General features: G+C 49.3%; 50 protein-coding genes and 1 pseudogene (1 of these 51 running past the window's edge). 23 read left to right on the top strand and 28 right to left on the bottom strand.

Annotated features, from left to right (window positions below; all coding sequences use genetic code 11):
• The 3 genes from T500_RS0108700 to T500_RS0108690 all read left to right on the top strand — a co-directional run.
• Positions 1 to 1,529, top strand: partial view of a M3 family metallopeptidase gene (locus tag T500_RS0108700; protein WP_028907793.1) — the 3' portion only. 562 nt of this gene lie to the left of the window's left edge; the window shows 1,529 of its 2,091 coding nt (coding positions 563-2,091); its start codon lies off the left edge, out of view; its stop codon occupies positions 1,527 to 1,529.
• A gap of 129 nt (positions 1,530 to 1,658) precedes the next feature.
• Positions 1,659 to 2,360, top strand: a complete 702-nt coding sequence (locus tag T500_RS0108695) for an iron-sulfur cluster assembly scaffold protein (protein WP_013065322.1) — start codon at positions 1,659 to 1,661, stop codon at positions 2,358 to 2,360.
• A 15-nt stretch (positions 2,361 to 2,375) separates the two neighbouring features.
• A complete protein-coding gene (locus T500_RS0108690) occupies positions 2,376 to 3,392 on the top strand; it encodes a GGGtGRT protein (protein ID WP_013063070.1) in 1,017 nt (338 codons plus the stop codon).
• Positions 3,393 to 3,447: 55 nt separating this feature from the next.
• Here the strand turns inward: T500_RS0108690 and T500_RS0108685 are convergent, their stop codons facing one another.
• Entirely contained in the window at positions 3,448 to 3,975 is a 528-nt protein-coding gene (locus T500_RS0108685) for a DUF7010 family protein (protein WP_028907792.1), read from the bottom strand.
• A gap of 112 nt (positions 3,976 to 4,087) precedes the next feature.
• Between T500_RS0108685 and T500_RS0108680 the strand changes: the two genes are divergently transcribed.
• A complete protein-coding gene (locus T500_RS0108680; protein ID WP_028907791.1) occupies positions 4,088 to 5,032 on the top strand; it encodes a D-2-hydroxyacid dehydrogenase in 945 nt (314 codons plus the stop codon).
• Here the strand turns inward: T500_RS0108680 and T500_RS0108675 are convergent.
• Positions 5,029 to 5,334 carry a Dabb family protein gene (locus tag T500_RS0108675; protein WP_013065314.1) on the bottom strand — a complete coding sequence of 102 codons (306 nt, stop codon included), beginning with the start codon at positions 5,332 to 5,334 and terminating at the stop codon, positions 5,029 to 5,031. The genes T500_RS0108680 and T500_RS0108675 overlap by 4 nt on opposite strands.
• A 137-nt stretch (positions 5,335 to 5,471) precedes the next feature.
• On the opposite strand from T500_RS0108675, the gene ettA reads away from it, so the two are divergent.
• Both ettA and T500_RS15605 read left to right on the top strand, forming a co-directional pair.
• Positions 5,472 to 7,169: an energy-dependent translational throttle protein EttA gene (gene ettA, locus T500_RS0108670; protein ID WP_028907790.1), complete on the top strand. Its 1,698-nt coding sequence runs from the start codon at positions 5,472 to 5,474 to the stop codon at positions 7,167 to 7,169.
• Between the two features lie 15 nt (positions 7,170 to 7,184).
• Positions 7,185 to 8,516, top strand: coding sequence for a uracil-xanthine permease family protein (locus tag T500_RS15605; RefSeq protein WP_051611972.1), 1,332 nt, complete (start codon positions 7,185 to 7,187; stop codon positions 8,514 to 8,516).
• A gap of 32 nt (positions 8,517 to 8,548) precedes the next feature.
• Here T500_RS15605 and T500_RS0108660 read toward each other — a convergent pair whose 3' ends face one another.
• Together T500_RS0108660 and T500_RS0108650 are read right to left on the bottom strand one after the other, a co-directional pair.
• Positions 8,549 to 9,076, bottom strand: a complete 528-nt coding sequence (locus tag T500_RS0108660) for a hypothetical protein (protein WP_028907789.1) — start codon at positions 9,074 to 9,076, stop codon at positions 8,549 to 8,551.
• A gap of 1,008 nt (positions 9,077 to 10,084) precedes the next feature.
• Positions 10,085 to 10,993: a helix-turn-helix domain-containing protein gene (locus T500_RS0108650; protein WP_028907788.1), complete on the bottom strand. Its 909-nt coding sequence runs from the start codon at positions 10,991 to 10,993 to the stop codon at positions 10,085 to 10,087.
• Between the two features lie 158 nt (positions 10,994 to 11,151).
• Here T500_RS0108650 and T500_RS0108645 point away from each other — a divergent pair, with 158 nt between their 5' ends.
• The 5 genes from T500_RS0108645 to T500_RS0108625 are packed head-to-tail and all read left to right on the top strand — an operon-like array spanning position 11,152 to position 16,869.
• Positions 11,152 to 12,426, top strand: a complete 1,275-nt coding sequence (locus tag T500_RS0108645) for a TolC family protein (RefSeq protein WP_028907787.1) — start codon at positions 11,152 to 11,154, stop codon at positions 12,424 to 12,426.
• Between the two features lie 4 nt (positions 12,427 to 12,430).
• A complete protein-coding gene (locus tag T500_RS0108640; protein WP_028907786.1) occupies positions 12,431 to 13,321 on the top strand; it encodes an HlyD family secretion protein in 891 nt (296 codons plus the stop codon).
• Positions 13,318 to 14,778: an ATP-binding cassette domain-containing protein gene (locus tag T500_RS0108635; RefSeq protein WP_028907785.1), complete on the top strand. Its 1,461-nt coding sequence runs from the start codon at positions 13,318 to 13,320 to the stop codon at positions 14,776 to 14,778. The genes T500_RS0108640 and T500_RS0108635 overlap by 4 nt, the downstream gene beginning before the upstream one ends.
• A gap of 4 nt (positions 14,779 to 14,782) precedes the next feature.
• Complete coding sequence (locus tag T500_RS0108630) at positions 14,783 to 15,826, top strand: ABC transporter permease (RefSeq protein ID WP_028907784.1); 1,044 nt, start codon at positions 14,783 to 14,785, stop codon at positions 15,824 to 15,826.
• Positions 15,827 to 15,831: 5 nt separating this feature from the next.
• Positions 15,832 to 16,869 carry an ABC transporter permease gene (locus T500_RS0108625; protein WP_028907783.1) on the top strand — a complete coding sequence of 346 codons (1,038 nt, stop codon included), beginning with the start codon at positions 15,832 to 15,834 and terminating at the stop codon, positions 16,867 to 16,869.
• Between the two features lie 442 nt (positions 16,870 to 17,311).
• Here T500_RS0108625 and T500_RS0108620 read toward each other — a convergent pair whose 3' ends face one another.
• Positions 17,312 to 18,205 carry a helix-turn-helix domain-containing protein gene (locus T500_RS0108620; RefSeq protein ID WP_028907782.1) on the bottom strand — a complete coding sequence of 298 codons (894 nt, stop codon included), beginning with the start codon at positions 18,203 to 18,205 and terminating at the stop codon, positions 17,312 to 17,314.
• 150 nt (positions 18,206 to 18,355) lie between these two features.
• Between T500_RS0108620 and T500_RS0108615 the strand changes: the two genes are divergently transcribed.
• The 7 genes from T500_RS0108615 to T500_RS0108585 all read left to right on the top strand — a co-directional run bounded on the left by T500_RS0108615 (position 18,356) and on the right by T500_RS0108585 (position 24,698).
• Positions 18,356 to 19,291: an aldo/keto reductase gene (locus T500_RS0108615; protein WP_028907781.1), complete on the top strand. Its 936-nt coding sequence runs from the start codon at positions 18,356 to 18,358 to the stop codon at positions 19,289 to 19,291.
• Positions 19,292 to 19,344: 53 nt separating this feature from the next.
• Positions 19,345 to 20,691 carry an amidohydrolase family protein gene (locus T500_RS15600; protein ID WP_080694841.1) on the top strand — a complete coding sequence of 449 codons (1,347 nt, stop codon included), beginning with the start codon at positions 19,345 to 19,347 and terminating at the stop codon, positions 20,689 to 20,691.
• 31 nt (positions 20,692 to 20,722) lie between these two features.
• Entirely contained in the window at positions 20,723 to 21,442 is a 720-nt protein-coding gene (locus T500_RS15595; RefSeq protein ID WP_230580880.1) for a flavodoxin, read from the top strand.
• Positions 21,443 to 21,544: 102 nt separating this feature from the next.
• Entirely contained in the window at positions 21,545 to 22,510 is a 966-nt protein-coding gene (locus T500_RS0108600) for a carboxymuconolactone decarboxylase family protein (RefSeq protein ID WP_196243492.1), read from the top strand.
• A 9-nt stretch (positions 22,511 to 22,519) separates the two neighbouring features.
• Positions 22,520 to 23,086, top strand: a complete 567-nt coding sequence (locus T500_RS0108595) for a flavin reductase family protein (protein WP_028907779.1) — start codon at positions 22,520 to 22,522, stop codon at positions 23,084 to 23,086.
• A gap of 13 nt (positions 23,087 to 23,099) precedes the next feature.
• On the top strand, positions 23,100 to 24,134 hold the full coding sequence (locus tag T500_RS0108590; protein ID WP_028907778.1) for an aldo/keto reductase: 1,035 nt from the start codon (positions 23,100 to 23,102) through the stop codon (positions 24,132 to 24,134).
• Positions 24,135 to 24,179: 45 nt separating this feature from the next.
• A complete protein-coding gene (locus T500_RS0108585; protein ID WP_051611971.1) occupies positions 24,180 to 24,698 on the top strand; it encodes a flavodoxin in 519 nt (172 codons plus the stop codon).
• Between the two features lie 355 nt (positions 24,699 to 25,053).
• On the opposite strand, the gene mnmE is transcribed toward T500_RS0108585, so the two are convergent.
• From mnmE to prfA, 17 genes are all read right to left on the bottom strand, one after another.
• Positions 25,054 to 26,397: a tRNA uridine-5-carboxymethylaminomethyl(34) synthesis GTPase MnmE gene (mnmE, locus tag T500_RS0108580; RefSeq protein WP_028907776.1), complete on the bottom strand. Its 1,344-nt coding sequence runs from the start codon at positions 26,395 to 26,397 to the stop codon at positions 25,054 to 25,056.
• A 41-nt stretch (positions 26,398 to 26,438) separates the two neighbouring features.
• Positions 26,439 to 27,311, bottom strand: a complete 873-nt coding sequence (locus T500_RS0108575; RefSeq protein ID WP_028907775.1) for a nucleoside phosphorylase — start codon at positions 27,309 to 27,311, stop codon at positions 26,439 to 26,441.
• A gap of 12 nt (positions 27,312 to 27,323) precedes the next feature.
• On the bottom strand, positions 27,324 to 28,454 hold the full coding sequence (locus T500_RS0108570) for a hypothetical protein (RefSeq protein ID WP_155267492.1): 1,131 nt from the start codon (positions 28,452 to 28,454) through the stop codon (positions 27,324 to 27,326).
• Positions 28,455 to 28,457: 3 nt separating this feature from the next.
• The gene (locus T500_RS0108565) at positions 28,458 to 29,237 is read right to left on the bottom strand and encodes a tRNA 2-thiocytidine biosynthesis TtcA family protein (RefSeq protein WP_028907773.1); all 780 of its coding nucleotides are present in this window, start codon (positions 29,235 to 29,237) and stop codon (positions 28,458 to 28,460) included.
• The gene (locus T500_RS0108560; protein WP_028907772.1) at positions 29,224 to 31,584 is read right to left on the bottom strand and encodes a bifunctional dihydroorotate dehydrogenase B NAD binding subunit/NADPH-dependent glutamate synthase; all 2,361 of its coding nucleotides are present in this window, start codon (positions 31,582 to 31,584) and stop codon (positions 29,224 to 29,226) included. The genes T500_RS0108565 and T500_RS0108560 overlap by 14 nt, the downstream gene beginning before the upstream one ends.
• Positions 31,585 to 31,604: 20 nt before the next feature.
• Positions 31,605 to 32,924, bottom strand: a complete 1,320-nt coding sequence (gene serS, locus T500_RS0108555; protein ID WP_028907771.1) for a serine--tRNA ligase — start codon at positions 32,922 to 32,924, stop codon at positions 31,605 to 31,607.
• Between the two features lie 166 nt (positions 32,925 to 33,090).
• A complete protein-coding gene (gene rpmA / locus T500_RS0108550) occupies positions 33,091 to 33,354 on the bottom strand; it encodes a 50S ribosomal protein L27 (protein WP_013064241.1) in 264 nt (87 codons plus the stop codon).
• Positions 33,355 to 33,375: 21 nt separating this feature from the next.
• Entirely contained in the window at positions 33,376 to 33,693 is a 318-nt protein-coding gene (rplU, locus tag T500_RS0108545) for a 50S ribosomal protein L21 (protein WP_013063597.1), read from the bottom strand.
• Between the two features lie 458 nt (positions 33,694 to 34,151).
• Positions 34,152 to 35,975 carry an ATP-dependent RecD-like DNA helicase gene (locus tag T500_RS0108540; RefSeq protein ID WP_028907770.1) on the bottom strand — a complete coding sequence of 608 codons (1,824 nt, stop codon included), beginning with the start codon at positions 35,973 to 35,975 and terminating at the stop codon, positions 34,152 to 34,154.
• Positions 35,975 to 38,473 carry a transglycosylase domain-containing protein gene (locus T500_RS15590; protein ID WP_051611969.1) on the bottom strand — a complete coding sequence of 833 codons (2,499 nt, stop codon included), beginning with the start codon at positions 38,471 to 38,473 and terminating at the stop codon, positions 35,975 to 35,977. Before T500_RS15590 ends, T500_RS0108540 begins: the two co-directional genes overlap by 1 nt.
• Complete coding sequence (gene miaA, locus T500_RS0108530) at positions 38,454 to 39,374, bottom strand: tRNA (adenosine(37)-N6)-dimethylallyltransferase MiaA (protein ID WP_028907769.1); 921 nt, start codon at positions 39,372 to 39,374, stop codon at positions 38,454 to 38,456. Before miaA ends, T500_RS15590 begins: the two co-directional genes overlap by 20 nt.
• On the bottom strand, positions 39,361 to 40,134 hold the full coding sequence (gene lpxA, locus T500_RS0108525; RefSeq protein ID WP_028907768.1) for an acyl-ACP--UDP-N-acetylglucosamine O-acyltransferase: 774 nt from the start codon (positions 40,132 to 40,134) through the stop codon (positions 39,361 to 39,363). Before lpxA ends, miaA begins: the two co-directional genes overlap by 14 nt.
• Before the next feature lie 5 nt (positions 40,135 to 40,139).
• Complete coding sequence (locus T500_RS0108520) at positions 40,140 to 41,522, bottom strand: bifunctional UDP-3-O-[3-hydroxymyristoyl] N-acetylglucosamine deacetylase/3-hydroxyacyl-ACP dehydratase (protein ID WP_028907767.1); 1,383 nt, start codon at positions 41,520 to 41,522, stop codon at positions 40,140 to 40,142.
• A 37-nt stretch (positions 41,523 to 41,559) separates the two neighbouring features.
• Complete coding sequence (gene lpxD, locus T500_RS0108515; RefSeq protein ID WP_028907766.1) at positions 41,560 to 42,603, bottom strand: UDP-3-O-(3-hydroxymyristoyl)glucosamine N-acyltransferase; 1,044 nt, start codon at positions 42,601 to 42,603, stop codon at positions 41,560 to 41,562.
• A gap of 37 nt (positions 42,604 to 42,640) precedes the next feature.
• A complete protein-coding gene (locus T500_RS0108510) occupies positions 42,641 to 43,870 on the bottom strand; it encodes an HD domain-containing protein (protein ID WP_028907765.1) in 1,230 nt (409 codons plus the stop codon).
• Positions 43,871 to 43,903: 33 nt separating this feature from the next.
• The gene (gene pyrF, locus T500_RS0108505; protein ID WP_028907764.1) at positions 43,904 to 44,767 is read right to left on the bottom strand and encodes an orotidine-5'-phosphate decarboxylase; all 864 of its coding nucleotides are present in this window, start codon (positions 44,765 to 44,767) and stop codon (positions 43,904 to 43,906) included.
• An 11-nt stretch (positions 44,768 to 44,778) separates the two neighbouring features.
• Positions 44,779 to 45,894, bottom strand: coding sequence for a peptide chain release factor 1 (gene prfA, locus T500_RS0108500; RefSeq protein ID WP_028907763.1), 1,116 nt, complete (start codon positions 45,892 to 45,894; stop codon positions 44,779 to 44,781).
• Positions 45,895 to 46,021: 127 nt separating this feature from the next.
• Here prfA and T500_RS0108495 point away from each other — a divergent pair, with 127 nt between their 5' ends.
• Positions 46,022 to 48,070: a sensor histidine kinase gene (locus T500_RS0108495; protein WP_028907762.1), complete on the top strand. Its 2,049-nt coding sequence runs from the start codon at positions 46,022 to 46,024 to the stop codon at positions 48,068 to 48,070.
• 71 nt (positions 48,071 to 48,141) lie between these two features.
• Here the strand turns inward: T500_RS0108495 and T500_RS0108490 are convergent, their stop codons facing one another.
• A complete protein-coding gene (locus tag T500_RS0108490; protein WP_028907761.1) occupies positions 48,142 to 48,348 on the bottom strand; it encodes a hypothetical protein in 207 nt (68 codons plus the stop codon).
• A 224-nt stretch (positions 48,349 to 48,572) separates the two neighbouring features.
• Here T500_RS0108490 and T500_RS0108485 point away from each other — a divergent pair, with 224 nt between their 5' ends.
• Together T500_RS0108485 and T500_RS0108480 are read left to right on the top strand one after the other, a co-directional pair.
• Positions 48,573 to 50,789: a peptidase domain-containing ABC transporter gene (locus T500_RS0108485; protein ID WP_028907760.1), complete on the top strand. Its 2,217-nt coding sequence runs from the start codon at positions 48,573 to 48,575 to the stop codon at positions 50,787 to 50,789.
• 9 nt (positions 50,790 to 50,798) lie between these two features.
• Positions 50,799 to 52,082 carry an HlyD family secretion protein gene (locus T500_RS0108480; RefSeq protein WP_028907759.1) on the top strand — a complete coding sequence of 428 codons (1,284 nt, stop codon included), beginning with the start codon at positions 50,799 to 50,801 and terminating at the stop codon, positions 52,080 to 52,082.
• A 7-nt stretch (positions 52,083 to 52,089) separates the two neighbouring features.
• On the opposite strand, the gene T500_RS0108475 is transcribed toward T500_RS0108480, so the two are convergent.
• The gene (locus tag T500_RS0108475; protein ID WP_028907758.1) at positions 52,090 to 53,751 is read right to left on the bottom strand and encodes an AAA family ATPase; all 1,662 of its coding nucleotides are present in this window, start codon (positions 53,749 to 53,751) and stop codon (positions 52,090 to 52,092) included.
• A 463-nt stretch (positions 53,752 to 54,214) separates the two neighbouring features.
• On the opposite strand from T500_RS0108475, the gene T500_RS0108470 reads away from it, so the two are divergent.
• Together T500_RS0108470 and T500_RS15585 are read left to right on the top strand one after the other, a co-directional pair.
• Complete coding sequence (locus T500_RS0108470) at positions 54,215 to 55,471, top strand: hypothetical protein (protein ID WP_036908905.1); 1,257 nt, start codon at positions 54,215 to 54,217, stop codon at positions 55,469 to 55,471.
• Between the two features lie 61 nt (positions 55,472 to 55,532).
• Positions 55,533 to 56,231: a PrsW family intramembrane metalloprotease gene (locus T500_RS15585; RefSeq protein WP_051611968.1), complete on the top strand. Its 699-nt coding sequence runs from the start codon at positions 55,533 to 55,535 to the stop codon at positions 56,229 to 56,231.
• A gap of 240 nt (positions 56,232 to 56,471) precedes the next feature.
• Here T500_RS15585 and T500_RS17495 read toward each other — a convergent pair whose 3' ends face one another.
• From T500_RS17495 to T500_RS17150, 4 genes and pseudogenes are all read right to left on the bottom strand, one after another.
• Entirely contained in the window at positions 56,472 to 56,795 is a 324-nt protein-coding gene (locus T500_RS17495) for a type II toxin-antitoxin system RelE/ParE family toxin (RefSeq protein ID WP_028907756.1), read from the bottom strand.
• Positions 56,783 to 57,079: a hypothetical protein gene (locus T500_RS0108455; protein WP_028907755.1), complete on the bottom strand. Its 297-nt coding sequence runs from the start codon at positions 57,077 to 57,079 to the stop codon at positions 56,783 to 56,785. The genes T500_RS17495 and T500_RS0108455 overlap by 13 nt, the downstream gene beginning before the upstream one ends.
• A 118-nt stretch (positions 57,080 to 57,197) precedes the next feature.
• On the bottom strand, positions 57,198 to 57,299 hold the full coding sequence (locus tag T500_RS16940; protein ID WP_155267491.1) for a smalltalk protein: 102 nt from the start codon (positions 57,297 to 57,299) through the stop codon (positions 57,198 to 57,200).
• Between the two features lie 15 nt (positions 57,300 to 57,314).
• Positions 57,315 to 57,671: pseudogene (locus T500_RS17150) on the bottom strand (DNA-binding protein); the annotation flags it as partial.

Genomic DNA, 57,671 nt, shown 5'->3' with positions numbered 1-57,671 from the left:
TGCTGCCCGCTGCTACCAACAACGCTGTGGTTTGGGTGTACAGCAAGGACGAGCTGAACGGCTTGAGCGATGCTGATATCGCCCAGTGCAAGAAGGATGCCGAGAACCTTGGTGGTAAGGCTCCTTACGCTATCGTGATTGTAAACACCACCCAGCAGGCTATCCTGAGCAGTCTGGCTAACCGCGATCTGCGTCGCCGTGTGTTCGAGGCTTCACGTCATCGTGCCGACGGATCAGATCAGTACAATACCTTCCCTTTGGTTGTGGAGATTGCCAAGCTGCGCGCCGAGAAGGCTGAGCTGATGGGTTATAAGAACTACGCCTCGTACTCGCTGGAGCGCACGATGGCTAAAAACTCTGACAATGTGTACAACTTCCTGAAGCAGCTGATTGCTGAGTACACACCAAAGGCCCAGGCCGAGACCAAGGCCATCGAGGAGTACGCCCGCAAGGAGATGGGCCCCAACTTCAAGCTTCAGCCTTACGACCGTTTCTACTATTCGGCTAAGATGAAGCAGGAGATGCTGAGTCTGAGCGACGACGAGGTAAAGCCCTACTTTAATATCGACAGCGTGATTGTGAACGGTGTGTTCTACGCCGCTCATCGTGTTTACGGTCTGAACTTCGTACAGCGTAAGGATGTGCCTACTTATCACCCCGACATGAAGGTGTTTGAGGTACGCGATAAGAACGGCAAGATGCTGGCTTTGTTCTACAGCGATCCCTATCGTCGTCCAACAAAGCGCGGTGGTGCCTGGATGAGCGCTTTTGCTAAGCAGAGCGGTCTGCGCCAGCAGTTGCCTATTATATATAATGTGACCAATTATGCCAAGGCACCCGAGGGTCAGCCCACGCTGATTACCTGGGACGAGGTAACAACGCTGTTCCATGAGTTCGGTCACGCCCTGCACGGTATGCTCTCTAACTGTTACTACAACACTCTGAGCGGTACCGCTGTGGCTCGCGACTTTGTGGAGATGCCATCGCAGTTCAACGAGAGCTTCGCCTCGATTCCTGAGATCTTCGACCACTACGCAAAGCACACTGTTACCGGTGAGCCTATGCCTGCCGACCTGAAGGAGAAGATGCTGAAGAGCATTAACTTTCAGACAGCCTACGCCTTGGGCGAGAACCTGGCTGCTACTTGTCTGGATCTGGCTTGGCACCATCTTTCATCAAACGAGATACCTACAGCCGACGACGCTGCGCAGTTCGAAATCGACGCGCTGAAGAAGATCGGTCTTTACGATACCCAGATTCCACCACGCTACAGCACATCTTACTTCAATCACGTTTGGGGTGGGGGCTATGCTGCCGGCTACTACAGCTATCTGTGGACTGAGGTGCTGGCCTGCAACGTGGCCGATACCTTTGAGAAACTGGGCGCCTTGAAACCCGAGACTGGCGATGCCTTCCGTCAGAAGGTGCTGAGTCGCGGTAACACCAAGGACCAGATGGAGATGTTTACCGACTTTACCGGCATGAAGAACCCCGACGCTTCTGGTTTCCTGAAGTATAGAGGTCTGTAAACCTGCTGGTTGGTTAATAATTCCTAAATGATAGACCCTAAAAATGGTAATATCAAATAATTGGAGTAATTTTGTAGGTCAAAACGAAGGATATATTAAGTTGTTTAACATTTAAATGTTTTATTATCAATGATTTATTCAAAAGAAGTGGAGAACATGTGTAGCGTTTGTAAGGGCGCTTACCATGGACCTGCACCTATCCCCGAGGAGGGCAAATGGGTAGCAGTAAAGGAAATCAAGGAAATTTCTGGTTACACCCACGGTATTGGCTGGTGCGCACCTCAGCAGGGTGCCTGCAAGCTGAGCCTGAACGTTAAGGACGGTGTAATCCAGGAGGCTCTTGTTGAGACCATCGGATGTACTGGTATGACTCACTCAGCTGCTATGGCTTCTGAGATTCTGCCTGGTAAGACCATCCTCGAGGCTCTGAACACCGACCTCGTTTGCGATGCTATCAACACCGCTATGCGCGAGCTCTTCCTGCAGATTGTTTACGGACGTACACAGAGTGCTTTCTCTGAGGGCGGTCTGGCTATCGGCGCTGGTCTTGAGGACCTGGGTAAGGGTCTTCGTTCACAGACTGGTACACTTTATGGCACCGTTGCTAAGGGTACACGTTACCTCGAGCTCACTGAGGGTTACATCACAAAGCAGTACCTCGATGCTAACAACGAGGTTTGCGGTTACGAGTATGTACACCTCGGCAAGATGATGGAGGCCATCAAGAACGGTATGGACGCCAACGAGGCTATGAAGAAGTTCACTGGTTCTTACGGTCGTACAACCGAGGAGCAGGGTGCAGTTAAGGCTATTGATCCACGTAAAGAATAATAGGAGGATACGACAATGATTAGAAAAGTACAGTTTGAGAGTCAGGAGCGCCGTATCAACCAGGTTCTTGCTGCTCTGAAGGAGAATGGCATCAACTCTATCGAGGAGGCCAATGAGATTTGTGAAAAGGCTGGTATCGACCCATATCAGATGTGTGAGGACACACAGCTGATCTGCTTCGAGAACGCTAAATGGGCATATGTTTGTGGTGCTGCTATCGCCATCAAGAAGGGTGTTAAGACAGCTGCCGAGGCTGCTGAGGCTATCGGTATCGGTCTGCAGAGCTTCTGTATCCCCGGATCAGTAGCTGACGATCGTAAGGTAGGTATCGGTCACGGTAACCTCGCCGCTCGTCTGCTCCGCGAGGAGACTGAGTGCTTCGCATTCCTCGCTGGTCACGAGAGTTTCGCTGCTGCTGAGGGTGCTATCAAGATTGCTGAGATGGCTAACAAGGTTCGTAAGAATCCTCTGCGCGTTATCCTGAACGGTCTTGGTAAGGACGCTGCTCAGATCATCAGCCGTATCAACGGTTTCACATACGTACAGACTAAGTTCGATTACTTCACTGGTGATCTGAACGTGGTTAAGGAGGTTCCTTACGGTAACAATCCTAGCCGTCTGAAGGTTAAGTGCTATGGCGCTGACGACGTACGTGAGGGTGTTGCTATCCTGTGGAAGGAGAACGTAGATGTATCTATCACTGGTAACTCTACAAACCCAACACGTTTCCAGCACCCAGTAGCTGGTACTTACAAGAAGGAGCGCGTACTCGCTGGTAAGCCTTACTTCTCAGTAGCTTCTGGTGGTGGTACCGGTCGTACTCTGCACCCAGATAACATGGCTGCTGGTCCTGCTTCTTACGGTATGACCGACACCATGGGTCGTATGCACTCTGACGCTCAGTTCGCAGGTTCTTCTTCTGTTCCTGCTCACGTTGAGATGATGGGATTCCTGGGTATGGGTAACAACCCAATGGTAGGTGCTACTGTTTCTGTAGCAGTTGCTATCGACCTCGCCCTGAACAAAAAGTAATTTTCGCAGAGCGATATTATAAAAAAAGCCTCGCCAATCGGCGGGGCTTATTTTTTTATAACCTTTTACATTCCATATACAAACACAAGGAGAACACCGCTTCGATGATAACCATGATAGCAGCCAACACATAAGGCGGATAAAGCAGTCCGACGATAAGCGACAGGATGGGCACGACAATAGAGAATACCAGGTAGCTTTTCGACTGGTAGAGCCAAGAAAACGGCATCAGGTGTGCGCCGAAAATCATGGCATAGACCATCAGCATTTTCTGGGGCACAGCAGCAAGTGTCCACATGGCAATCAGAATGTAGAGCATCTGGTTAACGCTGAACAGAATGCCTGCCTTGGTGAGTGGATTGCCCTTCCCTTCAAAATCAATCTTCAGGGCTTTTGACAGCATCCATGCCAAAGGGAATAATACGGCCGAACAGCAGAATGTAAAAATGTCCTTCTGCTCTATTGGCAGGTTGGTTAAATGAACACCCAGTATCAGCAGCCATATCACGATTGATGCCAAGATAAAGTGTAGTCCTTTTTTCTGTCTGCATGAGCAGTCTTTAATAAGTTCGTTAAGTTCCATGACGATTTTTATTTAATTGTTACTTAATTTCGTGCAAAGATACAACTTTATTTGAATTCACGTACATATTTAAAATAAAAAATGTATCTTTGCACCAAATTCTAACACAACAATGAAAATAGTAATTCTTGACGGGTATACAGCTAATCCTGGCGATTTGTCGTGGAACGAGCTGGAGAAGTTGGGCGATGTAACGGTGTATGAACGTACAGCGCCCCAGGAGACAGTAGTGCGTGCGGCCGAGGCCGACGTGGTGTTAACCAACAAGGTGCTGATGACACGCGAGGTAATCGCACAGTTGCCCCAGCTGAAGTATATCGGCGTGCTGGCAACGGGCTACAACGTGGTGGATATCGAGGCAGCGCACGAGCGCGGCATTGTGGTAACCAACGTGCCCGCTTACAGCACCGAGAGCGTGGCACAGATGGTGTTCTCGCACCTGCTGACGGTGACTAACCGCACAGAGCATTATGCCCAGCAGAACCGTGAGGGCAAGTGGAGTAGGAGTAAGGACTTCTGTTATTGGGATGCTCCGCTCACAGAGCTGGCCGGAAAGACATTCGGCATTGTAGGCTTGGGAAATATCGGTATGCGTGTGGCCCAGATTGCGCTGGCCTTCGGCATGAAGGTAAAGGCCTTTAGCAGTAAAGAGGTACTGCCTGCCGGTATCGAGAAAGTGGGGATGGATGAGCTGCTGGCTACCACCGATGTGCTATCGCTGCACTGTCCGCTTACCGATAGCACGCGTCACCTTATTAATAAAGAGAGCCTTAAGAAGATGAAGTCATCGGCTATCCTGATAAATACCGGTCGTGGACCGCTGATTGATGACGATGCTGTGGCTGAGGCATTGGCTGAAGGACGACTGGGTGCCTTCTGCGCCGATGTGATGACAGTTGAACCACCTGCTGCCGATAATAAACTGCAGAAGCAGCCCAACGCTTATATCACGCCGCACATTGCTTGGGCAAGCACCGAAGCAAGAGTGCGACTGATACAGGTAGCAACCGAAAATGTACGTTGCTTTATAAGCGGAAAACCACAGAACGTGATTTAAATCTCGAAATCGAGGCAGGAGCGCTGAACGGTGTAAGGACGAACCTTACCGTTGGCTACGGCTACATGCTCGGGGTGAACGGCATAGCCCTTCAGCGCTTCTTCGCTTTCGAGCGTGCTGTCGAGCATCACGTCGGCATTTGATGAAGCCAGACGGCCATCGATATGAACCTTAACATCAAGTAGTCCGGGTACTTTACCTACTAATCCCTCAAGACCAGCCTTGATTCCTGCCTTAACGGTCTGCTTCTCCTCTTCACTGAGTTCTGGATTCAATGTCCAAAGAATAATATGCTTTACCATAACCTTAAGTATTTAATGTTTGTTAGGTGCAAAAATAGGCAAAATAATCTGTTTGGCAAAGAAATTTGGCGAAAACAAAGCACAATTCAAGGATTTTTAGTAAATTTGCGCCAAATAACAAAAATCAATAAATCAATATGGCAACAGTTGACGACAAGAAAGTGATTTTCTCGATGGTTGGCGTGAGCAAAACTATCCAGCAAAATCAGAAACAAGTACTCAAAAACATCTACCTGAGCTTTTTCTATGGCGCTAAGATCGGTATCATCGGTTTGAATGGTGCCGGTAAATCTACGTTGATGAAGATTATCGCCGGACTGGATCAGCAGTATCAGGGTAATGTGGTGTGGAGCCCCGGCTACAGCGTGGGATATCTGCCACAGGAACCACCGCTGAACGAGGAGAAAACGGTGAAGGAGAACGTGATGGAAGGCGTGCAGCACGTGTACGATGCGCTGGCCGAATACGATGAGATAAACGTAAAGTTCGGATTACCAGAATATTACGAGGATGTCGACAAGATGGATAAGCTGATGCAGCGACAGGCAGAACTGCAGGATATCATCGACGCTACCGATGCCTGGAACATGGACTCGAAGCTTGATCGCGCGATGGCAGCGTTGAACTGTCCTCCTGGTGATTGGAGCGTGAAGAACCTCTCGGGTGGTGAGCGCCGCCGTGTGGCTTTGTGCCGCTTGTTGCTGCAGAAGCCCGATGTGTTGCTGCTCGATGAGCCTACCAACCATTTGGATGCTGAGAGTATCGACTGGCTGGAGCAGCACCTGCAGCAATACGAGGGTACGGTGATTGCCGTAACGCACGACCGTTACTTCCTGGACGATGTGGCTGAGTGGATTCTGGAACTGGATCGCGGTGAGGGTATCCCCTGGAAGGGTAACTACTCAAGCTGGCTGGAGCAGAAGAGTCAGCGTTTGGCACAGGAAGAGAAATCGGCTTCGAAGCGTCGTAAGACTCTGGAGCGTGAGTTGGAGTGGGTACGTATGGCGCCCAAGGCCCGTCACGCTAAGGGTAAGGCCCGTCTGAACTCGTACGAGATGATGCTGAACGAGGAGCAGAAACAGAAGGAAGAGAAACTGGAGATTTTCATTCCTAACGGACCTCGCTTGGGTAATAAGGTCATCGAGGCCGAGCATGTAGCCAAGTCGTTCCCCGAGAAGACGCTGTTTACCGACCTGAACTTCAACTTGCCACCAAACGGTATTGTGGGTGTGATTGGTCCTAACGGTGCAGGTAAAACAACTTTGTTCCGTCTGATTATGGGCTTGGATAAGCCCGATGCCGGTTCGTTTGCCGTAGGAGAGACCGTAAAGCTGAGTTATGTAGATCAGCAGCATAAGGATATCGACCCCACCAAATCGGTTTACGAGGTGGTGAGTCAGGGTAACGAGACTATCCGTATGGGCGGTAAGGATGTAAACGTGCGTGCTTACCTGAGTCGCTTTAACTTCAGCGGTGCTGATCAGGAAAAGAAATGTGGCGTGCTCTCAGGTGGTGAGCGTAACCGTCTGCATTTGGCTATCGCCCTGAAGCAGGAAGGCAACGTGCTGTTGCTCGATGAGCCTACCAACGATATCGACGTAAACACCCTGCGCGCACTCGAGGAAGGTCTGGAGGCCTTTGCCGGTTGTGCTGTTATCATCAGTCACGACCGTTGGTTCCTCGATCGTATCTGTACACACATTCTCGCTTTCGAGGGAGAAGGAAACGTGTTCTATTTCGAGGGAAACTACAGCGAGTACGAGAGCAACAAGGCCCAGCGCTTAGGTTTGGAAGAGCCCAAACGCGCCCGTTATCGTAAGTTGATGGAAGAGTAAAACTTAAAAAATAAAATGAATCAGATTGTAGAAAAAGAGGGCATCTTCGATGCCAGAGAACTGGGCATGCCAAAATTTACCATTTTGGGTGTCCAGCATTTGTTTGCCATGTTTGGTGCCACCGTGTTGGTACCCGTGTTAACTGGTCTTTCTGTGTCATCAACCCTGCTGTTTGCAGGTATCGGCACATTGGTGTTCCATGCTGTCAGCAAGTTTAAGGTGCCTGCTTTCCTCGGCTCATCGTTCGCCTTCCTGGGCGGATATATATCGGTAAAGGCACTGGGCGTAGAGCAGGGCATGAGCGAGACGCTGGCTTTGGATTATGCCTGTATCGGCGTATTCTTTGCTGGCTTGTGCTACTTCGTGATGGCTGGACTTATCAAGACGTTCGGTCTCGAGAAGATTCTGCATTTCTTCCCACCTCTGGTAACAGGCCCGATGATTATCGCCATCGGTCTGGTGCTCTCGGGTAGCGCTATCCAGAACTGTACTACCAACTGGACTTTGGCTATCGTGGCTTTGGCAACGGTGATTATTGCCAGCGTGTGTGGTAAGGGCATCATCAAGATTATCCCTATCCTGCTGGGTGTGGTAGTGAGCTATAGCGTTGCCGTTGCGATGGGTGAGGTTGATTTTACTTCGCTGGGTGAGGCCGACTGGATTGGTTTGCCTTTCAACAAGGAGCAGACTGCGCTGGCTGTATGGGATAATATGGATACCTCGTTCCTGGTTTCTACCATTATTGCCATCATGCCTATCGCCATCGCTACCATCATGGAGCACATCGGTGATATGTGTGCTATCTCATCAACTGTAGGTAAGGACTTCCTGAAGGAGCCCGGTTTGCACCGTACGCTGATGGGCGACGGACTGGCTACTGCTTTTGCATCGCTGTTTGGCGCGCCTGCTAATACCACTTACGGCGAGAATACCGGTGTGCTGAATCTTACTAAGGTGTTCGACCCCGCTGTGATTCGTCTGGCAGCTATCTTTGCCATCCTGCTGTCGTTCTGTCCTAAGTTCGCTTGCTTGATTGGCTTGATGCCAGCCGCTACTATCGGTGGTGTAAGCCTTATTCTTTATGGTATGATTTCGGCTGTGGGTGTTCGCAACCTGGTAGAGGATTGCGTAGATTTCAATTCTTCGCGTAATGTGTTTGTGGCTGCTTTGATTCTGGTTATCGCTATCGGTGTTAAGTACGGTGCCGACGATAACGTAAGCTTCGGCCCTATCCACTTCTCAGGCTTAGCCCTCTCTGCAATCGTAGGTGTAGGTCTTAACGCTATTCTGCCTGGTAAGTTAGGCATGAAGATTAAGAGCGTTCACGGTAAAGAAAAGAAACAATAAGTAAGTCTTGCTTAGGCAAGCAACATGGGGTATCACATCTTTGTCATGTGATACCCCATGCGCTTTAATTGCATAGCGGCTCCCATCAGGTATAGCTGATGTAAGCAGGCAATGTAACCGTTGAATGCCTCCTTGGTACCTGGTTCGAGTCGCTGGTGCATCAGGGCGTTATACACGCGTGAGGCACATTCGCCCGTAACCTTCTCCAATGCGGTATAATCATCGCCCTGCAACAGCAATACTTTTTCGCGGATGTATTCGTCCATCGCATCGTAGCCGCGCTTGTCGCGCATATAGGCATACAGGTCTTCAACCTTCGCGTAAATCTCCCATTCGGTATCCCACATCTTGGCAACGGCCATGCCGATATACATCATCCAGCCGAGCGAGGCTGATGGGAAAGCCTGAAACTCGCGGATGCCGTCGGGGATATAAGCCTTAGCCAACTCTTCCCACTTATCCTCTACGTCGGGGCATTCGGGCATACGTTCATCTACTTCGTTGATACTCTGCAAAAACTGGTGCAGGTCTTTCTTTAAATGTTCTTCAAAATTATCCATTGTTATTTTTCCTTTTTCAAATATCCTATTTGTCCGCACAGAAAACTCAACTTGCTGATAATCAGATATACCATCGCTTTTGTCAGTTGCAAAGGTACAACTTTTATTTCAAAGAGTTGCATCCTTGCAAATGTTTTTTTTCTTGACTGAATATAATTCTAAAGAAATTGCATTTTTCTTGCTGCGAAAAAAGGCTTCATCAGCCTGTCTGTCAAAGTATATTTCATATTATCTCTTTTCAACCAGGTTCGTCAAGATGTCAAGTTTTTCAGTATAATTCCGTTTTTATTACAAAAGCCCTGTCCCTTCCTTCCCCCTCGCTTCCCCCTTGCTTGCCCCTACCAACGACCTTGCTACGAAATCCCCAAAACCGCCCCATCCGCGAGTAAAAAATATTGTCAACACTTGACAAGAACGAGGAACTCAATTGCTGAGATTCCCCGCGAGTCCTCTTTCAAGGTACTCATAATAATTTTAGTCACCTTAGTGTGACATTAATAAAATGAGTCCACAAGGGCTAAATTGAGTAGGAACTGGGTCGATGATTATTGTGAAAAATTGTGTTTTATGGCCGTTTTTAATGCTTTTGGCTTCGATTTTGGGTTGTTTTTTGAAAATAAAAACTTTCTAGAAGGTAGAAATAGGGTAGAAAAAAATGTCCAAAATTAATGATGAGGTTACTTGCCCACGCAGAATCTACTTTCCGACGCAGAAGTTACTATCTGCAAATATAAATGGCTGATAATCAATGTAAATGCCTTTGTTCTAGGGTGTCTAAAGTGACTCCGAGGGACGGAGGAGGGACGTAAAATATACAAAAATCTGCAAATGAAGCTGCCGTCAAAAAAAGAAAATGCAAACATCTGCAAAATCGATTTTTCAGTTCTTTGCACGTTTACACTTTTTAACGCAGATATATCTGTTACTGGATTGTTCTTATTCCGACTTCTTCATTTATGCCTTTTCTGGGCGAAGCGAGTCACACTTGCTTTTCAATACAAAATTTACTCAACTGATAGATTTATACTCCCCAGGTGTCATGCCTGTAATGCGACGGAAGTATTTTGAGAAGAACGAGGGATTTGCAAAGTGCATCTCATCGGCTATCTGCGCTGCCGGCTTGTCTGTGTGTCGCAGTTCTATTTTAATGCGGGTGATGAGGGCACGGTCTATCCAGTCCTTGGCGGTGGTGCCGCTGGTTTGACGGATGACAGTGGTCAGGTAGCGCTCAGTGAGGCACATACGCTCGGCATAGTAGCCTATCTGGTGTTGTTCAGCACAATGCTGGGTGACCAGTTGGAGGAAGCGGTCGAAGATGGTCTGTTCGCGTGAACGACTGCTGGCCAGCTGGTCAGTCTGCCGATGGAACAGCTGGTCGTAGTGGTGCATCTGGGCAGCTACGAGTGCTGTGACGGTGGGACGATGATAGTCGTCCGTGGCATGAACCGTTTGCCAGATGGCGTCCATAATATGTGTGGCGGTAGCGATATCCTCTTCGTTGGCGGACAACTGGAAGTCGCGCACCTGACCGTTGAAGACCGACGGCATCTGTCCCTGTGCAAAAGGCATGGGGAAGTTTGAAAAAAGTCCCATTCCGAAGATGCGGAGGTCTGAGGAAAGCCGTTGGGGGTGGATGATGGTGCCAGGACCGATATAGACGAGTGTGCCACTCGTGAGGTGGCGGTCTTGCAGGTTGATGGTAATTTCAGCCTCGCCGTTCATGATGATGCCCAAACGGTGATCATTGATAGTGAAAGGTGGCTTTTGACGCATCAGCAGACTGAACACCGTGCTGTCGCCGCGAACCATTGCCAGTTCACTATTCATGAATATATGCTCGCGAATTTGCGAGAGGTGTGGTATCAGGATGTCACGCATTCGTGTGACGTCCATGAGTTGCGGTTGTTTATTTATCATACGTCCCTTTTTTGTTGGCAAAGATAATCATTTTCCGCGAAATAATGCTCTGTTTATGTATAAATCGAACAAAAAGAACATTTTTGCATTCCTGCAGATAACGGCCAGATGAAATTAATATCGTACTTTTGCACCCAGAATTCAATGACAATAAAAATATGAAGAAATTAGTTTTAAGTTTGACAATGTTGCCGATGCTGGCCCAGGGACAGACATTGGACGATTGTCAGCAGGCTGCTGAGAAGAATTACCCGTTGATACAGCAGTATGGTCTCATCGAGAAGACCACCCAGTTGACGGTTGCCAACATCCAGAAGGGGTGGCTACCGCAAGTGTCGGCTCAGGCACAGGCCACGTATCAGAGTGATGTGACGGCGTGGCCCAGTGAGATGAAAGCGATGATGAGCGGTATGAGCATCGACATGAGAGGACTGACGAAGGATCAGTACCGAGTGGGTATCGATGTGCAGCAGACTATCTACGACGGTGGTGTCATAGGCAGTCAGAAGCGTATAGCCCGTGAACAGGGCAAGGTGCAGGCGGCACAGAACGAAGTCAATATTTATAATGTTCGCAAGCGTGTGAATGAGATGTATTTCGGGCTGTTGCTGATTGACGAACAAATCAAGTTGAACACTGACCTGCAGACATTGTTGGCAGGCAACGAACGCAAACTGGAGTCGATGACCAAGCGCGGAACAGCAGCCGAAAGCGACCTGCAGAGTGTGAAGGCAGAGAGACTGAATGCGGTGCAGAAGGGCACTGAGCTGGTATCGCAGAAACAGATGCTACAACGCATGCTGAGCACTTTTTGTGGTATCGAGATCAACAACATACAGAAGCCACAAGTGAAGTCTGATGGCAGAAATCTGGCGACAGGAAACCAGAGACCAGAACTGAAGGTGCTTGATGCACAGATCAGTGTGCTGAATGCTCAGGAGAAGGCACTCAACGCAGCACTGATGCCGAAGGTGGGTGTGTTTGCACAGGGCTTCTATGGTTATCCGGGGCTGAATATGTTCGAAGACATGATGCGCCACAAATGGAGCCTGAATGGCCTCGTCGGTGCAAGGGTGACATGGACTATCGGTGCCCTCTATACCCGCAAGAACGACAAGGCCAAACTGCAGTTGCAGCGTGATATGACGGAGAGCAGTCGCGAGGTGTTCCTCTTCAATAATAACTTGGAACAGATTCAGCAGAACGAGAATATAGAGCGCTACCAGAAACTGATGGCTCACGACGGGGAGATTATCTCGCTGCGACAGGCTGTGAGAAAGGCGGCAGAATCGAAGCTGGCACATGGCATCATCGACGTGAACGACTTAGTGCGCGAGATTAATCAGGAGAATGCGGCTTGTGTGCAACAATCCATGCACGAGATAGAGATGCTGAAAGAGATATACGACAACAAATACACGACAAATAATTAAGCATATGAAAAAGATATATGTATTGGCAGGTGTGGCGCTGATGATGACAGCCTGCGGAAACAACGAGAAAGAATACGATGCAACGGGTACGTTCGAGGCTACCGAGACGACCGTGTTTGCCGAACAGAGTGGGGCATTGCTGTCGTTTGATGTGAACGAGGGCGACAAGATGGAGGCAGCCCGAGAGGTGGGACTCATTGATACCACACAGACGTGGCTGAAGATCCAGCAGACGGATGCTACGAAGGCGGTTTATCAGAGTCAGAAGCCCGATATGGAACGCCAGATAGCAGCTACGCGCCAGCAGTTGGCTAAGGCTCAGCAAGACGAGCAGCGCTACCGTGAGTTGGTGGCTGACGGGGCAGCTCCCTCGAAGATGCTCGACGATGCCACGAGTCAGGTGAAGGTGCTGCAGAAGCAACTGGATGCGCTGATATCATCGCTGAACACCAGCACGCAAGCCCTCGACAAGCAGACGGCTGCTGCCGATGTGCAGAAGGCACAGTTGCAGGATATGTTACGAAAGTGTCACATCATGACTCCCACAAAGGGTACTGTGCTCGAGAAATATGTGGAGCGTGGTGAATTTGTGAGTGTGGGTAAACCGTTGTTTAAGATAGCCGATACTGAGTCAATGCACCTGCGTGCCTACGTCACTTCTGCCCAGTTGCAGAACATCAAGATTGGTCAACAGGTAAAGGTGTTTGCCGACTACGGTGATGGTCAACGCAAAGAGTATGCAGGCACCATCAGTTGGATATCGTCTCGTTCGGAGTTTACACCCAAAACTATCCTTACTGATGACGAACGTGCCGACCTGGTGTATGCTGTCAAGGTGGCTATTAAAAACGACGGTTTCGTGAAGATTGGTATGTATGGCGAACTGAAGCTATGAACGCAATAGAGGTAAAGAACATCAGTAAATCGTACGGCAAGGTGCTGGCGCTCAGCGATGTGTCGTTTTCTGTCGGCCAGGGTGAGGTCTTCGGACTGATAGGCCCCGATGGAGCCGGCAAGACGTCGATGTTTCGCATCCTCTGTTCGCTGTTGCTGCCTGATGCTGGTACGGCGGCGGTAGATGGCCACGATGTGGTGAAGCAGATGCGTGAGGTACGTAGTCGGGTAGGGTATATGCCAGGCAAGTTCTCGCTCTATCAGGATCTCACTATCGAGGAGAACTTGAACTTCTTTGCCACGCTTTTCGGCACCACTGTTGACGAAGGCTACGACTCCATCAAAGCCATCTACTCGCAGATAGAACGCTTCAAAGACCGTAAGGCAGGGGCTCTCTCGGGAGGTATGAAGCAGAAGCTGGCGCTCTCATGTGCATTGGTACACCAGCCGAGTGTACTCTTCCTCGACGAGCCCACCACGGGTGTCGATCCTGTGAGCCGCAAGGAGTTATGGGAGATGCTGCTCTTGTTGAAGGAACGGGGAATAACTATCTTGGCTTCAACGCCTTATCTTGATGAAGTGCGCTGCTGTGAGCGTGTCGCTTTTCTGGATCAGGGTAAGGTGCGCGGCATTGGTACTCCCGATGATATTCTCACCCAGTTTGCCAGTATCTTCAATCCGTCAGGCATTGAACACGAGAAGATTGCAGAAGTGAAAGAAGATAACGTCATCGAAGTAGAACATCTGGTTAAAGCCTTTGGCGATTTCCATGCAGTTGACGACATCTCGTTCAGTGTAAAGAGGGGCGAGATATTCGGATTCCTGGGTGCCAACGGTGCCGGCAAGACGACGGCTATGCACATGCTGACAGGCCTGAACCAGCCCACCAGCGGAACGGGTAGGGTGGTAGGCTTTGACATCCGCACGGAATATGAGCAGATAAAGAAGCATATCGGTTATATGTCGCAGCGGTTCTCGCTCTACGAAGACTTGACTGTTGCCGAGAATATTCGTCTCTTTGCTGGTATCTACGGCATGAAACCCGACGAGGTGAAGCGTAAGATGGACGAGGTGCTGCGGCAGTTGAAGTTTGAAGACCATCGCGATGACTTGGTGGGTTCGTTGCCCTTAGGTTGGAAGCAGAAGCTGGCCTTCTCTGTCTCGATATTCCACGACCCAGGTGTGGTGTTCCTCGACGAACCCACGGGTGGTGTTGATCCCGCTACGCGCCGCCAGTTCTGGAAGCTCATCTACGACGCAGCCCATCGTGGCATCACGGTCTTTGTGACCACCCATTATATGGACGAGGCGGAGTATTGTGACCGCATCTCAATCATGGTGGACGGCAAGATCAGTGCACTAGGTACACCCGACGAACTGAAACAGCGTTTCCACCAACCTGATATGGACCATGTGTTTACCTATCTGGCCCGTCAGGCCACCCGTTCAAGCGATTAAGTGTATGAAACAGTTTATAGCATTTGTAATCAAGGAAACCAAACATATTCTGCGTGACAAGCGCACGATGCTGATACTCTTTGGTATGCCCGTAGTGATGATGCTGCTCTTCGGCTTCGCCATCACCACTGATGTGAAGAATGTGCGCACGGTGGTAATCACCTCTGAAATGTCGCCCCGTACGCAGCAGGCTGTAGAACGACTGGCACAATCGGAATACTTCGTTATCACTCAGATGGTGAATACCCCGCAGGATGCCGAACAGCTCATCCGCAGCCAAAAGGCCGATATGGCACTGGTGTTTGCACAGGGTCGTGGCGTGCAGATGATGGTTGACGGCAGCGACCCTAATATGGCGCAGCAATGGACCACCTACGCCCGACAGACTATTGCCAACTCTTCACTTTCCACGATTCACTCTCAACTGTTATACAACCCCCAGATGAAGTCTGCTTATAATTTCGTGCCTGCCATCATGGGTATGTTGTTGATGCTCATCTGTGCCATGATGACCTCGATATCCATCGTGCGCGAGAAAGAGAAAGGTACTATGGAGGTGCTGTTGGTATCGCCCGTGCGCCCCTTGATGGTGATTATCGCTAAGGCAGTGCCTTATCTGGTACTAGCCTTCGGCATCCTTATTACCATCTTGTTGATGGCACGTTTCGTGTTGGGAGTACCCTTGGCTGGTTCGCTGTTCTGGATTCTGGCTGTGAGCACCCTCTATATCCTGCTGGCGCTCTCGCTGGGACTGCTCATCTCTAACATGGCACAGACGCAACTTGTGGCCCTGCTGCTATCAGCTATGGTGTTACTCATGCCTGTGGTCATGTTGTCGGGCATGCTGTTTCCTGTTGAATCGATGCCTACGATTCTGCAATGGATATCTGCTGTGGTTCCACCACGTTATTATATCGAGGCTATGCGCAAGCTGATGATTATGGGCGTGGGCATTGGCGAAGTGGCTCACGAGGTAGCTGTACTGGCGGGTATAACGGTGGTGCTGCTGGCCATAGCGCTGAAGAAGTTTAATGTAAGATTGGAGTAACTGATATGACACTGAAATATCTCATACAAAAAGAGTTCCTGCAGATACGTCGTAATGCGTTTCTGCCCAAACTCATTGTCATGTTCCCAATTGTCATCATGTGCGTGATGCCGTGGGTGATGCAGATGGAAGTGAAGAACATCGTGGTTGATGTGGTTGACATCGACCATACTATGGAGTCGCAGCGGGTAGTACAGAAAATTGCTGCCTCTAACTACTTTATTTTTGGTGGACAGAAGGCTACCTATGCTGAGGCGATGAAGGATATCGAGAAGGGTAGGGCTGATGTTATTCTAGAGATTCGCGATGGCCAGTATCTCATCGCAGCCAATGCCGTCAACGGCACCAAGGGGTCAATGGGCAGCGCCTATCTCTCGCAGATAGTCAGTGCTCCTGTCTCAACGCTCTCAGCCGCTTCCGTGCTTACCCTCTACAATAAACAACAGAACTACAAACTCTTCATGATTCCGGCCCTCTTTGCCATTGTGATGATGCTGATGACAGGCTTCCTGCCCACACTCAATATCGTTGGTGAGAAGGAGGCTGGTACCATCGAACAGATCAACGTTACGCCCGTTTCCAAGTGGTCGTTCATCCTCGCCAAACTTATCCCTTACTGGCTCATTGCGCTGTTTGTCATCACCGTGTGCTTGTTGTTGGCGTGGTTCGTTTATGGCATCACACCTGCTGGTCCCGTGTGGCTCATCTACGTGCTTGCTATGCTGCTGGCGCTGTTCTTCTCTTCTTTCGGACTCATCGTGTCCAACTACTCCGACACCATGCAGCAGGCCATGTTCGTGATGTGGTTCTTTGTGGTGAGCATCATGTTGCTGTCGGGACTTTTCACCCCTACGCGATCCATGCCCCAGTGGGCTTATCTGACCACCTATATCAACCCCATGCACTACTTCATTGATGCCATCCGCACCGTCTTCATCCGTGGTGGTGGGCTGCACGAAACTGCCCATCAGGTCTTAGCCCTTGCTGGCATCGGTACGCTGATGGGTTGTTGGGCCGTACAGAGCTACAAAAAGAATTCATAAGGTCGATGCCGTAGATCTTTGTGACAATTATTTGTTCTATGTAGATGTCTTGGCATGTGTGAATCTCCACTGAACGCTAATGTGTTCTGTATTTCTGGATTATATAATCGGCAGTAAACTAAAATTACCGCCGATTTTTCTCAGAATTGTACTATTCGATCTTCACAATAGCCTCAATCATTTTCCTTGAAGTCATCTTGGCATAGTTCTGTTAATGTCCTGGCGGCTGAATCCAGAAAGGAGAGCCGCTTTTCCTACGGAAAGCCAATCGTGTGAGATTCTTGCTTTCCATGCTGCGTCCAAACTATCGTATGGATCGTAGTAGTGTTTTTTGAAATTGTATTGCATATTATCCAACCTGCTTTAGTGCAAGGTTATATAATATACTCAAATGTGTGCATTCAGTTTTGTGCCTTTTAAAAAGAAAAGCAATTGGAATGACTTACTTCCTTAAAAACTCGCTGGGAGTGAGACCGAAGTTTTTTTTGAATACACGAGTAAAATGTTGTGGATATTCAAAACCGAGGATTTCAGAAGTTTCTGAGATGGTTTTTCCGTCGTGCAGATAGGCGGTGGCTCGTTGCATCACGAAGTTGCGGATGATGGCTGTGGCTGTCTCGCCTGTAGCCTGACGGATAAGGTCGCCGAAGTAGTTAGGCGAAAGGAACAGCTCCTGAGCACAATAGCGGACGGTGGGCAGGCCGAGCTTGCGCTGCCGTCCTTCGCTGTAATAGTGTTTCAGTAAATCATCTAAGCGTTTCAGAAGGTCGTTGTCTGCTGTAATCTCAGTCTTGAATTGACGCTCATAGAATCCAGCGCAATACTCCAGTATCAGTTCGAGGTAGGCGATGATGATGCGGCGCAGATGCTCGTTGTCTGGTTTAGAACGCAGTTCATTGCGAATCATCTTAAAGCATACTTCTATCGTTCTTTGTTCTTCTGGCGTAGGATGCAACGACTCGCTTTCATAGTAGGAGAAGAAATGATAGTCATCTATGCGTCGTCCGAGGTCTGTGCCGTGAAGCAGTTCAGGCGAGAACAGTAGTACCCATCCTTTAATATGTATAATTTCACCATTGTCGCTCACACCTCCCGTCTGCCCTGGAGCCACACAGAGCAACGAACCAGAACTGTGGCTATAGTGACCCTGCCCGTATGTAATGGTGTAAGGGCTTTCCTGCAACAAGAACACACCGTACACCTGATAGTTGTTCAGCGAATGGCGACAGTGCTCCAGCTCGTCGTAATGTATAATCGAGACGAGCGGATGCAACTCCTCTGCTCCGACATAGCGGGCGTAGTCGTTAACTGATTCAACATTCAAACTTTGCTTCATTTCGGGTACAAAGGTACACATTTTTTGCGAGACAAAGATGTAAAATTGGTAGAATCCGTAATTTGGGTTGATTTATCAGTAAATCAGTTAGGCAGAAGTTGCAAAAATCCCCGTACCTTTGCACCATCAAATCAAAACAATTAGAAAATTATGGCAAAGATCGCATTAGGAACCTGGGCCTGGGGCGCAGGAGCATTTGGAGGAGACGCAGTATTCGGCAGCAAGACCGACGTAGAGAACTTGAAGCCCGTATTCGACGCGGCTATGAAGAACGGACTAAACCTCTGGGACACGGCTACCGTGTATGGCATGGGCGAGTCGGAGAAGATTCTTGGCTCGTTTGTGGCTGGCGAGAAGCGCGAGGATGTGGAGGTTTCAACTAAGTTTACCCCGCAGCTGGCAGAGGTTTATGAAAATAGCGTTGAGAAAATGGCTCTCGCTTCAATTGATCGCATGGGCATCGACTATATCGACATGTATTGGATTCACAACCCGATGGACGTGGAGCGTTGGACACCAGGACTGATTCCCCTGCTGCAGTCAGGCAAGGTGAAGCGCGTAGGCGTGTCGAACCATAACATCGCTGAGATACGTCGTGCCAACGAGATTCTGGGCGAGGCAGGTTTTAAGGTGAGTGCCGTGCAGAACCACTTCTCACTGCTCTACCGTTCGAGTGAGAAAGGTGGTGTGCTGGACTACTGCAAGGAGAACGGCATTGAGTTCTGGGCCTACATGGTACTGGAACAGGGCGCACTCTCTGGTAAGTATAATAAGGAGAACCCGTTGCCCGCAGAGAGCGACCGAGGCAAGAAGTATAACCCCGTGCTAGAACAGCTTGAAGCCCTCACTAATGAGATGACCACCATCGGTAAGAAGTACGGTGCATCGTGCTCGCAGATCGGCATCGCCTGGGCTATCGCCAAGGGAACACAGCCCATTATCGGAGCCACCAAAGAGCGTCACGTCATCGAGGCTGCCGAGGCCGCTAAGATTCAGTTGACCTCAGAGGAAGTTGCACGCCTCGAAGCTCTCGCAGATGCTACAGGTATTGATACTCGCGGAGGTTGGGAACACTCAATGGAATAGCCTCCCCCAACCCCTCCAAAGGGAGATGAGAAATAAAATAAGATAGTACTTTTATGAGAATAAGGACAACGATTATAGCAACGCTGTTTGCAACGATGATGCAGGCTCAGGGCGTGATTGATATGCACTCGCATATCATCACACCTGAGTTTATGTCTGCCCTCGACAAGGAGGGAAGGCTGTTGGACGAGGGCTTTCCTCTTCCGAAGTGGGATGCAGAGGCGCAACTAAAGTGGATGGACGAAGCGGGTATTCATACATCAGTCTTGACATTAGCGGCTCCTCAGCCGACATCTGCGAAGGTTGTACGTGCCACCAACGAGGCAGCAGCCAAACTGAAATACGAGCACCCTGACAGATTCCGCTTCTGTGCAGCTCTGCCACTACCCGATGTAGATGCAGCCATCGAGGAAGCCCGCTATGCTCTGGATGTACTGAGTGCCGACGGTATCAAACTGGCCACTAACGTCAATGGTCAGTATTTGGGTGCCCCAGAACTCGACACCCTCTTCTCGTTCCTCAATGAACGTAAGGCATTCGTCATCCTGCATCCACATCGTCCAGACCCCGTCAACAAACAGGTGATGCAGCAGACACCCCTCGCCATGCAGGAATATCTCTCAGAGACCACCCGTGCCGTGTCGAATATGATCAGTCGTAATGTGCTGGCTCGCTACCCCAACGTCAAGGTGGTAGTGCCGCATTGCGGAGCCTATCTGCCGCTGATGGTGTCGCGCATGCAGTCGCTAACTCCCGTGATGCAAGCTAATAAACTCGTGGGCGATATCGACTGGGATGCCAACCTCGCAGCCCTTTACTACGACCTCGCCGGTGCCCACTCGCCAGAGGTCATCCGCATGTTGCTCACCATCACCACGCCCGACCATCTGCTCTATGGTTCCGACTATCCCTACGTCGCCCCGCAGGTGCTCACCCAGAGCCTCCAGCGCATGCAACAGTACCTGAATACTGAGCCAGACCTTGCAGCGTATCGCGAGATGATTCTCCACAAGAATGCCGAATGGCTGTTGGGACTGTCCTCCGACAAACCGACAGCGAAAAAGCATAAAGATACGATGCTCGTTCGCATTGCCGAGATAGAAGTACATCCTGAACACCTCGAAGCCTATCTCACTGCTGCAATAGAGATTCAGCAGAAGAGCTTGGCCGAAGAGCCCGGTGTGCTCTGTCTCTTCCCAAATCAGATGAAGGAGGACAGCACTCAAATAAGAATCCTTGAAATCTACGCTTCGCAACAGGCTTATCAGCACCACATCCAGACCGCGCACTTCCAGAAATACAAGCAGGGCACACTCCACATGGTGAAGTCACTGAAACTGCAAGACCTCATACCGCTCGCCACTGAGACGATGAGCAGAATTTTCAAGAGAGTTAAATAATACGTAATATATGAGACTTTTTTTACTATTTATGACAGCTTTGCTGCTGACCTGCTGTTCGTCGGACAGCGAGGTGAAGGCAGAGACAAATCAGTATCAGGCCCACATGGCCAAGACGCTAATTGTGTATTACAGCTACACGGGCAACTGCAAGGCGATAGTGAACAGCCTTGCCAGTCAGATTACGGCTGACCAATTGGAGATTCAACCCGCAGAGAAAGGACTTAGGTATGAGGCGAACAACTATGCCTTGGGTACGCAACTGCTGAACGCCATTAAGGCGAATCCCAACGATGCAAGCAGTTATCCAGCCATCGACCCCGTGACTGTCAGTATCGATGATTATCAAAATATCATCATCGTGACTCCGCTCTGGTGGAGCCAGATGGCGGCTATTATGCAGACCTTCCTCTTCCAGAACAGAACAAAATTGGCTGGCAAGACGGTGGCGATGATTGTGTCGAGTCATTCGAGTGGTATCAGCGGCGTAGTGGCAGATGCCCAGCGATTGCTCCCCAATGTGACATGGGCAGGTGATGCGCTTGGGATTAATGCCAGCAACCATTCCAACCGCAATTCGCTGATTGAGAACTGGCTGCCGACACAGAACTTTCATTCATCTACGACAGGAATCAGCCATGTTAAGTCTGACGTAAAAAAGTCAAAGGTCTATACGCTGCAGGGCACTCTCGCTCTGGTAGGACAAAAGGGGATTGTGATTAAAGATGGGAAAAAAGTTGCGATTAAGTGAGAGAAATGAAAATTCATTTTAATTTCCGAACGTGAGCAAGTTCAACAAAGTTAAGATTATCAGATGAAAAGAATAGTAACATTTATAATAGCAGTAATGACTATGGCGACAATACAAGGTCAGACGATGACCGAAAGACAAAAGGGATTGGCAGCATGTGCCTGCCTGATGGCACAGGGTGATTTAGAACGGTTGGAGCCTGCTGTGAAGATGGCACTCGACAACGGCGTGACTATCAATGAGCTGAAGGAGGCTTTTTCACAGCTCTATGCCTACACGGGCTTTCCACGCTCGCTGAATGCATTAGGCGTTCTAAATAAGGTGTTGGATAACAAACAGCCCTCATGGCAGGAAGGAAAGCCTTGGAAACGTCCTGAAATATGGGATGACGCTGCAAAAGCTCTGAAGCAAGGTACAGAGGTGCAGACGAAACTCTCTGGCCGTTCTTTCGATTACCACTTCTGTCCGCAGGATGACTACTATCTAAAGTCGCACCTCTTCGGTGACATCTTCGCCAGCGACCAACTCTCTGCTGCCGACCGCGAGATAGTGACCGTTGCTGCCCTGAGTGGTCTCGAAGGTGTTGCTCCACAACTGGCTGCCCACAAGCAGGGAGCCGTGAACATGGGCAATAGTCAGGAACTGGTTGATGAACTCTGTGCCTGGCTCGACAGCGAGGGGTATACCTTGCGTAGCAAATGGCCGAAAGGCGAACCGAACCCTTACGGCAAGTATTTCATCGGTCGGAGTTATCTGGCTGACGTTGGCGGTGGTGTTATAAACGTTACCTTCGAGCCTCGCTGCCGTAACAACTGGCATATCCACCACAAAGCAGTACAAGTACTCATCTGTGTCAGTGGTCGTGGCTGGTATCAGGAATGGGGCAAGGATGCCGTCGAGATGACTCCTGGCATAGTCATCGCCATTCCTGCAGAGGTAAAACACTGGCACGGAGCCGCAAAAGATTCATGGTTCCAACACCTTACTTATCACCGTGATGCTCAGGAAGGAGCCTCGAATGAGTGGCTTGAGCCTGTGACTGACGAAGTGTATAACAAACTGAAATAAAGGAATGATATGAAACAGAACATCGGACAGAAACTGGCTCTCTATCCCACGCCAGCCACGGTTGTAGGAACCATAGGAGAAGGAGGGAAAGTAAACTGGCTGTTGGTGGCTCACATCGGTATCGTCAGCCACTCGAAAATGCTGCTGAGCATCCATTCTTCACACCATAGCATCAAGGCCATCGACGAGACCAAACGCCTGTCGGTGAACATAATCGACGAGCAGTTTGTGGCTGCTGCAGACTATACGGGAACAGTAAGCGGGGCAAAAACGGACAAGTCGGGCGTGCTGCCTTATCATCTGGGCGAGGCTGGTATGCCCGTCATCGAACAATCGCCACTGGTAATGGAGTGCGAGGTCATTGATACATACGAGATTGACGGCTTTAAGAACTACATCTGCACTATTCTCAATACCTACGTCGAAGAAACAATGCTCGACGAGAAGGGAAAGCCTGACTACACAAAACTGAAACCCGTGCTTTTCGAGATGCCCACCTATAAATACCTGCGCACAGGCGACATTATTGGTGACTGCGTGAAGATGGGTAAGGCGTATGGTGAAACTTTGAAATAACTTAAGCAACAATATGGAATACGTAAAACTTGGAAACTCAGACCTCAATGTGTCGCGCATTTGCCTCGGCTGCATGGGCTTTGGAGATGCCAGTATCGGACAGCACTCGTGGACGATTGACGAAGAGCCGACACGCGAAATCATTCGTCGGTCACTCGACCTCGGCGTGAACTTCTTCGACACGGCGATAGCCTATCAGCTGGGCACTTCGGAGCAGTTCGTGGGCAGGGCGCTGAAGGATATGGCACGCCGCGAAGACGTGGTGGTGGCCACGAAGTTCCTGCCTCGCACAGAGGAGGAAATCACGAACGGCATCGATGGTCGGCAGCATGTACTGAGCAACATCGACAGCAGCCTGCAGCACCTCGGCATGGACTATGTGGACTTGTACATCTACCACATCTGGGACTACAAGACGCCTGCCGAGGAGATTCTTGAAGGCATGAATGAGGCCGTGCGCCAAGGCAAAGTACGCTACATCGGCATCGCCAACGTCTATGCCTATCAGTTGGCGAAGATGAATGCACTGGCAGAGAAACACGACTGGGCAAAATTTATCAGTGTGCAGAACCACTACAACCTGATCATGCGTGAGGAGGAGCGCGAGATGCAGCCCTTATGCCGTGAAGACAACATCGCACAGACACCCTACAGCGCTCTGGCATCAGGCAAACTGGCCAAGCGCCCAGGTGAGACCTCGAAGCGCCAGGCCGAAGACTCGTTCATGCACTTCAAATACGATGCCACCGCTGAGCAGGACAACCGCATCGTGAATCGCGTAGTGGAACTGGCCAATCGCTATGATGTGGAGATGACTCAGATTTCCCTTGCCTGGTTGCTGACCAAGGTGGAGTCACCCATTGTGGGAGCCACCAAGCTGCACCATATCGAAGGTGCCGTAAAGTCGCTTGATGTCCGTCTGACCGCCGATGACATCCGCTATATAGAAGAGCCATACGTGCCCCACAACCTCTCAGGTGTGATGGCAGTCAATAAGCCAGCCATGAGTGAAGAGCCTGTATGGGTAAAGGCAGCAAAGAACAAGTAAATAGAAGACAATATGAAACTGATTACAGTTATTTGCACGGCATTAATGGCATTCAGCCTCACGGCCTGTGCGCAGAAACAAGAAAAGAAAGAGATGAAGAACTTATTAGTAGCTTATTTCTCAGCATCTGGTGTGACCAAGGGAGTAGCTGAGCAACTGGCAGCAGTGGTAGGTGCTGACTTGCATAAGATCAAGCCTGAATATCCATACACAGATGCAGACCTCGATTGGCGTGACAAACAAAGCCGTTCTTCAGTAGAAATGAAGGACAAGAACTCTCGTCCTGCCATCACCGATAAGTTGAAGAATATGCAAGACTATGATGTGGTCTATGTTGGTTTCCCCATTTGGTGGTATACCGCTCCGACCATCATCAACACCTTTATGGAGTCTTACGACTTCAAGGGCAAGACCGTTATTCCTTTCGCCACCTCTGGCGGCAGCAGTATTAAGAAGGCTTGCGAGGATTTGAAGGCTGCCTATCCTGATATAACATGGAAGGAGGGTAAACTCCTGAACAGGACAAGCAAGAAGGAATTAGAAACTTGGGTGAAAGGATTGTAAGATTGGTAACGTCCGTGTCACGAAAAAATGGCACAGACGTACTATTTTGTTAAATTGTTTAACAAATATCGCTAAGAGCATTCTATGAATTGATGCGATTTTAGAATCTGCAAACATCTGCAAATATGGGGTGTAAACAACCCTGAAAATGAGTCTCAGATATTTGCAGATTTTTGAATGTTTTTTCCATCACTTCTGACGAAATCTTATGCAGAATGTAATAATAAAACTTGATTAGCAAATGTGTTAATCTGCTGACCTATAGGTAATTACATTTAATCTTGATTAATTCTTACTTACTTGTTAAAATACTCTAACAAAACGATGTAAAGCCTGTGTATCAATTAGTCGTAATCTACTTTCCCACGCAGAAGTTTTTAAAGATATTTCCTAAAACTTCGTTGGGGGTGATTTGGCCGCCGGTGATTTCGGCGAGGGTGTCAAGGGCTTGGCGGAGATCTTCACTCAGGAGGTCGCCGCTAAGTTGCATCTGGAGACCGTCAATCACACGTTGAATGCTGTCGTGCGCACGCACCAAAGCGTCGTAATGACGAGCGTTGGTAACAATGATATCGTTTTCTGTCAGGGCAGGAATATTGGCTGCCTCGTAGATGGCTTGCTCTAATTCCTCGATACCGGTACCAAACTTGGCACTGATGGTGATAAATGGAAGATTTAACAGATTGTAACTATTGTTATCTGTTTTGTCTGCTTTGTTTTTAATAACGATAAGTTTTTTGTTTTCAGTGCGTTGTGTAATATCGTTAATTTCTTTTGTTGAAGGTTCTGTGTCAATCAACCAAAGTACGATGCGGGCCTTGTCGATAGCAGCGTAAGTACGGGTAATACCTATCTGTTCTACCTCGTCCTGGGTCTGACGGATACCTGCAGTATCGATAAAGCGGAAGGTGATGCCATTAATGTCGATGGTGTCCTCGATGGTATCACGGGTGGTACCATGAATGTCGCTCACAATGGCGCGATCGTCTTTTAGAAGGCGATTTAGAAGGGTAGATTTACCCACGTTGGTTTTACCCACAATGGCCACAGGGATGCCTTGCTTAAGTGTCTGGCCTGTTTCGAAACTTTTGGCCAAACGGGTGATGTGGTTGTCAATCGTTTTCGTTATATCCATTAGCTCGCTGCGGTCGGCAAACTCCAGATCCTCGTGGTCGGAGAAATCAAGCTCCAACTCTAATAGTGAGGTGAGCTTGAGCAGTTGTTCGCGCAGCTGTGCCAGTTTTGACGAAAAATGACCACGTAGCTGACTTATTGCAATCTGGTGGGTGGCCTGATTGGTTGAGGCTATCAGGTCGGCTACAGCTTCTGCCTGCGAGAGGTCCATCTTGCCGTTCAGGTAGGCACGCTGGGTAAATTCGCCTGGACCAGCCTGGCGACAACCGTTGGCTATCAACAATGCTAATACCTTATTCAGGATATAACGTGAGCCGTGACACGAAATCTCTGCGCTCTCTTCGCCCGTATAAGAGTGGGGAGCACGGAATACGCTCACTAGAACCTCGTCGACAATCTCTTCGCCGTTCTTGATATGTCCATAATGAATGGTGTTGGGCTGGGCTTGTGTGAGATTCTTGGTAAATACACGAGAAAGAATCTCAAGTGTTTGAGTACCTGAGATTCTTATGATTCCTATTGCTCCGCCTGGGGCGGTAGCGAGTGCGCAAATCGTTTCGTTCATTTAACTTTGAGCTTTGAACTTTGAGCTTTGAACTTTGAGCTTTAGATACGTTCGAGTACTTTCTCGATGAGGGTATCGATACTGTTCTTGTACTCAGTGTTCATTTTCTGGGCGTAGCGGTTGGCGATAACCATGCAGCAGGTCATAGCACGATGACCCAGCAGCGATGCCATACCAGCGAGAGCTGATGACTCCATCTCGAAGTTGCAGATCTTCAAGCCGTCATACTCAAAGCTCTCAATCTTCTCGTTCTGCTTGGGATCCTCGATGTTGGCGCGCAGCACGCGACCCTGAGGGCCGTAGAATCCACCACACGAGATAGTATAGCCACGAACCATATCATCTTTAGCAATGCGGTCGATGAGTTCAGCATCGGCTACCGATACGTAAGGAGCACCCTTGATGGGGTTCCAATTCATGTGCTGCTTAAAGGCCTCTTCAAGCTTCAGGTCACACACCTTGTTACGGTCGGCATAGTAGTTCAGCAAACCATCAAAACCAATGCTCTTTACGCTTGCTACAAAACATCCGGTAGGGGTGTTGGGCTGCAAACCGCCACAGGTACCGATACGTACCATAGTGAGAGTGCGATGTTCGGCTTTCTCCTCGCGGGTGTTATAATCGATGTTGGCGAGCGTGTCGAGCTCGTTGGCTACGATATCAATATTGTCACAGCCGATACCGTGACTCTGTACGGTGATGCGTTTGCCTTTATACATACCTGTGATGGTGTGGAACTCGCGGCTGCTAACCTCGCACTCTTTCGAGTCGAAATGAGCTGCAACGGTGTCTACTCGGGCTGGATCGCCTACCAGCACCACCTTGTCAGCTAGCTGTTCTGGCTTCAGATGCAGATGGAAACATGAACCATCGGCATTGATAATCAGTTCTGATTCTGGAAAATTCTTCTTCATAGACTGTATGTATTATTGAATTTTACTTTTAATTTCTGCATTACGGATTGCTTTATCCAACTGTTTTACGTTGGCGTTCAGCTCTACAACCTCGGCTTCAAGCTTCAGAATCTCGTTCTTCAGTACTTTGCGGACGTTGTTGTTGGCTGCGTGATATTGTTGGCGCAGCTGGGCTAGGCGCGAGTTGGCGGTATCGAGCTTGCTCTGCTGTTCCACCAGCTCAGGGTAGAGCGATTTTGCCTCTTTCGATAGGAAGTTTACTGCCGCTTTACCTTTGTTATTTGTTGTCTCGGCAGATGTGCCAGCGGCGTATTTCTGTTTGATACGCTCGAGGGCAGCCTTGCGTTCTGTGCCGTCGCCCCAGGTATCAGCAATGCTGGTGATATCGGCCAGGTGACGAATCTGCTCTTCTGAATACACGGTACCGTCGTAAGTCTTACGTGTTTCGGATGGCACGAAGATATAGATACATACCTTGCCCTCAGGCTGGCGACGATCGCTGACGAAGTAACCGATACGGTTGGTTTCGTCGATAGCGTACATGTAGTCGTTGGCCTCAGAGTTGAAAGGCATACCGATATTCTCGGGCTTCAGGAACGAACCGCTACGTGAGTCGTAGCGCGTCACAAAGATGTCGTAGTTACCTATACTCTCTTCGCCCTTTCCGGCAAAGTAGAAGGTTACGCCATCGGCAAGCATAAAGGGGTAGGAGGTCTCGCTGATGCCCTCGCTGATACCAGTAAGGCGCTGCGGACGACTCCATTCGTTACCCAGTTTGTCGGATGTGAAGAGTTGCTGCAGTGAGTCGACAGGCTGACTGAAGTACACCTTGTTGCTCATCTCGTTGATGTAAAGGCAACCTTGCTGCTGATTGTTGAAGAAGGTGCCCGTAGGCATCAGCTTACCCGATTCTGACGAGAGTCGGATAGAAGCCAAGAACTGCTCCTTATCGGTTACGATACTGTCGATGATAACGATTTGCTGCGTCATCTCGCGCATGTTGGTGATGCGTGGATCCTCCTGTGGCTCTTCAATCACAGGCACGGGTTTAGCTTTGGGCTTTACACGTTTACGTTTTTGTGCTGCCATCGGGAGCGACAGTAGTACGGCCAATGCGAGTATCGTAATTTTTCTCAGGTTCATATCTTATTCTTCTATTAGTTTGTTGTCAGCGTTCAGCGCGTTCCACATGCTGTAGCGGGCTTCTGGATTCATCAGCTCGATAGCATCGTAGATGTGCTTGATGTCGGCGCGATGCGAGTGAGTCTCGTAGGGACAGAGTTTCTGCTGTTTCTGATACCCCTGCAACTCAGCGTACTGCTTGATGTCTTTCTCCTCGATCATACACAGCGGACGGATGATGGCGAGTGGCATCTTGCGCATCTTCAGCAGGGCGGGCATGGTGTCGAATCTGCCTTGGAAGGTGAGATTCATCAGTGCCGTATGCAGCAGGTCGTCCTGATGATGCCCTAATGCAATCTTGTTGCAACCTAACTCCTGCGCCAGATTAAACATTTGCTTGCGGCGGTTCCATGAACACAGGAAACAGGGCGTTTTCTGCTTGCGGCGACGGGCAGCATCGGTAGGTTCCGATTCGGCTGTGGCGTCAACCTCGAAGCTTGTTGTTAGCACGTGGAGCTTTACGCCCAGGTTGTCGCAGAACTGCTGCAGGTAGCTGGTATCGGTCTCGTAATGGATGTTGGCCATCCTAACGTGCAAGGCCTCTACCTTGAATCGTGGATGCTGGATGCGCGAACGCTTGGCCAGCATTTCGAGCAACAGGAGCGAATCCTTACCGCCCGATAGGCCCACGAGTATGTGGTCATCATCTTCTATAAGATGATAAGTAGCCATCGCCTTGACAAAACGCTCATTGAGGCGATGCCAGAGGCGATGGCTCTCTTTATCTAGATTAAGCTTCTCCACGCAGATGCTTATCCATATTCAATGCAGCACGACGGCCATCACCCATAGCGAGGATGACTGTTGCACCACCACGCACGATGTCGCCACCAGCGAAGATCTCAGCACGAGATGACTGCATCTCCTCGCTCACAGCGATGGTGTTCTTGCGGCCCAGCTCCAAGCCCTCGATACTCTTTGGTACCAGTGGGTTTGGTGATACGCCAACGGCCACAATCACCTGATCAACATCGAGTGTTACGGTCTTGCCCTCAACGGGAACAGGACTGCGGCGACCTGATGCATCGGGTTCGCCCAGCTCCATTACCTGCAGAACGGCCTGCTTTACGGCGCCCGTCTCGTCGGCAATATACTCGATAGGATTATGCAGGGTGAGGAACTTAATGCCCTCTTCCTTAGCATGCTTCACCTCTTCCAGTCGGGCTGGCATTTCAACCTCACTGCGACGATATACCAATGTTACATCGGCACCCAGACGCTTGGCTGTACGACAAGAGTCCATAGCGGTATTACCACCACCAACAACCAGCACGCTCTTGGCGGGGTTCAGTGGGGTATCGGTCTTGGGGTTGGCAGCATCCATCAGGTTCACACGAGTAAGGTACTCGTTTGACGACATGATGTTGATACTGTTCTCGCCAGGGATATTCATGAAGTTTGGCAGTCCGGCTCCCGAACCAACGAAGATGCCCTTGAAGCCCTGAGCCTCAAGCTGCTCAACGCTGATGGTCTTACCCACAATCACGTCGGTCTGGAAGTGAACGCCCATCTTGGCCAGATTCTCGATTTCTACATCTACAATCTTGTTAGGCAGACGGAACTCGGGGATACCATACTTCAGCACACCGCCGATTTCGTGCAGAGCTTCGAACACGTAAACATCGTAGCCCTTCTTCACCATGTCGCCTGCAAAAGAAAGTCCGGCAGGACCAGAACCTACTACGGCAATCTTCATACCGTTGGCTGGTGCGATCTCGGGCAGGCTGATGTTGCCGCTCTCGCGCTCAAAGTCAGCAGCGAAACGCTCCAGATAGCCGATGGCTACAGCGGGCTCGTTCATCTTCAGGTGGATACACTTGCTCTCGCACTGCTTCTCCTGAGGACAAACACGTCCACACACAGCGGGCAGGGCAGAGGTGTTCTTCAGCACCTTTGCTGCAGCCAGGAACTGACCGCGCTCGATGTTCTTGATGAATGATGGGATATTGATGTTTACAGGACAGCCCTCAACACAAGTTGGTTTGGCGCAGTCGAGACAGCGCTTAGCCTCAGTCATAGCCATCTCCTTGGTCAGACCGATGTTTACTTCCTCGGTACGTGTGGTAGCACGGTAAACGGGGTCGAGCTCGGGCATGACAACGCGCTCAATCTGTGTGCGCTCCTTGGGTTTCATGCTCTTTCTGAGCTCATCGCGCCAGGCGGCGTTTCGGTCGGTCAGCACCTCGATAGGATCGTTGGTAGGATTGCTGTCCATCTTGATGTCTGTACCTTTAACCTCGGCTTTCTCCTCAGCGTTCATGCTATCCAGATGCTCCTCGTAGTGGGCCAGCTCCTCCTGCTCCTCGCGCTTAAAGGTGCCCATACGCTTAAACATCTCGTCCCAGTCAACCAGCGCACCGTCGAACTCGGGACCGTCGATACATACGAACTTTGTTTTGCCTCCGATGGTCAGTCGGCAAGCACCGCACATACCAGTTCCATCCACCATAATGGTGTTGAGCGATACCTCGCAAGGAATGTTGTGCTTCTGTGCTGTGAGGTTCGAGAACTTCATCATGATTGGAGGTCCGATGGCAAAAACCTTGTCAACGTGTGGCTCCTGTTCAATAAACTTCTCAATACCAACGGTTACTACGCCCTTTTCGCCGTAGCTACCATCATCGGTCATAATAATTACCTCGTCAGAACTCTCGCGTACCTTATCTTCAAGGATAATGAGGTCTTTCGAACGGCCTGCCATTACCGAGAGCACGCGGTTACCAGCAGCTTTCAGGGCCTGGATAATGGGCAGCATAGGAGCAACGCCCAGTCCACCACCTGCACAAACCACAGTACCGTAGTTCTCAATCTTAGTGGGGTTACCTAATGGACCAACCACGTCGGTCACATAGTCGCCCACATTCAGGGCACAGAGTTTCTTAGATGAGAGTCCCACCATCTGTACAACCAGTGTGATGGTTCCCTTTTCGATGTCTGCGCCAGCGATGGTAAGCGGCATGCGCTCACCCTTCTTGCCTACGCGCACGATCACAAAGTTACCGGCTTTACGGCTCTTTGCAATCAGTGGAGCTTCGATCTCGAAGAGAAAAACTTTCTCGGAGAACTGCTCTTTTCTAACGATTTTGTTCATAAGTATTTGTAAGTTGTTGATTAATCAATCATGTCGCAACCCATGTAGGGTACGAGTGCTGCTGGAATCTTGATACCGTTTTCGGTCTGATTGTTCTCCAGCAGGGCAGCCACGATACGAGGCAGGGCCAAAGCCGATCCGTTCAGTGTGTGACACAACTCGGTCTTCTTGGTCTCGCTGTTACGGTAGCGGCACTTCAGGCGGTTAGCCTGGTAGGTATCGAAGTTAGATACACTCGAAACCTCGAGCCAGCGTCCCTGAGCCTCTGAGTAAACCTCGAAGTCGTAGCAGATAGCGCTTGTAAAGCTCTGATCACCACCGCAAAGCAGCAGAATACGATAGGGAAGCTCTAATTTCTTGAGCAGACCCTCAACGTGCTCCAGCATCTCCTTGTGGCTCTCCTTTGAGTGCTCGGGCTTATCGATACGTACAATCTCAATCTTCGAGAACTCGTGCAGACGGTTCAGTCCGCGAACGTCCTTTCCGTATGAGCCAGCCTCACGACGGAAGCACTCTGTGTAAGCACAGTTCTTGATAGGCAGATCCTTCTCGTCGAGAATCACGTCGCGATAGATGTTGGTAACAGGTACCTCGGCTGTTGGAATCAGGTAGAAATCATCAACCTCGCAGTGGTACATCTGTCCCTCCTTGTCGGGCAGCTGACCTGTGCCGTAACCCGAAGCAGCGTTAACTACTGTAGGAGGCATGATCTCGGTGTAGCCGCTCTTGCGGGCCTCGTCGAGGAAGAAGTTGATGAGGGCACGCTGCAGACGGGCACCCTTACCGATATAAACGGGGAATCCGGCACCTGTAATCTTTACGCCCAGATCAAAGTCGATGAGGTTGTATTTCTTGGCGAGCTCCCAGTGGGGCAGGGGATTAGCGATACCCAGTGATGGGTTAACGTCCCAGTTGCCAACGGTGTCGTTAGCGGTGCACTCCTTCAGGTTGCTCTTTACTACGTGGTTATCCTCAGCAACGCGGCCCTCGGGCACCTCGTCGTAAGGGATGTTAGGAATCTGGCACAGCAGAGTGGTCATCTCCTCCTGAGCCTTAGCCATGGTCTCATCCAGCTCCTTTGATTTCTCTTTGAGCTGAGCTACCTGAGCCTTTACCTGCTCGGCCTCGTCCTTCTTGCCTTCCTTCATCAGTCGGCCTATCTGTCCTGAGAGCTGCTTCTGCTCGTTCAGACATTTATCAAGTTCCTGCTGAGCTTCGCGACGCTGCTTGTCAACGGCCAGTACATTGTCGATAGCCTCTTTGGCGCCGGCGAAGTGTTTCTTCTCCAATCCGCGAATTACGCGTTCTGTTTCCTCATTGATGAGTTTGAGTGTTAACATCTTAAATACGTATTTATTAGTTTATATTCTTTATCTAAGGCGCAAAGGTACAAATAATCGGTTAAATAGCCAAAGAAATGTGCGAAAAAAAGCAGAAATCCCGCTACTCCTTGCGGAGTGCGGGATCCTGTTGTTTGTTTGGAATAAGTGTTTCTTAATAATTCTCTTAGGCCTCAGCGTTTGGAATTACTGATACAACGCTCTTGTTGTACTTGCCCTTGTGGAAGTTTACGGTACCATCTACGAGAGCGTAGAGAGTGTCGTCCTTACCGATGGCAACGTTGTTACCAGGATTGTGCTTTGTACCACGCTGGCGAACGATGATGTTACCAGCAACGCACTGCTGACCACCGAAGATCTTGATGCCAAGTCGCTGAGCTGCGCTCTCACGACCGTTCTTAGAACTACCTACACCTTTTTTATGTGCCATAATGTTGTTCCTCCTACGTTTTTAAGCGATTACCGACTTGATTACTACTTCTGTGAACTGCTCACGATGACCGTTGCGAACGCGATAGTCCTTACGACGCTTCATCTTGAAAACGATGACCTTGTCACCCTTTACGAGTGGGTTCACTACTTCACACACTACTTTTGCTCCGTCTACGGTGGGAGCGCCTACCTTTACTGCACCGTCAGCATCTACGAGCAGTACCTTGTCAAATTCAACAGTCTTGCCTGCCTCAACATCCTTGATGTGGTGCACGAAGAGCTTCTTGCCCTGCTCGGCCTTGAACTGCTGACCCTGAATTTCTACAATTGCGTACATTTTGCTTTTATTTGTATTTAGGGGTTTTTCCGCGAGGCGGCATACGTTCGTACACACTTAACTCTGCCCCAACGGACTCTAACGGGGTGCAAAGGTACAAATTTTATTTGAACTATGAACTTTGAGTGTCAAAGTAAGGCGAAGATTTATGAAAGTTTAACTATTTGGGTAGGTACAAAAAAAAGAGCAATGACTTTCTCAAGCGATCGCTCCATATCTTCAATAGGTATTAGTCTTCTAAGGTAAAAAGATTGTTTTCAGGATAACGGTGGCAAAGGTAAGGTTTTTTTTGGAAACTCACAAATTTTTTCGCGTTTTTTTTTGACGAATAGGCTCTGTGTGCCTACACAAAGTTACTATTTAAACAAAATTAACAAAAATTGATATGTAATCGATTGCAAAACGGGGGTATTTTGATAGTTAAGTTTTTAGAATTTAGAACAAAGAGGCGGGTTGATTTATTTGTTGTTTTTCTGAAGTTTTTTCAGTCGGCGTTGAGCGTCGCCGGCATCGGGATAAAGTTCGAGTGCTTTCTGATAGTTGCGGATGGCGGCTTCGGGCATGTGTTCATGCTCGCACTCACGCCCCAGGATGGTGTATTCGGCTGCCAGACGTTTCAGCATCTCGCGCTTGGCTTCCAGTTCGTTCTTCAGTAAGGCTATCTCAGCTTCGTGGTCGGACTTCAGACGTTCTATCTCGCGTTTCTGGCGATTGATAATCTCCAGTTTCTGGCGGATATAGCGACGGATATGCGGCTTCTCGATATCGTAGCGCAGGTGGATGGCTTTGAAGAATGAGTCGAGGAATGACTTGAAATCGCCTCGGTCAAAGGCGGTTACGGCATCGTGGTACTCGCGGTCGGCCTTACCTTCCTGCAGGGCTTGGTTGATAATCTGCTGGTTGTTGTACTGGTTGGCAAACCTGACTACCTCGGCGCGCACAAAGATATCACTGGGGCGTAAGGGTTCTTTCAGCGTGATACCTTCGAGCGATGTACAGCGCGAAAGGGCCACATAAGTTTGTCCGCCTGCAAAGGCGCCACCGCCACCAAAGTCGATGGAGATTTGCGAGAATGTCAAACCCTGACTCTTGTGTACAGTAATGGCCCATGCCAAGCGTAAGGGGAACTGGGTATAGGTGCCCAGCAACTCTTCTTCAATCTTCTGTTCCTTCTCGTTAAAGGTGTAGCGCATGTTCTCCCAGATGTCGCGCTCCACGTCGAACTCCTCGTTATCTTCGGTCATCACGCCAATCACGCCGCTTTCCTCGTCGATATACTCGATGGTGCCCAGCGTGCCGTTCACCCAGCGCTTCTCCTTATCGTTCTTGATAAAGATAATCTGTGCGCCTGGTTTCAGGTGCAGCTCCATAGGGGTGGGCAACGAGCTCTCGGGGAAGTTGCCTTTTATCTCACCCTTAAACATGCTCACTTCGCCCTCCAGCGCATCCAACTGTTGGTCGTTAATAAAATCAACGGTATCCCTGCGGGCAGCGAGGGTGATGGAGAGCGGTGAGCCAGATGAGCTAGAAGTGCTAGATAAACTAGAATTGCTAGATAAACTAGATGGACTAGATAAACTAGATGGATTTGCAACTCTGCTGTTTAGTGATTGCAGATCGGCTTGGGTAGCGGTGTTGTTGCGGATGCGATCCAGGATGGCGATAAACTTATCGTCGGTTTGGCGATACACCTTACGTAGCTCAATAGATACAATCGGCATCGTCTGCCATACTTTGGCGTTAAAGAAATAGGCCGAAGGGTAGAAGGGTTGCAACAGCTGGCGATCGTCGTCCTTCAGCACGGGCTCCAGCTGGTAGATATCGCCCACCAGCAACAGCTGTTTGCCACCAAACGGCTCGGGGTTACGCGTGTACGCGCGTAATACCTTATCTATAAAGTCGATGATATCGGCGCGCACCATCGATATCTCGTCGATGATAATCAGCTCCACCTCGCGTATCAGTTTGCACTGGGCGCCGTTATATTTCAGGGTTTTCTTCAGGTTCTTCCAGCTGTACTGCACATCGTTGGGCAATAACGGGTGGAAGGGGAGTTTGAAAAAGCTGTGAAGTGTTGAACCGCCAGCATTGATAGCCGCAATGCCGGTAGGTGCCAGTATCACATGTTTCTTTTTGGTGTTCTTCGAAACGTAGCGCAGAAAGGTAGATTTACCAGTGCCCGCTTTTCCGGTTAGGAAAAGCGAGCGCCGTGTATAGTTGATGATCTGGAGAGCGTCTTGCCACTCTTTGTTGTCCAAATCAAGTTGCTGTTCTGCTTGCATTAATCTTTTTTCTCAGTAGCTTCGCCGTTGTTGTTGGGTGTTGGTGTGGTGTTGGCGTTCTCGTGGTCGGCCTCACCGGTCTTGATGCTGCCGTCGCCCTGCACCTCAATCAGTTCGCCGCTCTCCGAAACGTGCAGCGAGTCAACTGCAATCGAGTCAGAATCCGAAGGCATGGCCAGATAACCGCCGCAACCATACATGTTCTGTGTGAGCGAGTTGTCCTTTGATGCACCAAACTTAGCGTGATACTTCTGGAAGGCAGGATCCTTGAGCAAGCTACCCAGGAAGTAACCACAGATGGGCAGTGCCGTACGGTTACCCTGACCCAGCATACCCGAACGGAAGTGGATGCAACGATACTCACCGCCTACCCAAGCGCCACATACCAGGTTAGGTGTGGTGCCGATAAACCAGGCGTCAGAGTGGTTGTTTGATGTACCTGTCTTACCACCAAAGTCGGTGTCGGTTACGTCGTAGCCCACAAAACCTCTCAGGCGTGAGCTGGTACCGCTCATACCACCCATCAGCAACTGTTGTACCAGGAAGGCACTGCGATAAGGAATGGCCTGATTGCCTTGTGTGGGAGCCTCGTAAATCACGTTACCGTCGCGGTCCTCAATCTTGCTTACCAGTACGGGATCGTGCTGTACACCATCGTTACAAGGTGTGCAGTAGGCGCTTACCATCTCCAGCAGGTTTACGTCGCTCGAACCCAGAGCCAGGGCTGGGGTAGCGTCGAGCTTGCTCTTGATACCCATGTCGTGGGCCGTTTTTACGATATTGTCGATACCGCACTCCTGGCCCAGGCGAACGGCTACCGAGTTGATACTCATGGCAAAAGCCTGCTTCAGGGTGATGTCGGCATTCGAGAAACGTCCGTCGGCATTGGTTGGTGCCCATGTCACCTCCTCGCCGTGATCCATCACCTTCATCGAGAAGAACTCGTCTCTACGGGTGTCACAAGGGGTGATACCCTGATTCATGGCTTCGGTGTAAACAAACAGCTTGAAGGTAGAACCAGGCTGACGCATAGCGGTAACCTTGTCGTACTTCCAGGTCTTGAAGTCAACGTCGCCCACCCAAGCCTTTACATGTCCGGTCTGAGGCTCGATGGCCACAAATCCGCAGTGCATAAAGCGCTCCATATAGCGCAGCGAGTCGAGTGTAGAAATCTCTTTCTCGATATAGCCGGTCTCGCTGTCGTAGTCGAACAGGCGTACCTTATGAGGCAGGTTCAGATAGTAATCGATAGAATCCTGATTATCCTCGAACTTACGACTCAGATATTTATAATAAGGTGTCTTCTTGGCCAGATCCTCGATAAAGTGGGGAATCTCAATGTGGCGCTCGTCCTGCCAGGGGTTTGTGCTGCCCCAGTGCGAGTTAAAGCTCTTCTGCACCTGTTTCATCTGCTTAACGGCAGCCTCTTCGGCATACTTCTGCATGCGCGAGTCGAGTGTGGTGTAAATCTTCAGACCCTCGGTGTAGTAGGCGTATTTGTTGTTCTCGCCGTAGTAGTCGGTACACCAGCTCTTCATAAAGTCGGCCACAGCCTCACGGAAGTAGTTTGCCTCGCCGTCGTAGGCATTCTCCACGCTGTAATCCAGCTTAATCTCCAACTGTTTCAGCGAGTCGCACTCCTGCTTGGTCAGGTCGCCGTGCTGGTGCATCAGGTCGAGCACAATGTTACGGCGCTTCAGCGAGTTGTTGGGGTTAATCAGCGGGTTATAATAAGTGGTAGCCTTCAGCATACCTACCAGCACTGCAGCATTCTCGGTAGTAAGCTCCTTTGGCGAGCAACCGAAATAAGTCTTGCAGGCTGTCTTGATGCCGAATGCGTTCGAACCGAAATCAACGGTATTGGCATACTGTGTCAGAATCTCGTTCTTGGTAAAGAAGAATTCCAGCTTGTAGGCTGTAATCCACTCCTTACTCTTCAGGATGAGCATCTTGATGCCAGGGATGTTACCCAGCAAACCTGTAGAATACTCCGAACGTGTGCGGAACAGGTTCTTGGCCAACTGCTGTGTGATGGTTGAAGCGCCACGTGCATCGTGATGCAGGGCGTAATCCTTCAGGGCAGCTGCAAAAGCCTGATAATCAATGCCATGATGAGTGTAAAAACGCTCATCTTCGGTATCAATCAGGGCCTTCCAGAAGGCGGGGTTAACATCGTCGTAGCCTACAGGTGTGCGGTTCTCGCTAAAGAACTTACCAATCTGTTTGCCATCGGCACTGAAAATCATCGAAGCCTCGGCTGGGCGCTTGTTCTTGATGGTGCTCATCGAGGGGCTCTTACCAAACAGCCACAGGAAGTTGATATCGACTGCTACCAGATACAGGAAGAAAGCTATTACCAGCGAGGCAATGCCTACCAGTATCTTAACGTACCAGGCACGTCCCTGATACAAGCCTTTATACCAAGGCCAGAAACCTTTGATTTTCTGCAGAGCCAGATTCAGCCTGCCCATCATCTTTTCAGTTGTTTCGTTGCTCATAGTCTTGAGATATGTAACTATAAATTTGTTCTATTTCTTCGGGGTGAAACCACCTTATCTGTTCATCTTTCTTATACCATGTTAATTGTTTGCGTGCGTATCGCCTGGTGTTACCCTTTATGCGTTCAACGGCCTCTTCCAGTGTCCAGGTGCCATCGATATAGGCAAACATCTCTTTATAACCTACCGTGTTGAGTGCGTTCATGTGGCGCATCGGGTACAAACGTTGTGCTTCGTCCAGCAGTCCGTCGGTCATCATCTGGTCAACGCGTTGGTTGATGCGGTTGTACAGTTCCTCGCGGTCGCGGTTCAGTCCGATTTTTACAATGCGGAACGGACGTTCTTTTTTCTCACGTTTGCGGAACGAGGTGTAGGTCTTACCTGTCATCAGGCATATCTCCAGTCCGTGCACCACGCGGCGAGGGTTCTGCTTGTCAACTATCTCGTAGTACTCAGGGTCAAGCCTTCTAAGTTCTTCTACTAGAGGTTCTAGACCTTCGCTAGATAACCTGGATTTTAGCAATTCGCGGGTTGCATCATCCACTGTCGGTATGTCGTCGATACCATTGCACACAGCATCAATATACATCATACTTCCGCCAGTCAGCAGGGCATAGTCGCTATGCTCAAACTCGCGCTGCAGAATTTCCAGAACCTGTTGTTCAAAGAGCGAAGCACTGTAGTAATCGTGCAGCGAGAGCGAACCCACGAAGTAGTGGGGCACTCGTCGCATTTGCTCGATAGTGGGACTGGCTGTGCCAATCTTCAGTTCCTTGTAAATCTGCCTCGAATCGGCATTGATGATAGGTATGCCAAAGTGCTGGGCTATGTCGAGACACAAGGCTGTTTTGCCTACGGCCGTTGGCCCTGTGATCACGATAAGCGTCTTAGCGGATGACACCTCTCTTCGAATTTTCGATAAACGAGCAGATATAATCTACCTCCTTAGAGTCGGGGTACTTAGCACGGGCCTCGGCCACACCTTCCTTCATCACACCCTTTGAGTAGATGATACGGTAGGCATCGTGGATGGCCTCGATGGTCTCGTTAGAGAAACCACGACGGCGCAGTCCGATCAGGTTCACGCCAGCATAGCGGATAGGCTCCTTACCTGCGATGACGTAGGGAGGAATATCCTGACTGGTACGGCTACCACCCTGGAACATGATGTAACCACCCACGTGCAGGAACTGGTGGAACAGACAGCAGGCCGAGATGATTGCGTTGTCGTCAACCACTACTTCGCCGGCAAACTTGGTTGAGTTACCGATGATACAGCCGTTACCAATCTCACAGTCGTGTCCGATATGCATATTCTCCATCAGCAGGTTACCATTACCTACGGTGGTCTTACCCTTCGAGGCAGTACCACGACTGATGGTTACGTTTTCGCGGATAGAGTTGTTATCGCCAATCTCGCAGGTGGTCTCTTCGCCCACGAACTTCAGGTCCTGTGGCTTGGTAGAGATTGATGCACCTGGGAAGATCTCGTTGTTGTTACCCAGACGTGTGCCGAAGTGCAGTGTAACACTGTTGTAAAGCTTGTTGTTGTCGCCAATAACTACGTTCTTATCGATAACGCAGAATGGGCCGATGATATTATTGTCGCCCAGCTTTGCCTCTGGGTCAACAATAGCCATTGGATGTATCTGATTTGCCATAATTCTTACTTGTTCTTTACTATTTGTGCAGTGAAGGTTGCTTCTGATACTACGTGATCACCCACGAAAACGTAGCCCTTCATCGATGAGATACCGTGACGTACGGGTGCCAACAGTTCAACCTTGAAAATCAGGGTGTCGCCTGGTACTACCTTCTGACGGAACTTTACATCATCTATCTTCATAAAGTAGGTGCTCCAGCGCTCGGGCTCCTCCAGTGTGTTCAGTACCAGCAGTCCGCCGCACTGGGCCATAGCCTCAATCTGCAGCACACCTGGCATCACGGGCTCCTGTGGGAAGTGTCCCTGGAAGAAAGGCTCGTTGGCGGTGATGTTCTTGATACCTACGATAGTGGTTGCGCCCAGCTCTACCACCTTGTCAACCAACTGCATGGGGTAGCGGTGTGGAAGCAGTTCGCGAATACGGTTCACGTCCATGATTGGCTCCTCGTTCGGATCGTAGATAGGTGCCTGGATTTCGTGCTTACGAATCTCCTTGCGCATCATGCGTGCGAACTTATTATTAATGGTGTGGCCAGGACGTGTAGCAATGATTCTACCCTTGATGGGCTTACCAATCAGTGCCATATCGCCGATGATATCCAACAGCTTGTGACGTGTGCACTCGTTCTCCCACTGCAGGGGCTTGTGCTGAATGTAACCCAGATCGGTAGCATCACGATGCTCAACATGCAGCATATCAGCCAGCATATCCAGACGTTCCTGAGTGGTCTGACGCTCGTAGATAACGATGGCGTTATCCAGGTCGCCGCCCTTAATCAGGTTGGCCTGCAACAGAGGCTCGATATCGCGTACGAACACAAAGGTACGTGCGCTGGCAATCTCGTCGGCATACTTCTTGGGGTCGTCGAGTGTTGCAAACTGCGAGTTGATAAACTTACTCTCGAACGAGCACATGGCGGTGATGGTGAATGCATCGTCGGGCAGGATGGTGATGCACGATCCTGTCTGCTCGTCCTTAATCTCTATCTTCTTGCGGATGATATAGTAATCCTTGGGTGCGTTCTGCTCCTCGATACCTACCTCCTGAATCTTGTTCACGTAGAGGATGGCCGAACCGTCGAGGATAGGGAACTCGGGACCGTTAACCTGAATCAAGCAGTTGTCGATGCCCAGTGCATAAAGGGCCGACAAACCATGTTCAACGGTTGAAACGCGCGCATCGCCCTTAGCTAGCACAGTACCGCGCTGGGTGTCGATCACGTTCTCGGCAATGGCGTCGATGATAGGCTGCCCCTCCAGGTCGATTCGCTGAATCTTATAACCTGTATTCTCGGGTGCAGGGTTGAATGTAACGGTCAGGTTCAAACCTGTATGCAGACCTTTTCCGAACAAAGAAAAGCTGCCTTTCAGTGTTTTCTGTTTCATCGTGTAATTTACAATTTGACGATTTACAATTTACAATTTATTTCTCGATTTGGGCCTTCAGGGCATCGATTTCGCGCTGCAGAGCGGCTACCTGGCGATACATATCGGGCAGCTTGGCGTCGATGGCGCGTGCCTTGAAGTACATTTTTGGATTAACGGCAGGCGAACCGATCAACTGCTCACCATTACCCTTGGTGTTGCTGATAACGCCGCACTGGGCACCTACAAAGGTCTTGTCGGCCACCTGGATATGTCCTGCAAATCCAGCCTGTCCGCCAACCATACACCAGGCACCAATCTTGGTGCTGCCAGCCAGACCTACCTGAGCACTCATCACGGTGTTCTCGCCAATCTCGCAGTTGTGAGCCACCTGAATCAGGTTGTCCAGCTTCACACCCTTGCGGATGGTGGTCTGTCCCATGGTGCTGCGGTCGATACAAGTGTTGGCACCAATCTCAACATTATCCTCGATCACTACGATACCAATCTGTGGAATCTTATCGTAGCCCTCGGTGTTAGGTGCAAAGCCGAAGCCGTCGGCACCTACCACGCTACCTGCGTGTATTGTAACATTATTTCCAATCTTACATCCCTGATAGATGGTTACATGGGGGTAGAACAAGCATTTCTGGCCTACCTGTACGCCATCACCAATCACGGTGTGGGGATAAATCTGACAACCGTCGCCGATCACTGCGCCATCGCCAATCACGGCGAATGCACCGATATACACGTTTTCGCCAACCTTAGCCTTGGGCGAGATAGATGCCAGTGGGTCGATACCCGTCTTGGCAGGCTTCATGCTCTCGTAGAACTGCAACAGCTTGGCCACGCACTCATAGGCGTTTTTCACGCGAATCAGTGTGCAGCTTACTGGACGCTCCAGTTCTACATCCTCGTTAATCAGTACTACGCTCGACTTAGTGTCGTAAATGTAATGGGTATATTTTGGGTTCGAGAGGAACGAAATGGCTCCCTCAACGCCCTCTTCAATCTTAGCGAAGGTGCGAACGGCTGCATTCTCATTGCCTTCCACTCTTCCCTGTATCAATTCTGCAATTTGTTTGGCTGTAAACTCCATATTGTTTGCAATTATTTAAAAATCCGTGCAAAGATAACTATTTTTCTTCAAATCTTTGATAACAAAGATAATATTTTCGTATTTTTTTTGAAAGTAACTGAACATTTAGCAGTTCCGAGGCTTCCGATATGTCTCTGATTTCGCCGTTTTTGTAAAGTATTTGTATCTTATCGTCATCCACGTTGTACATATCCTTCTGGATGGTGTTCAGACTCATCAGATAGTGGGCGTCCTCGTAGGGTATGTCCATGTGCTGGGCAATGCTGCGTTTCAGTTCGTCCAGGCGTTCGGTTGTGGGCTCTTCCTCCAGCACCTCCACCTTGAAAATGTGGCGGTCCAACATGTCGGTAGCCAGTGTGGCCAGTATCTTATCGCTGTGATGCTTCCAGGCCTTCATGGCGCTCCAGATATCGCTGTCGTCCAGCTCGCTGTAGTACTGCAGCGCTTCGGCATGGGTGGCAAACCACTCGGCATCGATATCGTTCTCCAGGAAGTAGAGTAGGGCGGGCGATGCAAACACCTGCTCACCGTTACGTATCAGCCATTTGGCGCGGTTCAGCATGTTTACCAGTACCTTTTCGTAGGCCACACATGTGCGGTGCAGATACACCTGCCAGTACATCAGTCGACGGGTAGTCAGATAGTTCTCCAGCGAGTAGATACCCTTTTGTTCTACTACAAGACTATCGTCTACCACGTTGAGCATCTTGATGATACGTGCGCTGCCAATGTTACCCTCGGTCACACCCGTGTAGAACGAGTCGCGTCGCAGGTAGTCCAGTCGGTCCATATCCAACTGACTGGATATCAGCTGGTGCAGGAAGTTCTTGGGATACTCGCCTTTGAATATCGAGATGGCCAGGTTCAGTTGTCCGTTCAGCGAGCGGTTAATCTCCTCCATCATCATCAGCGAAATCTCCTCGTGACTGATGCCGCTAATCAGCGTGTTCTCCAGTACATGCGAGAACGGACCGTGCCCGATGTCGTGCATCAGGATGGCGGCCTGTACCGCTTCGGCCTCCGAGTCGAAGATGAACTGCCCCTTCTGTTGCAGGTTCTGTATAGCCTCGCTCATCAGGTGGAAAGCACCCAGCGAGTGCTGGAATCGCGTATGCCTGGCCCCAGGATACACCACAGAGGCCAACCCCAACTGATTGATGCGGTTCAGCCTCTGAAAAAGCGGGTGCTCTACAATCCCGTAGAGTATGCCGCGTGGTATCTTGATAAACCCGAAAACCGGGTCGTTAATGATCTTAACCTCGCCCACAAACTTGGAACTTTGAAGTTTGAACTTTGATCTTTAGCAGATGCCAGCATCTGCCAGGATCTTGGCCATTTGCTGTTGCAGCTCCTGGGCCTTCTGTCCGGCCACCTCGTCAAAGTCCTTCTCGTTGCTGGCATAAATAATGCCGCGAGAAGAGTTAACCAGCAGACCGCAGTCCTTAATCATGCCGTACTTGCAAACCTCTTCCAGACTGCCGCCCTGTGCACCAACGCCAGGAACCAGCAGGAAGTGGTTAGGAGCCAGCTTACGGATGTCCTCAAACATCTGTCCCTGTGTGGCACCAACTACGTACATCATGTTCTCGTCGTTGCCCCATTCCTGACTCTTCTTCAGTACCTTCTCGAACAGGCGCTCGCCATTCTCGTCCTTCATCAGCTGGAAGTCGTGACTGCCCTTATTGCTGGTAAGAGCCAGCAGTACCACCCATTTGCCGTCGTAGCCCAGGAATGGTGTCACCGAATCCTCGCCCATGTAAGGTGCAACGGTCAGCGCATCTACGTCGTACTGCTCAAAGAAAGTCTTGGCATACATCTTCGATGTGTTACCGATATCGCCGCGCTTGGCATCGGCGATGATCAGGTGCTTGGGATAGTTCTCCTGCAGATATTCGATAATGCCCTCGAAAGCGGCCATACCCTCAATGCCGTAAGCCTCGTAGAAGGCCAGGTTGGGCTTGTAGGCCACGCAGTAGGGAGCAGTAGCATCAATAATGCGGGTGCTAAACTCAAACAGCATGCCGAAGGTCATCTCTTCCTCCTCATACTCTTTCTTCACAATCTCCTTCAGGCCTTTGGGCATCTTGTCCAGGTCTGTGTCCAGTCCCACGCACAGAAAACTCTGCTTCTCGCGAATCTGTTCAATCAGTTCTTTTCTGGTCATATTTTCGTTTTTTAAAGTTCATTTTCCTTCATGCGCTCAGCATTCTCAGCTACGGTCAGCGCATCAATCATGGCCTGAATATCGCCACCCAGGAAACCCTGCAGATCGTGTGTGGTATAGCCGATACGGTGATCGGTTACACGACCCTGTGGGAAGTTGTAGGTACGGATTTTTGCGCTTCGGTCGCCGGTAGAAACCAGACTCTTACGGCGGTTAGCAATATCATCCACGTACTTCTGGTGCTCCTTGTCATAAATAAAGGTGTACAGTCGGCTCAGTGCGCGCTCCTTGTTCTTAGGCTGGTCGCGGGTCTCGGTACACTCAATCAGAATCTCCTCGGTCTCGCCTGTGTTAGGGTTCTTCCACATGTAACGCAAGCGTACACCCGATTCCACCTTGTTCACGTTCTGACCACCGGCACCACTCGAACGGAAGGTGTCCCACTTGATTTCACCCTCGTTCACGTGTACCTCAAACTTGTCGGCCTCGGGCAGTACGGCTACGGTAGCAGCACTGGTCTGCATACGTCCGTTACTCTCGGTCACGGGCACACGCTGCACGCGGTGCACGCCACTCTCGTATTTCAGTGTACCGTAAACGTCGGCACCTGTTACCGAGAAGTCAACCTCCTTGAATCCGCCTACGGCACCCTCAGATACGTAGGTAATCGACACCTGCCAGCCCTTCGACTCGCAGTAGTTCTTGTACATCTTAAACAGGTCGCCAGCAAACAGGGCAGCCTCGTCGCCACCTGTTCCTGCACGTATCTCCATTTCTACGTTCTTGGCATCTTCTGGGTCTTTCGGTATCAGCGCAATCTTAATCTCTTCCTCAAGTTGTGGCTGAAGCTCTTCGTTCATAGCCAGCTCCTCGCGAGCCATCTCCTTCATCTCAGGGTCGGTCTCGTTAGCCAGGATATCCTTAGCCTCCTTAATACCGTTCAGGCACGCAATATAACGTTTGCGGGCGTCCATAATATCGCCCAGGTCCTTGTATTCCTTTGTTAGTTTAACAAATCGCTGCTGGTCGGCAATCACGGCGGGGTCGGTAATCAGGGTTGAAACCTCCTCGAAACGTGCCTCCAGTCCATCTAATTTTTGTAGAATGCTGTTACTTGTTTCTGCCATTTCTTATATTATATTATATTTGGGCGGCAAAGTTACAAAAAAAAGCGAAGATTTCAAAATATTTTTGGGTTTTAATGCTGTTTTTCTGTTTTTTATCGCTATCTTTGCAACCAAAATTATCTACTTTATGTCGTTACTTAAAAAAACTTTTTGTTTTTCATGGATAGCCCTGGTAGCAACCGTGATGTCTCTCTCATCGTGTGACAAAGCTCTGCAGAGTCATAATTCGGATATTGATAGTGTGCATAACATCATGCGATATTCTGATTCCATCCCTCGTACCGTCGATAGCTTGATGGCGCTGGGTGAAATCAGTCAGATGTGTGCCGACTTTTATAATATGTCGTATAACATGAGCCGTGATGTAAATCGTTCATGTATGATTGCTGATAGCGCCTTGGCGCGTCCAGTCGTCACAGAGCAGGATCGTATCTATCACTTCCTGATAGCAGCCTCTAACTGTGAGCTTGACTATGTAAGTCGTCACTACGAGTCGGGTTTGCGTAGGGCTCAGCAGTTGGTCAACAGTGTTGATACCAGTTTTATCAATCGCCACTATCTGCTGCAAACGGGCTATCTGTTGGCCTATAACAATCTGGCACTTTGCTATATCCTTCTGGAACGTTCAGCCGAGGGTGAAAAGTACATGCAGCATGTGATGAAGCTGATTGATCAGTTTGAGAAAACGTCTGTAAACGACTCTGTTGCACAGCATAATTGGGCGGCTAAACGTCCGCAATTCGCTGTTGCCGCTATGATTGCTTATTGTAATATGCGCCAATGGGATGGGGCAGAGGCCTGGATGAATCGTGCCGAAAAATATCTTCAGAATATGGCGGATAATCCTCGCGTCGATAAGGCGAATTACCCCATGTTCTGCTATCAGGTCAGTTGTGTCAAATCCTTTATCCTCGAAAAGGCAGGCCATCATCAGGAGGCTGCTCAGGCTTATGACGAATTTATGAAGAACCCCTTGTCAAAATCGGTGGTTGCTCGTATCAATTCGGTTTCATATCTCAATAGTAGTCATCGCTATGAGGAGGCCGAGCGTAATATCAATGATGTTGAAACTGTGATAGGCCGGTTTGGGATGAAGATGGATTTGCAGACCTTGAATGGTGTTGTTAAGCAAAAATTCAATGCCCATTTGGGTGCAGGTCATCGCGATTCTGCCCTTGCTGTAGCTACGCGTATTCTTGACAGACTCGATTCGGCTGAGGTGTGGGAAAAACGTGATAAGACAGCCGAGTTGGCTACTATCTATGATATGAGTAAGAAGGATGCCGAAATTGCCGAAAAAGAGGCTAAGATCAACCAGATGCGCATCGTTGTACTGTTGATTGTGATTGTGCTGCTTTTGGTGTTCTTCTTTGTTTATGCTTACACTCGTCGCCGTGCGGCCGCCAGTCTTAACCAGAAGAACGAACAGCTGTTGGTTGCCAATGCCCGTGCCGAGGAAGCATCGCGGATGAAGACCAAGTTTATCCAGCAGATTTCGCACGAGTTCCGTACGCCTCTGAATGTACTTTCGGGTTTTGCTCAGGTGCTCACGGATTCGGATGCCTATCTCGACGAGAGCTTGCGTCAGGATGCTAACCAGCAGATTCTCGAAAATACCAACCGCATTACCAACCTGGTAAATAAGATGCTGGAGCTGTCGGATGTCAGCAGTCGTACAGTGCTCGACCTTACCGATCAGGTATCTGTTGAGCAGATAGCGACCGACGCCATCGACGCTTCAGGCATAGCTGATGCCGAACATCTGGCGTTCGAAACGCAGGCCGCCCCGGAGACTTCGTCGGTGCGCATCGCCACCAATAAGCGTGCAGCTGTTCGTGCGCTCGCGCTGTTGCTCGATAATGCACGCAAGTTCACGGCACCAGCCGAGGCCTATGGCCATCACTACGCTGCTGATAAGAAACAGCGTGCTGTTTTGAAGGTAAACATGACCGATGCGTTTGTACAGTTCGTTGTCGAAGATACAGGTATTGGCGTTCCTGCCAATCAGGCGGAGCGCATCTTTGATGAGTTTGTACAGCTCGATGAGTATTATGATGGTACCGGTATCGGACTCACGGTAGCCCGCAGTTTTGCCCGTCGTTTGGGTGGTGATGTGGTGCTCGACACCACTTATACCGCAGGTGCCCGCTTTGTGATGACACTTCCGAGAAAATAACCCAAAAATAAAGTGGCAGTGAGAATTACCTCGCTGCCACTTTGTTTTCTTGCCGTTTTTTACATTCTACTTTACTTCTTGTTATTCATCTTATTCTTGATTGCATTAATCAGAGAATTAAGCAGAGATGTAGAAGTATTTGTATTCTGATTACCATTTGTACCAGTTACGGTGATCAATGTAGTGTTAGGTATCAAATTCATAATACCACCAGGTACATCCAACCATCCTTCACCACCTTTAACAGCCTTGAGCTGCGCTCTTTCTAATTGTTTCATAATTGTTGATCTAATTAATTTGTAATTGTACTTTTGAATTATTTGATAATAGTTTTTTAATTTCTTGGCAAATGTAAGCAAATAATTTGGATGACGATAATAATAGCTGTTTTAATTAACGTAGTTTAAATAAATATTGCCTGAACGTTAACAAACTTGAAGTTATTGTTTTATTTGCCATTTTCTTGCTAACTTTGTAGCCAGATTGCTAAAAAACAAGGTAAATGAATAAACCATTCCCAATATTCACTCAACACGATGTGATGGAATGTGGCCCAACCTGCTTACGCATGGTGATGGCCTATTATGGGTGCAACTATCCGCTGGAACGGTTGCGCGATATGTGTCATATACAGCGCGATGGTGTGTCGCTACTCGGTGTTGCTGAGGCTGCCGAGCAGTTAGGCATGCACACCACAGGCGTGAAAGCTACGCTGCAACAGTTGGTCGACGAGGTGCCGCTTCCGTGTATCCTGCACTGGAATCAGGCGCATTTTGTAGTGCTCTACGAGGTGAAACGAACCAAAGAGGGACTACAGTTCAAGGTGGCCGATCCGGTAGGTCAGCGTATCACCTATACCGAGCGCGAGTTCTTGCGTTGCTGGGCTTCGGATACCGAAGAGGGACAGCCCGCCGGTATCGCCCTGATTCTGGAACCGACACCCGATTTCAATCGCGACGAGTATGCCGAGGATGATAGCGACCGCAAGGCCCGCAAGCGCAGTCTTATGCTGTTGCTGTCGTATATGCGACCTTATAAGAAACTCATCGCGCAGCTGTTCTTAGGGCTCACGGTGGTCTCGCTGCTGCAACTGGTACTGCCGTTCCTCACGCAGGCTATCGTCGATTTCGGTATCTCGCGGCAGGACCTTGGTTTTATCGTCCTGGTGCTTATTGCGCAGCTGATGCTCATGATAGGTAGCACCTCGGTACAGTTTATCCAGAGTTGGATACTGCTACATGTTTCTACGCGCGTAAACCTGTCGCTCTTGTCCGACTATCTGGCCAAGCTGATGCGTTTGCCATTCAGCTATTTCGATACGCGCCTTACAGGTGATATCCTGCAGCGTATCGACGATCACGACCGTATCCAGACGTTCCTCACGGGTAGCAGCCTGTCGCTGATACTCTCGCTGTTCAATATCGTGGTGTTCGGTGCCGTTATCCTCATTTACGACTGGCGCATCTTCTTTATCTTCATGCTGGGCAGTGCGCTCTATGTGCTCTGGGTACTGCTGTTCATGCGCCGTCGTGCCAAGCTCGATACCAAGTTGTTCGCCCAGAACGCGGCCAATCAGAGTAAGATTGTGCAACTCATCGACGGTATTCAGGAGATTAAACTCAACACCTGCGAGCAGCAGAAACGCTGGGAGTGGGAGCGTGTGCAGGCGCGCATCTTCCGTCTCAATATCAAGAGCCTGGCGCTGAACCAGTATCAGGAGTCGGGTGCTACGCTCATCAACGAGGTGAAGAATCTGGTTATCACGGCGCTGGTGGCCATATTGGTGCTTCGTGGCGATATGACGCTCGGTATGATGCTGTCGGTGCAGTATATTATCGGTAGTCTGAATGGACCTGTCAATCAGCTGGTCGATTTCATTCATCGCTATCAGGATGCCCGCCTCAGTCTGGAGCGTCTGCAGGAGGTGTACGAGAATGACGACGAGGTGGTGGCCGATCGCCAGCTTATCAGCGAGGTGAGTGGCGATGGCGATATCCTGATCAAGAATCTTACCTACCGTTACGACAAACTGAACGACAAACCTACACTCGACCATATTGATGTGGTGATACCTCACGGCAAGACTACGGCCATTGTCGGACTGAGCGGTAGTGGCAAGACCACGCTGCTCAAGATGATTCTCGGTTTCTATAAGCCCGATGCCGGCGAGGTGGTGATTGGCTCGTCTAGCCTGGAGAACTACGACAAGCGTTCGTGGCGCAAGCATTGTGGTGTGGTAATGCAGGATGGCTTTATCTATTCCGACACCATCGCCCGCAATATCGCTGCCGGTTTCGAGGTGATCGATACCGAGCGCCTGGTGCAGGCCGCCCGCGTGGCCGAGATCGACGGTTTTATCCGCCAGTTGCCGCTGGGTTATAACACCAAGATTGGCACCGAGGGCAATGGCTTGAGCCAGGGTCAGAAGCAGCGCATACTGATAGCCCGTGCCGTGTATAAGAACCCCGACTACGTGTTCTTCGACGAGGCCACCAACTCGCTCGATGCGCAGAACGAGCATGCCATCATCCAGAATCTGGCAGGCTTCCTGCATAACCGTACGTCGCTCATCATTGCTCACCGCCTCAGTACGGTGGTTGATGCCGATAACATCCTGGTGATGAGCGGTGGTCGCATTGTCGAGTCGGGTAATCATGCCCAGCTGTTAGAGCGTCGCGGCATCTATTACGAACTGGTAAAGAACCAACTTAACGTTTAGTAGAAAAATATGGAAGAGGATAAGATAGAATTACATAGCGAGGAGGTGCAGGACATCATCTCACGCCCGCCCTCGTCGTTGGTACGACATGGTATTACCGTCATTGCCGCTGTGGTGGCGCTGGTCATCATTGGCAGTTTTATTTTCCGTTATCCCGACGTGGTGCAGGGTAGGGTGGTTGTCACGGGCGATACCCCTCCCAATCGCATTGTGGCCCGTTCCGATGGTCGCTTGCAGGAACTTCGCCTGCCCGATGGTCAGCAGGTATCAAAAGGTGCCATCATCGCTGTGATCGAGAATACCGCCAATACCGATGATGTGGTGAGCGTGAAACAAGCCGTCGGCAAGCTGTCGGTTTGTGGCGAGCCCATCCCCTTCGCTGCCGATCAGTCGTTGCGCCTGGGTGTGGTGCAGGATGCCTATAATCAGTTCTGCGATGCCGTCGTCAACTACAATCAGGCCGTTCGCCTCAATATCTACCGCCAGCAGATTCTGTCGGCCCAGAAAGAATACGCCTCGTTGCTGCGCCACGAAGGTAATCTTAAGCGCCAGCTTGAAATGAGTCAGCAGCAAGCCGATCTGGTGAAACACGATCGCGACCGCGAGAAAAGCCTGCACGAGCGCAAGCTCACTTCCGATGCCGAAATGGAGGAGAGTCAGCGCGCGTTGATCTCGGCCCAGCTCTCTGTCGAGCAGGTTCGTACCGACATATCCGAAACCCAGCTTAGCATTGCCCAGACCGATAATCGTCTGGCCGAACTTCAGGTGCAGTACCAGCAGGATATGCAGCACGTTACCGCCACGCTGCAGTCGGCGCTCAACACCCTCAAGGTGTCCATTGGTCAGTGGGAGCATCTCTACGCCCTCGTGGCCCCCGCCTCGGGCAAGCTGTCGTACACCAATGTGTGGGCGGTCAATCAGAATATCGCTACGGGCCAGCATATCTTCTCCGTTGTCGAGTCGCGCAAATCCCACTTTGTGGGCAAGGTGCTTCTGCCAGCCACACGCTTTGGTAAGGTCAAGGAAGGCCAGCGTGTAAACATCATGCTCGATGGCTATCCCTATCTCGAGTTCGGCTATCTGCGTGGCACCGTAAGCAGTCTTTCGGCTGTTGCCAATCAAGATGTGTATGTGGCCACCATCACGCTGCCCCAGGGCCTGCACACCACCGTTGGCCGTGAACTGCGCTTCACAGGCGAGTTGAGCGGTCAGGCCGAGGTCATCACCGAGGATATCAGCCTTGCCGTCCGCATCATCCAGCCCCTGCAGTACATCTTCCATCACAACGTATAACGTGGGTTTAAAAACCAATCTTAGCTTTGGGGCGGGCCACCTCAATGGGCACGATGTCGTCAGCTGTAAGCTGGCGCCATTCTTGTTTGTCCTCTGGCTTTTGCAGCACACATCTTGTGGCGTGTTGCATGTAGATGCGCTCCAGCTGATTGGCCACAAATCGGGCGTTGCCCCATGTCTGTGGGTCGCGAACCTGATATGCCTGATTCAGCATGCCGCGATACTTCTCCCAAGCCTGATCGGTAAAACGATACTCGAAGTCTCTGATGCGTGTCTGAGTTATCTCTAGCAGTTCATCCACGCTAAAGTCCTGAAACTCAAACTTGTTGGGGAATCGCGACTGTAGGCCGGGATTCGTTTCCAACAGCTTCTGCATCTGGTCTTTATATCCACAGAGCACTACTGCGATGTCGCGCTGACTCTCATCAGCCAGTATGTTCATCAGCAGTTGCAGCACCAGCCTTCCCGGGTCGTTTTCGTTCCGGCTATTCAGCAGATAGGCCTCGTCGATCATCAGCACACCGCCTTTGGCTTTTTCCAGAACCTGACGTACAGAGCGCTCCTCATCACCCCACAGAGTTCCGATAAACGTACCGCGATCGCAAAGCACCACATGGCCCTTGGACAAGGCGCCTGCCTGATGCAGTAGCGAACCGAAAATCTTGCAGACGGTAGTCTTGCCAGTACCAGGACGACCTAGGAACACACTATGCAGCGAAACCTCGTGCTGCTTGCTGTTAGGGAACAGCTCTTGCATGGTCTTGTTGTAAGTGGTTAGTGCCACCAGTTCGTCCATACGTCGCTTGATATCACCACAGCCTATGAGCTTGTCGAGTTCCTCGCGAGGGTTGTCGATGGGGTCGAGTATCTCGATGTCGACGCTCAGCCCCAGATTCTGGTCAATCGTCTCGCTCTTGGTCGTAGGAGTCTCAGGCTCCTGTGGCTCCTGAGGTTCTGGTTCTTCTGCGGGAGATTCCTCTGTGTCCTCGGTTGCACAGTCTCTGGCCATCACTCCAAACACACCATCATTATCCTCTAGCTTGTCGTTCACAAAGTCGTAGAGCATCTGTTCAAACTCGTTAAACTCCTCATCTTCGCTCTCGGGTTTTGGATCGGGCTTGGCATCAATACTTTCGTCGGTTACAATGTCGAAGTAAACCTTGCCAGCAAGGTCGTCGTCATCGTTCACTCCAGCTCTGCGCAGTTTCAGGTTACTGCAGTTACTAATCACCTTGATGTTGTTCTTTTCCCAATCATCCTCCAGCTCGAAAGCGTTATTGATGGCATCCTCCGTCAGCAGAATGCCGTAAACCTTCAGACTAGCCTGGGATTTTATCAGTCGACTCTTCATGATGTCCATCGTCTGCTTCAGCTTCCACACAGTGCTTTCGCGAGGTTCGTAGCCTGGTTCGTATATCATCATGTCGATGTTCTGGGTCTCTTCGTAACATTGCTTCTGGGTGTGCTTGTTGCAGTCAACGCATACCACCACCATGTTCATCGAGTCGGCATAAATATATATGTCACAGTTGTTTAAGTACGGGGCAAAGCCCTTTATCCGATTAGAGTAGACGGCATAGTTTACCGCCATAGCGTTCATGTGCTTCCAGATAGTAAGATAAGTCTGATTTCTAAAATCGTTGATAAGTCTATTAAAATTACGGTTCATAAGAATAAAAATGGTTCTAAAATAAAAATGGTAACTAAGGTATAAGCCCCTTGGTATGGGGCGCAAGAGTTTATAGGCAAGCACGCTTGCGTACTCACCTAAGTTTATGTAAAGTCATCCTTTGTGGGGTCACTCTATCACATTATTCAAACAATTGTAGCAAAATGTCAAAGAACGCATGAGCCATACTTCGAGGCGTAGCCTCAAAGACGCACGAGAGACAAGGCACAAATAAGTACCGCTCGGCAACTGTTTGCAACCATTGTCATTCTTTTCATTTTTGCTTCAAATTATTTGTTTTATGATAGAATTATGTTTTCTGGGGGCAAATGTAGATATTTTCCCTGAATCCACCAAATTTTTTCAGAGAAATCGATCGAAAAATGCCAGAAATACTTGTTTGAAAGAAATTTTTGTTTATCTTTGCGGACATAAAAATAGTAGAAAGACGAAATAGAGTGTTATGAAAGTTAGAATATTAAGGATGCTCGTTAAGATAAAGCGTTTTTACGATAATTATATCGTGAGGCTGCTGACATGTAGCTTCTTTAAGATTCTGGGCAAATCGTTATCTTTTGGCGGTTTGCATTTATTGCTTTTATTAGTTCTGTTGGTTATTGGATGGTTTATGTATCAGGCAATGTTCGAGAAAACGAACATTGTTTTACATTACATTGGAGTTGATATTTCGCAGGTGAATAATAACTATAATTCATCTTGGAGACCGGGAAGTGTCGATGTTGTAATAAAACTTAACGATGAGAGAGTTAAAAGTGGGACTAATAACAGGTACAAAGATTTAATTAGTGTGCAAATTTGTGATACTTTAGGCAGTCCTGATACGGCATATATTGTAACAGTTAACAGGTTTCCATATAAATCAAAAATGACTACATTGTCTGAGCGATGTGAGGTTTTATATGATTCTGCACGAGCGTTTTCTGTTGAAGTTCTCCAAAATGCTATTATTACAATGCCAATACCTCCTGATTTTAAAGCATCTTCTTTGCAGTTTTGCAGTAATGATTTAAGTGACGAGACAGACAAGGTTTTTTATTACAATATTAAAATGAGCCTAAATCAAAATTATGGACGAGTAACTCCACGTCAAGGCTCATTGATTATTTCTCTAGACTCACTCGATAATACTTATAATCCACCCGTATCAACAAAACAATTTGTTTATCAGACTATTATTCCAACTCCGGATTTTTTAATTGGAGGCTATATCCAATATTATGATTCGGCTAAAATAAGTGCTATTTATAACACTGGACTTACCATCTATGCAGAGGATTTAGATGCTGTTAATAATAATCGTAGAAAAGAGATACGAGACAATGTCTGGATGGGGGTATTAATAGCCTTTGGATTAGACGTGTTTGTTCAGTTGGTTATTAAATTAAGAAATTTGAATAGAAAATATAAGCGCAAGAGGTGGAGGCGAATTTCTGTAAGAAAGGATAAAACCTTTAATAATATTGAACGGAATTCCACTGCTCCTTTAAATATAGAGTCTCAAGCTCTATCTCTCCAAAGGGACGATATGTCTTCTGATAATCATAATAAAATACAAGGTAACATAATAAATGATGGTGAAACAATTGATGGAATTAGAAGCGAAATTAATAACGGCAATACTGAAGATATAAAAGAATGTTGTGATATAGTTAAGATTAACGAGGATGTTCAGAACAATAAAGATACAGATGAATCGTAAGGAATTTTGCAATACATGAGATTATTCGCAAGATAACGTGTATAATTTCACTAATTAGGTAATGAATATAATCATAATGCTGATAGCTTCGCTTCTGCCAGCGGTATTATTGCTGCTGTATATCTGGAAGAAGGATACACAGAAAGAACCCACGTATATGTTGATGAAGGCTGTTTCGTGGGGAATTGGGATTATTATTCCAGTGATAGTGGTAGAAAAAATAATAGGGTTGATGCTGTTTGGCGAGAATGGCTCGCCAACTACACTCGTTGATACCACGGCAATGGCTTTTCTGGTGGCAGCCATACCAGAGGAGAGCTTTAAGTTGCTTGCGCTATGGATGGTATTGAAGAAGAATCCTTTCTTTGATGAGCATTTTGATGGAATAGTTTATGCAGTCTGTGTGGGATTAGGTTTTGCTGCGGTTGAAAACATATCATACGTGTTCAGTCATGATGATTGGGCATCTGTAGCTATTAGTCGTGCGCTGTTGGCTGTACCTGGACATTATGCTTTTGCTGTGCTGATGGGATATTACTACTCGGTATATCACTTCGTTAATCGCTCGCCAAAGGTTGCTATATGTGTGTTATTAGCACCAGTTATGGCTCATGGTGTTTATGATGCCCTCGCTATGGCGAGTCTGGTCAATCCATACGTTGGAGGCATTGGCTTTGTGGTTCTGATTTATTTCTGTATTAAGATGCACAAGCGTGCTCAAGCTAAGGTGTTAGCACTTGTCGAAAAAGACAAAAATTAAAAGTTCTAATAGATAGTTAGGTACAACATAAAAAAAACTCAGCATTTACAGACAGGGAAAAATCATTACTCCCGAGGATGGTGATGAACGAATCGGATACCCGTCTACCCAACACTACAAAGTAAAATAAGAGGCGCTGCAGGAAAGTAGTAAATCACAACCCTAAATAATAATCAGAGGATGCCCGCTTTTGAGCATCCTCTGTTTATTTTCTAAAGAAAATGTTTGTCGGCTAAACGATTATCTAATACTTTTGATTAGAGTTTTGGGATTCATTCGTGTATCCCAGATGTTTACTATACGAATAGTGTCTTCTTTTTCGTCGTAAAAATATACGAACTTGAAGCGCTTGTTCATAAGGTGGCAACGCCGATATAGGATGGTTCTGCCTAACAATAATTCTTCGGGGGGATACGATTCAGGGAAGCGCTGTAGGCGCCATTCTATATCTTTCCTCTCTTTAAGCCATCTTTTGGCGGTTGATTCTCCGAATTCTAATTTCGCGTTTCTTAAGTGTGTTCTGAAGGCCAATCGTGCCTCGTCACTCCATTCTATCTTAACCATGGATATTCCTCAAAAAGCTGTCTATCAAACTCCTCAGAAGAAGTCCAATGTACCTGTCCGTTTCTCAAGTTCTCTTCAAACTTGTCTATACTCTCTATAGCCTCTGATTCCGACGATGGGCCAATGATGGGATACTGATCCCAACACAGGTCGTCAATCCAGTCGTGAACGGCAGTTATGCCATCTACTGAGTTCGAAGCAACGCTTGCGGCCGCAGTTGCAGGTTCGCATGCCATGTTGGTATTGCTTTCCTCTTCGATTGTTGGATATCTTTTTTTTTCCATTACGTTTTAATTTATGGCGCAAAGATAAAAAGATTATTTGAACTTTGCAAGATTTTTTAGAAAAACTTTCTAATTATAAAATACCCTCAGGCTTCGCTTTGAAACCTGAGGGCTTTTCTTAGAGTCCCATGCAACTGGTAGCTCCCAGTGCCGTTACAATCGCAGTTGCGATACTCGCAATCATCTGGATGATGAACTTCAGGGTTTCTTTCTTGCTCATAACTCACCTCCTTGCTTAGTTCATGTCTGAGCCGCCACTACCTGGGTTGCTGGGCTGATTGCCGCCTCCGGTGTTACCACCTGTGTTGCCACCTGTCGAAGGATTGCTTGGCTGGGTGTTCTCGTTGTCCTCAACTGTACCTGCATCGGTACTGGTCACACGCTTCACCTCCTTGCCATCGCGGTCGTAGCAGGTAATCTGCACCGCTGTCTTGGCCAGCTCTTCCTTCAGCTCTACGTCGGGCGTGAAGATAATGCGTCGACTCGAAATCAGACCGGCCTTCACCTCGTCAACCTGGGCTACGCTCTTGGCGCGCAATCCGAATCGCATAGTACCCAGACCGGGCAGTGCTACGCTATGACCCTCGGTGGC

It is taken from the genome of Xylanibacter ruminicola Ga6B6 (assembly GCF_000687715.1).
Classification (GTDB): domain Bacteria; phylum Bacteroidota; class Bacteroidia; order Bacteroidales; family Bacteroidaceae; genus Prevotella; species Prevotella ruminicola_B.
The sequence above is the reverse complement of the archived record's forward strand: the minus strand, read 5'-3'. Positions and strand labels throughout refer to the sequence as shown.

Bases quoted from the DNA above. Each gene is read 5' to 3' on its own strand.
- T500_RS0108695 (WP_013065322.1), top strand. From the start codon at position 1,659: ATGATTTATTCAAAAGAAGTGGAGAACATGTGTAGCGTTTGTAAGGGC.
- T500_RS0108690 (WP_013063070.1), top strand. From the start codon at position 2,376: ATGATTAGAAAAGTACAGTTTGAGAGTCAGGAGCGCCGTATCAACCAG.
- T500_RS0108685 (WP_028907792.1), bottom strand. From the start codon at position 3,975: ATGGAACTTAACGAACTTATTAAAGACTGCTCATGCAGACAGAAAAAA.
- T500_RS0108680 (WP_028907791.1), top strand. From the start codon at position 4,088: ATGAAAATAGTAATTCTTGACGGGTATACAGCTAATCCTGGCGATTTG.
- T500_RS0108675 (WP_013065314.1), bottom strand. From the start codon at position 5,334: ATGGTAAAGCATATTATTCTTTGGACATTGAATCCAGAACTCAGTGAA.
- ettA (WP_028907790.1), top strand. From the start codon at position 5,472: ATGGCAACAGTTGACGACAAGAAAGTGATTTTCTCGATGGTTGGCGTG.
- T500_RS15605 (WP_051611972.1), top strand. From the start codon at position 7,185: ATGAATCAGATTGTAGAAAAAGAGGGCATCTTCGATGCCAGAGAACTG.
- T500_RS0108660 (WP_028907789.1), bottom strand. From the start codon at position 9,076: ATGGATAATTTTGAAGAACATTTAAAGAAAGACCTGCACCAGTTTTTG.
- T500_RS0108650 (WP_028907788.1), bottom strand. From the start codon at position 10,993: ATGATAAATAAACAACCGCAACTCATGGACGTCACACGAATGCGTGAC.
- T500_RS0108645 (WP_028907787.1), top strand. From the start codon at position 11,152: ATGAAGAAATTAGTTTTAAGTTTGACAATGTTGCCGATGCTGGCCCAG.
- T500_RS0108640 (WP_028907786.1), top strand. From the start codon at position 12,431: ATGAAAAAGATATATGTATTGGCAGGTGTGGCGCTGATGATGACAGCC.
- T500_RS0108635 (WP_028907785.1), top strand. From the start codon at position 13,318: ATGAACGCAATAGAGGTAAAGAACATCAGTAAATCGTACGGCAAGGTG.
- T500_RS0108630 (WP_028907784.1), top strand. From the start codon at position 14,783: ATGAAACAGTTTATAGCATTTGTAATCAAGGAAACCAAACATATTCTG.
- T500_RS0108625 (WP_028907783.1), top strand. From the start codon at position 15,832: ATGACACTGAAATATCTCATACAAAAAGAGTTCCTGCAGATACGTCGT.
- T500_RS0108620 (WP_028907782.1), bottom strand. From the start codon at position 18,205: ATGAAGCAAAGTTTGAATGTTGAATCAGTTAACGACTACGCCCGCTAT.
- T500_RS0108615 (WP_028907781.1), top strand. From the start codon at position 18,356: ATGGCAAAGATCGCATTAGGAACCTGGGCCTGGGGCGCAGGAGCATTT.
- T500_RS15600 (WP_080694841.1), top strand. From the start codon at position 19,345: ATGAGAATAAGGACAACGATTATAGCAACGCTGTTTGCAACGATGATG.
- T500_RS15595 (WP_230580880.1), top strand. From the start codon at position 20,723: ATGACAGCTTTGCTGCTGACCTGCTGTTCGTCGGACAGCGAGGTGAAG.
- T500_RS0108600 (WP_196243492.1), top strand. From the start codon at position 21,545: ATGGCGACAATACAAGGTCAGACGATGACCGAAAGACAAAAGGGATTG.
- T500_RS0108595 (WP_028907779.1), top strand. From the start codon at position 22,520: ATGAAACAGAACATCGGACAGAAACTGGCTCTCTATCCCACGCCAGCC.
- T500_RS0108590 (WP_028907778.1), top strand. From the start codon at position 23,100: ATGGAATACGTAAAACTTGGAAACTCAGACCTCAATGTGTCGCGCATT.
- T500_RS0108585 (WP_051611971.1), top strand. From the start codon at position 24,180: ATGGCATTCAGCCTCACGGCCTGTGCGCAGAAACAAGAAAAGAAAGAG.
- mnmE (WP_028907776.1), bottom strand. From the start codon at position 26,397: ATGAACGAAACGATTTGCGCACTCGCTACCGCCCCAGGCGGAGCAATA.
- T500_RS0108575 (WP_028907775.1), bottom strand. From the start codon at position 27,311: ATGAAGAAGAATTTTCCAGAATCAGAACTGATTATCAATGCCGATGGT.
- T500_RS0108570 (WP_155267492.1), bottom strand. From the start codon at position 28,454: ATGAACCTGAGAAAAATTACGATACTCGCATTGGCCGTACTACTGTCG.
- T500_RS0108560 (WP_028907772.1), bottom strand. From the start codon at position 31,584: ATGAACAAAATCGTTAGAAAAGAGCAGTTCTCCGAGAAAGTTTTTCTC.
- serS (WP_028907771.1), bottom strand. From the start codon at position 32,924: ATGTTAACACTCAAACTCATCAATGAGGAAACAGAACGCGTAATTCGC.
- rpmA (WP_013064241.1), bottom strand. From the start codon at position 33,354: ATGGCACATAAAAAAGGTGTAGGTAGTTCTAAGAACGGTCGTGAGAGC.
- rplU (WP_013063597.1), bottom strand. From the start codon at position 33,693: ATGTACGCAATTGTAGAAATTCAGGGTCAGCAGTTCAAGGCCGAGCAG.
- T500_RS0108540 (WP_028907770.1), bottom strand. From the start codon at position 35,975: ATGCAAGCAGAACAGCAACTTGATTTGGACAACAAAGAGTGGCAAGAC.
- T500_RS15590 (WP_051611969.1), bottom strand. From the start codon at position 38,473: ATGAGCAACGAAACAACTGAAAAGATGATGGGCAGGCTGAATCTGGCT.
- lpxA (WP_028907768.1), bottom strand. From the start codon at position 40,134: ATGGCAAATCAGATACATCCAATGGCTATTGTTGACCCAGAGGCAAAG.
- T500_RS0108520 (WP_028907767.1), bottom strand. From the start codon at position 41,522: ATGAAACAGAAAACACTGAAAGGCAGCTTTTCTTTGTTCGGAAAAGGT.
- lpxD (WP_028907766.1), bottom strand. From the start codon at position 42,603: ATGGAGTTTACAGCCAAACAAATTGCAGAATTGATACAGGGAAGAGTG.
- pyrF (WP_028907764.1), bottom strand. From the start codon at position 44,767: ATGACCAGAAAAGAACTGATTGAACAGATTCGCGAGAAGCAGAGTTTT.
- prfA (WP_028907763.1), bottom strand. From the start codon at position 45,894: ATGGCAGAAACAAGTAACAGCATTCTACAAAAATTAGATGGACTGGAG.
- T500_RS0108495 (WP_028907762.1), top strand. From the start codon at position 46,022: ATGTCGTTACTTAAAAAAACTTTTTGTTTTTCATGGATAGCCCTGGTA.
- T500_RS0108490 (WP_028907761.1), bottom strand. From the start codon at position 48,348: ATGAAACAATTAGAAAGAGCGCAGCTCAAGGCTGTTAAAGGTGGTGAA.
- T500_RS0108485 (WP_028907760.1), top strand. From the start codon at position 48,573: ATGAATAAACCATTCCCAATATTCACTCAACACGATGTGATGGAATGT.
- T500_RS0108480 (WP_028907759.1), top strand. From the start codon at position 50,799: ATGGAAGAGGATAAGATAGAATTACATAGCGAGGAGGTGCAGGACATC.
- T500_RS0108475 (WP_028907758.1), bottom strand. From the start codon at position 53,751: ATGAACCGTAATTTTAATAGACTTATCAACGATTTTAGAAATCAGACT.
- T500_RS0108470 (WP_036908905.1), top strand. From the start codon at position 54,215: ATGAAAGTTAGAATATTAAGGATGCTCGTTAAGATAAAGCGTTTTTAC.
- T500_RS15585 (WP_051611968.1), top strand. From the start codon at position 55,533: ATGAATATAATCATAATGCTGATAGCTTCGCTTCTGCCAGCGGTATTA.
- T500_RS17495 (WP_028907756.1), bottom strand. From the start codon at position 56,795: ATGGTTAAGATAGAATGGAGTGACGAGGCACGATTGGCCTTCAGAACA.
- T500_RS0108455 (WP_028907755.1), bottom strand. From the start codon at position 57,079: ATGGAAAAAAAAAGATATCCAACAATCGAAGAGGAAAGCAATACCAAC.
- T500_RS16940 (WP_155267491.1), bottom strand. From the start codon at position 57,299: ATGAGCAAGAAAGAAACCCTGAAGTTCATCATCCAGATGATTGCGAGT.